The sequence below is a fragment of the Candidatus Thiopontia autotrophica genome (genome assembly GCA_014384675.1).
In the GTDB taxonomy this organism is placed as follows: domain Bacteria; phylum Pseudomonadota; class Gammaproteobacteria.
This window is the reverse complement of record JACNFK010000026.1, coordinates 1-57,377: the sequence shown is the minus strand read 5'-3', so window position 1 is coordinate 57,377 and position 57,377 is coordinate 1. Positions and strand designations below refer to the sequence as shown.

Here is a 57,377-nt window from a genome sequence, read left to right as displayed (position 1 = left end):
TTTTTCCATCACCTTCTTCATCTCTTCCGCTTTGAGTTCACGGTCAATGTCAGATTTTACTGAGCTAATAAAGCGTGAAATTTTGCCAAACCATTTTCCGGCCGTGCGTGCAAGCGCCGGCATTCGCTCTGGCCCTACTACAAGCAGGGTGACCACAGCGATAATAGTCAGTTCCCAGAATCCAATATCAAACATAGAGAGATGTCAGAAGAGAGGGGTTCCTCTCTGCTGCTACGTTAAACCTTGTCTTTCTCTTCGACCTTCTGACCTTCTATGACATCCTCTTCAGCCTGATTCAACTGCGCAGGTTCTGCAGCAGGCTCTTCGGTTTTGTCTCCATCCTTGACAGCGCTCTTGAAGCTCTTGATAGCTCCTCCAAGATCACCGCCCACATTTTTCAGTTTCTTGGTTCCAAAGATCAGGATAACCAATACCAGTACTATCAGTAACTGCCAAATTCCAATGCCTCCAACGCCCATCGTCACTACTCCCTTGTAATAAATTTAAAGAAATATCTGGTAGATAATCCTGAGATTATAATGGCTTTAGCCAAAGCCGGGGAGATTTTTACCTCCCAGCAGGTGGATATGAAGATGAAAGATCACTTGTCCTCCATCTGCACCGGTATTGATAATGGTGCGAAACCCTCCATCCAGCCCCTGTGTATGTGCCAATTCCGGTAATAGCCTAACCATTTTTGATGTCAGAGCATCATCTTCTGCTGTAAGTGTAGCCAGGCTCTCGGTATGTCTCTTTGGGATCATCAACAGATGTACATCAGCCTTCGGATAGATGTCCCTGAATACCATGATCTCATCATCCTCATAGACAATGTCCGCCGGCACCTCACCAGATACCATTTTGCAAAAAAGACAGTCGTCACTCATCTATACACTCTCCCTGGAGGCCTTCTCCTCATGGCCAGAGACACCCAGTCTCCGCTCCAGTTCAGATAAAACCTCGTCAGGTGATATGTTTTGGTGGGAGAGCAGTACCAGGCAGTGAAACCATAAATCTGCCATCTCATAGACGATTTGTGCATGATCCCCATCTTTTGCAGCAATGACAGTTTCTGTAGCCTCTTCACCAACTTTCTTCAGGATTGTGTCAATTCCCTTGTGGTAGAGACTGGAGACATAGGACTCTTGTGGATCTGCGCTCTTCCGCTCCTCCAGAATTGATGTGAGTTCGTTGAGAATATTACTCATGGGGACTCCCTGGTAATGTGCTGGTTGAGCAGTTCCTTGAGTCGGCGTAGTCCGCTGGAACGATTGTTTGTGGGTTGTTCGATAATATCACTGGCGCTGATTCCAGGCTTATCGTAGAAGCGTGCATTTGCCTCGTCATTAATGGTAAGGATAGAACCATCAAGCGCAACTCCGGCAAACAGCCCTTTACTGCGTGACCATGAGTAGATTTCTGTTCTCAGCAGGGGGTCAGTTGCAGCGGTAGTATCTCGACCAATAGGCCCGGCAGACATTGATGCGTCAACTCCCAGGGTCAATTTGCCATCCAGCAGGCTTTCAATACTGTTGGGACGCTTTATGGAAAGAATAACATCACTGGATTGGGCGCCAATCTGATACCCATAGCTGGCCCCACTCATGGAGACAAAGACAGGATTGTTCCACTCTTTATCTTTTCTGAATAGCATCACCCCATTACCGTGTCTGACTCCAACCCCAAAACCAACGCTAATCATGCCTGGGAGGATTATTACTCCATCACCTTTTTGTAATAGAGAGGACGGGATGCTCTCCTCCTCAGGGCCAACCAGCACATCTTCCAGCACCTGTATGGCAGACCAGATGGTTGCGGTCTCTTTGCCTCCTGCAATAGCCTGAAGTGGTGCCAGAATAAATGCCAAGGCAATGACCAGGGTCTTGAGTGTTCTCATTGTCGATACATCTCCTTTGGATCTTTCAGTACCGGTGCAATAGTTTTCCACTGATCTTCCTCCAGTTCACGGTAGAAACAGCTGTGACGTCCAGTGTGGCAGGCAATTCCGCCACGCTGTTCAACTGTGATCAGCACCACATCTTCATCACAATCAAGGCGTATAGAACTGACAATCTGTTGGTTCCCAGACTCCTCTCCTTTGTGCCATAAGCGTTCTCTGGAGCGTGACCAGTATACGGCATGCCCAGTTTCAGTAGTGAGTTGTAGTGACTGACGATTCATCCAGGCAAACATCAGGATATCTCCAGTTTCTGCCTCTTGAACGATAACAGGCACCAGCCCATCCTCTGTCCAGTTGATCTCATCTAGCCATTTCGTGGGATTACTCACAATCTAACCTCTATTCCCTGTTCTGCCATAAAGGCCTTTGCCTCTCCAACAGTATACTCGGCAAAATGGAATATGCTGGCTGCCAGTACGGCATCTGCGCCACCCTTGATAACTCCATCAGCCAGGTGCTGCAGGTTACCAACTCCACCAGAGGCAATGAGCGGTACAGATACTGCTTCACTTACCGCTTTGTTAAGGGGCAGATTGAACCCCTGTTTGGTTCCGTCACGGTCCATGCTGGTCAACAAGATCTCTCCAGCACCGTAATCAACCATCCTCTTCGACCACTCTATGGCATCAATTCCTGTTGCTTTGCGCCCACCATGGGTGAATATCTCCCACTTTAGAGGCTCACCTTCGGTGCTGACTCTTTTGGCATCAACGGCAACTACAATACACTGCGATCCAAAACGGTCAGATGCCTCACGCACAAACTCGGGGTTGAAAACGGCGGCGGTATTTATAGCCACCTTGTCGGCGCCAGCATTAAGCATACGGCGGACATCGGCCACCTCACGTATGCCTCCACCAACTGTGAGAGGGATAAAAACCTGGCTGGCCACCTGTTCTACCACATGAACAATAGTGTCACGTCCCTCGTGGCTGGCGGTGATGTCAAGAAATGTTATCTCATCAGCCCCCTCATCATCATAGCGCCGAGCTACCTCAACCGGATCACCGGCATCACGAATATCGACAAACTGAACTCCTTTAACCACACGTCCCTGATCGACATCAAGACAGGGGATAATACGTTTTGCCAGCCCCATAAAAAACCCCTAATTTTGTTGGTCAGAGTAATGTTGAGCCTCAGCAAAATCCAGAGACCCTTCATAGATCGCTCGCCCGGTTATTGCTCCCATGATGCCGTGGTCAGCAACCTTGCAGAGTGCCTTGATATCATCCATGTTGGTGATTCCTCCAGAGGCAATAATAGGTATATTGACGGAGTCGGCCAGTTTTCTGGTGGCATCCACATTGACACCTTGCATCATCCCGTCTCGACTGATATCGGTGTAGACGATAGAGGATACCCCGTCAGATTCAAAGGATTTGGCAACATCGGTTGCGTCCTGATCAGAGACCTCGGCCCAGCCATTTATTGCAACCTTACCGTCCTTGGCATCTATGCCCACAATTACGTGACCAGAAAATTCACTGCAAAGATCTCGAATAAAGGATGGGTCGGTAATCGCTTTGGTGCCAATAATTACATACTCTACGCCGGCATCAATATAGGTTTGGACTGTCTCATGGGTACGGATACCGCCACCAATCTGAATTGGAAGATTGGGATAGGCAGCAGCAATGGCATGGACTACTCCCGCATTTTTTGGTTCACCATCAAATGCACCATTAAGGTCAACAAGATGGAGACGACGAGCCCCCTGTTCAACCCACTGGGCAGCCATGGCAACTGGATCATCAGAGAATATGGTCTCATCCTCCATGATGCCCTGACGAAGGCGCACACATTTTCCATCCTTTAGATCGATGGCAGGAATGATAATCATAGGTTCATTAGGCATTATGGTTGTCCATTCCAATCAGTGAAATTTTTCAATAATTGCAGGCCGGCATGTTGGCTCTTTTCTGGGTGAAATTGTGTAGCAAACAGGTTGTCTCGGTAGAGTGCACATGCAAAATCAAATCCATAATGGGTGGTTGCAGCAGTCTCATCACTGTTGCCGGGTTCTGCATAGTAACTGTGCACAAAGTAGAAGCGGCTCTTGTCCTCAATCGTGGACCACATTGGGTGATCTATGCTCTGTTTTACCTGATTCCAGCCCATATGTGGAATCTTTAACCTCTCGCTGCCTGTGTCGCTCTTTTCCATTAGAGGGTCAGGAAACTGTTTTACCTCTCCACTGATAATGCCGAGCCCATTGGTGCCACCATTCTCTTCACTTTGTTCAAGCAGAAGCTGCATCCCCAGGCAGATACCAAAAAATGGACGGTCTATGGCAACATCACGCACAACTTGAGACAGACCTCTCTTCTCAAGTTCATCCATACAGTCACGCATTGCGCCAACACCTGGAAATACTACCCGGTCTGCAGAAAGTATTGTCTCGGCATTATCAGTTACAACCACATTGAGGTCAGGCGCAACATGCTCCAACGCCTTGGAGACCGAGCGCAGGTTTCCCATACCGTAGTCAATTACGGCCAGAGTGGACACTTTAGAGCGAGCCTTTGGTGGAGGGCAGTTGCCCTTTCATCCGCTCGTCAGCTTCCACAGCCATCCGAATAGCACGTCCGAACGCCTTGAAGATTGTCTCGGCAATGTGATGGCTATTTCTGCCTCTGATTACATCGATGTGTAGAGTAGCCTCCGCATGATTAGTAAAGCCCTGGAAGAACTCAAAAAATAATTCGGTATCAAATTCCCCTACTGTTGTGCTGGGAAATGTGGCATTGAACTCAACTCCTGGTCGACCAGAAAAGTCTATGACCACCCGAGAAAGCGCCTCATCCAGGGGAACATATGCATGGCCGTAACGGCGAATTCCTTTTTTATCTCCAAGAGCCTGGTTGACTGCCTGACCAATAGATATTCCGATGTCCTCAACTGTGTGGTGTCCATCAATATGTAGATCACCAGACGCATTGATTTCCAGGTCAATCACACCATGACGGGCAACTTGATCCAGCATGTGTTCCAGAAATGGGACACCAGTGTTGAGTTTTGCAGAGCCGCTTCCATCCAGATCAACAGAGACCTCAATCTGGGTCTCCAGGGTGTCGCGTTTGATATTGGCAATACGGTTAGTCATGGGAAGTTAAATGTTTCTTGCGTTAAGGGTTTATTTGTAAGGCTATAGAATAACCGGTTATTGCCCCAGTTTGAACAGTTTGAGAGCGTAGTTACAGAAAAATAGGGGGTTTTTTGATAAACCATGTTGGTAATAGTCGTAATATAGCGGAAATTGATCAAGATCAACAAAATTGCTGAATAAACCCTGTAGTATCAATATATTCATTATCTTTTGGAAAATAGTCGAGATGGTCGTAAAAAAAACACCGGCAGTGCTTTGTCCACAATGTGAGCTGAATGATGTCTGTCAGCAATATGGTGTAGCTGATACAAATGATGCAGTTGTGCTGGGCGAGGTTACTCCCCAACAGAATGTGGAGAAAGGGGACGTTATTTGTCGGTCAGGTGATAATTTTGACTACCTCTATGCAGTTCATTCGGGTGCATTCAAGAGCATGGTCACTCTGCCTGGTGGTGAGGAGCGAATTACAGGTTTCTATTTTGCGGGGGAGATTATTGGTTCGGAAGGGGTTAGTACAGGACAGTATGGGAGAACAGTGGTTGCACTGCAGGATAGCCAGTTATGTTATTTCCCGGAGATATCTTTCTCTCCAGATGATGCAGCTCACAAGATGATTCGCCAGGGGCTGCTGGTTGCAATGAGTCATCAGGTAAAAAATGAGCAGTGGACAGGTCTGATGGCGGCACATCGTGCAGAACAGAGGGTAGCAATTTTTCTCTACATGGTATCCAGGCGGCTGGAATTCCATGGTTTTTCAGCAATAGAGTTCCGTCTGCCAATGTCGCGAGATGAGATTGCCAGTCATCTCGGGTTGGCGGTAGAGACTGTTAGCAGATCGTTCCAAAAGCTCAAGAATGCTGGTCTTATCCAGGTTAGCGGCAGAAATCTGGTGCTCGAAGATCGAGATGCTCTACAGCTATTTTCCTGAATGTAGCATAAAGGTTACAGGGCCATCATTTACTAGTGAAACCTGCATGTCAGCACCAAATTCGCCCTGTGCTACTGTGGGGTGTTGTTCTCTTGCTGAGGTGACAAGTTGTTGAAACAGGTGTTTCCCCATGTCTGGGGGGGCTGCGGCCGAGAATCCTGGCCTCATCCCATTTTTTGTGTCGGCAGCCAGAGTAAATTGCGGCACCAGCAGTAGTCCACCACCGGTTTGTTGAAGGGAGAGGTTCATCTTGCCCTCACTATCAGAAAAGATACGGTAGCCAAGAATTTTTCTCAGGAGATAGTTTAGCTCTATCTCACTATCATTCTGTTCCACCCCAACCAGAACAAGAAGGCCGCCACCAATCCCTCCAATACATTTACCCTCTACAGAAACGGACGCACTGGATACCCGTTGAAGCAACGCTATCATCTCATGAAGGGCATCATCAGTTTTTCTGGTTCGCTAAATTGGTTAATATCATAGGCCATACGCCCCATATTCTGGTTCATTGTAGACATGGAGCCATTCATCTGATTGATGTCCGAGCTCATTCCAATGATTGCACCAGACATCTCCTCAATATTTTCTGACATTCCATTGATGCGCCCTGACATGCTGCCAATATTGCGATTAAGTTGATGCATGTCCTTGCTCATATTATCCATGTTTCCCGACATGGACTGCATGCCAATGCGCACCTGTTTGAAATCCTCAGACATGGCGGCCTGTCCCTCTTCCATACTTCGAGCCATGGTGGACATCCTGGTACGCATATCCCGCATATCTTCTGCCATACTGGTGACGTCCAGGCTCATCTGAATTACTGCGCCAGTCATCTGGTGCATATTCAGCCCCATGCTGAACATGAATAGCGCCATGCCACCACCGGCTATAGCGCCTATAGAGAGCATTTTAGAGGGTATTGTCTTTAGGCTGGCACTGTCTGGAGCTGTGTGATTGTGGTCTGGTTCACTCATTTATCTCCCCCGGTCTTGCTGTCAGCACTGTTCCCATGGAAGACCGCGAAATCTCCAGCCACCCACGCTGCTTCGTTGATGATCCTCATCAAGCTCCCCCTCAAAACCCTCGTCAATATTGAAGACCTGGTTAAATCCATCCTCAATAAGCTTCTTGCCGGCCTCAAGAGAGCGTTTGCCACTACGACATATCAGGATAATGGGTACCCCTGACGGATCGCTGTTTCCATGTATGCCACCCAATAACAGTTTTCTGAGATCAACAGAAAAGTTCTGATTGATAGTCCAGTCAGGCTCATCAATCCACGGAATATGGACTGCTCCAACAGGGTGTCCTACAAAGAGGAATTCCATGCTTGAGCGTACATCAATCAATAAAGTGCGCGGATCATCCTGTACCATCTGCCAGGCAGCATTGGGAGAGATCGAATTGATTTCATTGGTAGCCATATCGCCAGTCGCCGGTTATTCAAGGAAGGTCTGATCAAGTCGCTTAGTGACCTAACCAGATCTCCTTTACAGGTTATCCTATGGGGACTATAGAGCCCTTCCCCCAAACCCCCATTCCATTAAGCTTTTTCAGAGGTTCCTTAACCTGAGTCATCTAGTAATCTAGTGTAGAGTACACGATATTTAAGAATGGTCATAGAGTAAAAAATGGGAAGAAATATTGATGCTCCGAAACCACCCAAAACACTTTTAAGGCAGGTTGGGAGGGCGATTGCAGATTACAAGATGATCAGGGATGGTGACCGGATTATGCTGGGACTTTCCGGAGGAAAGGACTCGCTCTCTCTTCTCCATATTTTGCTTCATATGCAGCGCCATGCACCTATCAATTTTGATATAGCGGCAATGACAGTGGATCCGGAGATGGAGAGTTTTGATCCGGCAGTATTGGGCCCATATCTTGAGTCCATGGGGGTTGAGTGGTTATTGGTATCACAGCCAATCATGGAGCAGGCTGAGGGCCATATGAAGGGGGACTCATTCTGTTCCTGGTGTGCCAGAATGAAGCGTGGGGTGATGTATACCACGATGAGAAAGGAGGGCTACAATGTACTGGCTCTGGCGCAGCACCTGGATGATTTGGCTGAAAGTTTTCTGATGTCAGCTTTTCATGAAGGGCGACTAAATACAATGAAGGCACACTATACGGTTGCAGCGGATGATCTGCGAGTGATTCGGCCGCTGGTATATGCGCGGGAGAGACAGCTGCAGGACTTTGCAGACGAGGCCAGACTACCAATCGTGAATGAGAATTGTCCGGCCTGTTATACAAAACCAACCCAGAGGGCACATATGAAGAGGTTGCTGGCAGATGAAGAGGAGAGCAATCCAGGCCTTATGAAAACCCTGCTCTCAACAATGCGTCCATTAATGGCGAAAGATCACGCTTAGGGTAGCCTGCACATGGACGCAAGGTGGAATAGAGGGTTACTTTTTCCAGAATGCGGGAGAAAAGAGAACCAGGATACTGAAAATCTCCAGTCGCCCGATTAGCATGGAAAAACTGAGAATTCCTTTTGCACTGTCACTGATCTCCCCGTAGTGGGCTCCTACATCCCCAAGTCCAGGCCCAAGATTATTCATGCAGGCGGCCAGGGCAGAAAAGGCGGTAACCTGATCCAGTCCAGTTGCCATTAATAGAATAAGCATAATGCTGAAGCTGGCCACATAAAGAGAGAAGAACCCCCATACTGCGGTGATTACACTCTCTGGAATGGATTTATTTCCAATCTTGACAGGAATTTGTGCATTAGGGTGAATCAAACGGGCAATCTCCCGTATCCCTTGTCGAAAAAGCATCAGGAAGCGAATCACCTTCATGCCGCCTCCAGTTGAACCGGCACAACCACCTATAAAACTGGCAAAAATAAGCAGGAGCGGCAGAAAGCTTGGCCATACATGAAATTGTGTTGTGGTAAATCCTGTGGTCGTGCCAATTGAGACGGCCTGAAAAATACCGTGCCAGATAGCCTCACCGCTATCCTCAAAGATTCCGGAAGATACCAGGAAGAGAGATGTAATGGCTGCAACTGAGGCAAGTATTGTGATGTAGGTGCGGAACTCCGAATCCTGCAGATATGGTTTAATAGTAAAGCGACTCAAGGCAAGAAAGTGGAGTGAGAAGTTGATGCCTGAGAGCAGCATAAAGAGCAGTGCAATGCTCTCAATGAGTCTGCTATCAAACCACCCAATACTTGCATCATGAGTTGAAAATCCTCCAATGGCTACTGTCGAAAAGCTGTGGGCAATCGCATCAAAAGGGGTCATCCCGGCAAGCCAATAGGCAGTACCGCAGGCAATAGTCAGACCCAGATAGATAAACCAGAGTGCTTTGGCTGTTTGAGTAATACGGGGGGTAAGTTTGTTATCTTTGATGGGCCCCGGAGTCTCTGCACGATACAGCTGCATCCCACCAATCCCCAGCATTGGCAGAATGGCTACAGCCAGTACAATGATTCCCATGCCACCAAACCATTGGAGCTGTTGTCTATAGTAGAGAATTGAAGGGGGCAGAGAGTCAATATTGGTGATAACCGTTGCGCCAGTTGTGGTTAATCCGGAAAGTGATTCAAACAACGCATCCATGATGCTCATGTGTGGTGTTGTTCCCAGGGCAAAGGGGAGTGCTCCAGAGAGACCAAGCACAGCCCAGAACAGTACAACGACCAGAAAACCATCGCGTATACGCAACTCTTTTTTGATGCCGCGGACAGGGTTCCAAATCATAAAACCACTAACTACAGTAATCGTTAGCGCAAGAAGAAATGGAAAAAATGCACCATCCTGGTATAGCATTGAGACCACCATTGGAGGGATCATGCTTAGGCTGAATATCATCAGCAATAGCCCAAGAATTCTCTGGATAACCTGAGGTTGCATTACTAGTTCAGTACGCTAAAAAATTGATAGTTTTGAGGGCTTGAATAGTTTCTCGACCTCATGAATTCTGTTTTTATCAATCAGAAAAAGAATGACATGGTCTCCTGATCGAATAACCACATCATGATGCGCAATCAGCACCTCATCCCCTCTGACAATTGCACCAATAGAGGCTCCACGTGGTAGTTTAATATTCTCAATGGCACGATTGACAACTTTGGAGTCATCATGGGCAATAGCCTCAATGGCCTCTGCAGCACCACGACGTAGTGAATGGGCCACAACTACATCTCCTTGCCGAACACGCGCCAATAGAGAGCTTATGGTTGCCTGCTGTGGAGAGATTGCAATATCGATGATCTCACTCTCTACCAGGTTGGCGTATGCGGGGCGATTAATTAAGGTCATAACCTTGTGAGCTCCCAACCGTTTTGCCAGCATGGAGGAGAGTATATTGGCCTCATCATCACTGGTAACAGCAATAAAGACATCGACATCCTCAATGCCCTCCTCAAGCAACAGGTCTCTATCTGCTGCATCACCCAGCAAAACAATAGTGTCAGAAAGGTCCTCGGATAGGCGTTGAGCTTTTTCCGGGTTCTGCTCTATCACCTTTACATCGAGCTCGCTCTCAATAGCGCATGCCAGGCCGGTTCCAACATTTCCACCACCGGCGATCATTATTCTTTGATACGGGCGGTCCAGGCGACGCAACTCACCCATTACCTGTAGCGTGTTCTCCTGTGCCACAACAAAATGCACCTCATCATCAACCTCTATAACTGTATCTTTCTTGGGGAGAATGGGGCGTCCCTTGCGGAAGATTGCAACAAAACGCATATCAACGTCTGGCATATGTTCACGGACAGTTTGCAGTTCATGGCCAACCAGAGGGCCGCCATAATAGGCTCTTACTGTAACCAGTTGGACCTTGCCGTCAGCGAAATCAAGAACCTGGAGAGATCCAGGCAACTCTATCAGTTTTCTGATGTAGTCGGTAACCACCTGTTCAGGGCTGATAAGCATATCTACCGTGGCAGATTCATGCTGAAACAACTCGCTACGTTCAAGGTACTCGGGGGCACGAACCCTCGCAATTTTATTAGGGGTGTTAAAGAGAGTTGCTGCAACCTGACAGGCAACAATATTTACCTCGTCACTGTCGGTTACAGCAAGAATCATCTCGGCATTTTCAGCTCCAGCTTGAGCAAGTATCTTGGGGTAGGACGCATGCCCGGCAACTGTACGAATATCAAGCCTGTCCTGTAGCGCATGTAGCTGTTCAATATCGGTGTCCACCATCGTGACATCATTGGACTCCAGAGCAAGATTTTCTGCTACAGTTGTTCCAACTTGCCCAGCTCCCAGGATGATAATATTCATAGAGTCTTATTCATGGTAGTTTTTTGGGGTCGATCCCCAGTATTTTCATTTTTCTATAGAGATTTGTGCGCTCTACTCCGGCACGCTCCGCAGTCTGTGAGACATTCCCATTGGTTTCCAGCAGGTGATGAAGCAGGTAGTCATATTCAAAACGTTCACGAGCAGCCTTGAGAGGAAGGGCAAACTCTGTACGAGGTGATGACACATCTTTCTTTGTGGCCTGGAGTTGCAATGACAGCATGGGAGCAACCTCTTCCTGTCCAATCTCACCCTCACTACCCATAATTAATAACCGTTGTACCAGATTCTTGAGTTCCAGAACATTTCCGGGCCAGCGATACTGCCTGAGCAGGTTGAGTGCCGCCATTGAAAAATTGCGATATGTGAGCCCGTGTCGTTGACTAAAATAATCTACATAGTAGTTCAGTAGATCCATAATGTCCTCAGGACGTTCTCGTAGCGGTGGGATCTTCAGAGGAACACCGTTAAGGTTGAAATATAGATCCTCACGGAAGCTGCGAGCTGAAACCTCATCAGCCAGGGTTTTTTGGGTGGAGGCGATAATTCGCAGATTTGGCTTAATAGGTTCACTGCCACCGACACGAAGAAAACTGCCTGCCTCCAGAGCACCCATCAAACGAGCCTGTGTATTTGGGGCCATCTCATCGATGTCTTCCAGAAAAAGCGTGCCATGGTTAGCCTGTTCCAGGCGTCCATAATTGATCTGTTCACCGGCCTCACTACCAAAGAGCTCTATATCCGTATTTTCTGCAGCAATTGACCCCATTGGTACAACAATAAATGGACCATTTTTTTGAGGCCCATGTTCGTGCACATAACGGGCAAACAGTTTTTTTCCAGAGCCCGATTCACCACTAATCAATATGGGCATATTATGTTGTGCAATACGTTCAGCATCGTTTTTTACCTGTTGAATAGTCAGGCTTTTGCCGGTTGGTTCGGTAGCTGATGCTGAGGTTTGTCTCTGTAGGGAGATATTCTCCTGTTTTAGTCTTGATGCCTTTAGTGCATTGTTAATAGTCAGTAGCAGCTTTGCAAGAGAGAGTGGTTTTTCCAGAAAGTCGTAAGCACCCAGACGGGTTGCCTCTACTGCGGTCTCAACAGTGCCGTGGCCAGACATCATTACAATCGGGAGATCCTCGGCATCATCATCAGATCCCCACTCTTTTAGCAGAGTTATGCCGTCGACATCCGGCATCCATATATCCAGCAGAATCAGATCAGGACGACGATTGCGTCGGGCACTGCGTGCAGTGGAACCATCTTCTGCAGTCTCAACCTCAAAGCCTTCATCCTCCAGGATTTCACGAACAGTATTGCGAATTTCCGGTTCATCATCTACAACAAGGATATATGGCTTCATCCCTGTTCCCCGTCAGGTTGTAGATGTCTGTTTGCAGATTTATGATGTATAGGCAGGCTCAATTCAAAGCAACTTCCCAAGTCCGAGTCAAGAAGTTTGATCTGTCCGTTATGCTCTTCAACTATTCGTTTCACAATTGCCAATCCTAATCCTGTCCCTTTTGGTTTGGTAGTGGCATAAGGGTCAAAGATCTGTGATCTCATCGCCTCATCTATACCTCTTCCATTATCGCAAATTTTTATCTGCAGGGTTTTGGTCGTACCCTGGTCAGCCATTTTAGCAGTGACAGTTACATGAGCTGCTTTTTCCGTACCTGAAGATTCGAGCCCATTTTTAATCATATTATTAAGAATTTGGCGGAGTCGATCAGCATCTCCTTCAACATCCAGAAGCTCGCCCTCAATCTGTAATGTAATATGGTCCGGATACTGCGCACAGTAGAGATCCACAACACCATTCAACAAGGAAGAGGGGGAGACTGTTGTGATTTGTAATTTTGGTACACGCGCATAGTCGGAGAATGCCTGAACCATTTTTTTTAATGTGCTTACCTGTTGCACAATGGTGGTGGTGGCACGATCTAGTACAGCGCCATCCTCTTCGCCCATCTGCTTGAGGTATTTGTGTCGTAGTCGGTCTGCAGAGAGTTGGATGGGGGTAAGTGGATTCTTGATCTCATGAGCCAACCGTCTTGCAACCTCACTCCATGCGGCATTTTTTTGTGCCGAGACCAGGTCAGTTACATCGTCAAAAACAATTACAAACCCTCTTAACTGTTCATTTTCAATCAGGCAGCTACCGCGACAGAAGAGGCTACGTACTCCTCTTGATGTGGTTATCTCCAGCGACACACTCCACTCTTTTTCTCCGGCCTGGATATGATCTGTCAGGGCGTTTACCAGAGGAGAGACAAGCGGATAGTGCTGAGCAATAACTCCTATTGGAATGCCAGATGTATTGATGATTTTGCTGTCCAGAATTTGGCAGGCCGCACTATTGATGCGTTCCAGGCGACGTTGAGAATCCAGAACCAGAACACCCGATGAGAGATGAGAGAGAATCCCTTCAAGTCGCGCATTTTGATGCTCAATCAGCTGCTGGCTTCGGTACAAGCTTTTGTGGGTATGCTCAAGATTAAGCATCATGTCATTGAATGATTGAACCAGAAAACCAAGATCATCATGTGATACGTGAGAGATGGGCTTGTTGTATATTCCGGAGGCAACATCCTGAGTCCCTTTTGCCAGCTCACTAATTGGGGCAGTAAGTCGGCGGGTTGAATAGAAGGCAAACCAAAGTGCACTTAGCAGAGAGAGCAGAAGAATCATTATAAAGGCAATATTGTGAACAGTGCCTCGTTGCCTCTCCAGGTATAACCGTTTTTTGTTGCGCATAACGGCATCATTAATCTTCTCCTGACCACTCTCCAATTGCTTGGGGATAGTAAAGTAGGTAGAGAGAATACGGCTCTCTCCACCCTCTGAATAATAGTTATGAACAGGGATCACAAGATGGAGGATCTGCCCAAGATCTTCATGCCCCTGAACCTTGTGATAATCCAGCCCCTGTTTTATCTGGTTCACAATAAGTGGGTCAAGTGGTGTTGGAACCAGTCCTGGTTCAGATAGCAGGCTACTGATGCTTAGCTGATTTCCTGAAAAGTCATAGAGAGCGAACTCCATAGCCTTACTATCTTCCATGGCATCTTCAAGCAGAATATCTACCATGGATTGAGGCGTGTTGGAGATGGTACTGCCGAGCTGATAGAGATTTTCGATAATTCGTTTTTTGCGCTCATTCAGGGCGGTTTTGTAAAGTGCACGAGATCCATCCAGCGCATTCATGATCTCATGCTCGCCGCTATCCTGTTGTCGGAGAATCTGGGTTGTGAACAGAGAGATAATCAGGATGGGAATAAGAGCAAGAGAGACAAAGATACCGACAAAACGAAAGTGTAGTTTTGCCCCTGATTCACCAGCACTGAGTCTGCGAATCAGGCGGTATAGATTAAGTGATATGTTGGAAAAGAGTATTGTCAGTCCAATAGTGCTGGTAACGACAATATGGGGGAACAGGTCTCCAAGGGTGTCGGGATTATGTATAGCGACAGCCAGAAGCACAAAGGCAATACCTGTGGTAATCGTTCCGGTAACGGCAAGAGTAGTTGATATTGCGCGTCTAAATTTTCCTCTCTGCCGGCTGTCAGAAGGCAAGAGTTTATCCGGCTGTTTTTCAGAGAGTGGCCCAGACATTGATTGCAGGCTCATTATCTTTCAATCAGAATGGTATGCCATCCACTATCCAGCTTCCATTCTGGCCAGAGGTATGGGGTATAGACATATGGACGAATCATTCCGGGGAGTTTGGATGAGTCGATTGAAGAGCGTATTTTTACCTGATACTTACCCTTATCCGACAGCAGAGATTTATCGATAATCAGTGCGTCATGACGCATGGTCATTCTCTCAATGGCCTTTTCAATGGTGCCATAAGTGCCGTGGGAGTTGTTCTTGAGGCTGATCAGGTAATAGCGGCCGGAGAATCCATGATAGCTAAGAATAAAACGATGCTCTCCTTTTGTGACAGTATTGTTTTTACTCCAGAAAGGCGTGATTTCTTCAACCACATACTCTGCGACAAAAGTAATTGGAATTCCATTTTGCAGTGCATCAATGATCTCCTCTCCAAGCATGTAGGAGAACTCTGCGTTGACCATGTAATGGTCGGCAGTCTCACGAATCTCCGGATGAGTTATGACAATCTCCCCGTTGGCACTGAGACTTGTCCACAACAAGGCTATGGCAAGTAGCAGTGTGAAAGGTGAGAGTTTGTTATGCATAATGGTTGTTGGAGTGGTCAGGTGTCGGGCAGTTCTTGTTTAAGAAGCCGTGCATAATAGAAACCATCCACTCCATTATCACCAGAAAGCAGCTGCCATCCAGCTCCTGTAGATTGCCCCCAATCTGCCTCAATATTGTGCGGTGAAGCCTCTGGGTGGGCGCCCAGAAATTTCTGAACTTGCTCCTCATTCTCTTCCGGGAAGATTGAGCAGGTAGCATAGAGTAGTGTCCCCCCTTGTTTCAACATCCCCCAACAGGACTCAAGAATATCATATTGGGTAGCGGCTAGTGCAGGGATATCCTCTTTTCTGCGAAGCAACTTAATGTCAGGGTTGCGTCGAATAACCCCGGTAGCACTGCATGGAGCATCTACCAAAATACGGTCAAACAGTTTGCCATCCCACCACTCTTGGTTGGAGGCATCCCCTTGGGTAATTGTTGCAGTGATGCCGAGGCGCTCCATATTCTCCTCTATCCGCTTTAATCTGTCTGCCTCAATATCCAGAGCAACTATCTCCTCGATCTCTGGTGCCGTCTCTAGGATATGTGCAGTTTTTCCTCCTGGAGCCGCACATGCATCAAGGATTCTCTCGTTGGGTTGGGGTTCTAGCAGTATCGCTGCCTGTTGTGGGGCCTCATCCTGTACCGAGACATCACCAGACTCAAATCCAGGCAGTATCGATACAGAGACCCCCTTGTTTAGAGTAATTGTGGCCGGGCTGTGAACGCTTATTGCAGCCTCTATTCGTGATTCTGCCAGCTGCTCCATATATTGTTCACGTGATACCTTTTGCAGATTGACCCGTAACGTCATTGGAGGGCGTTGATTATTGTTGACGAGAATCTGTTCCCACTGATCAGGCCATGCATGCTGCAGATGTTTGATTATCCAGTCTGGGTGGTTGGTTTTTGCGGTAAGGTTTTGTTCAGTATTCTTAATTAGTTCGTTATGTTCTCGTTGAAAACGGCGCAGTACCGCATTTACCAAGCCCCGAGCCCACTCTTTTCTCAGATGACGAGTTGCATTTACAGTTTCAGAGAGGATGGCATGGGGTGGAGTTCGCATAAAATTGAGTTGATAAATTCCTCCCAGGATGAGGGCATATAGGTCCCCATCCTTCTTCTTGAAGGGACGCTTCAATAGTTTCCCCCCAATTGCCTCTAGCTGAAAAAAGTTGCGTAGCACCCCATAACTTATCTCTTGGGCCAGGGCACGGTCCGATGGTTCAAGGGATTGAGTGGCTTGAGGTAAGGTGGCAGAGAGGGAGCGATGCTGGAAAACAACACCGGCAACTGCCCTTGCCGCCGCTGCGCGCGGCCCCCATGAACTGCTCATGACACAAATTGCATGCCGGACTCTTTAAGCTGAGGCCGTGCATTGAGAAAGTCTGCAGTAGACATAGGGCGCTTTCCAGGTAGTTGTAGCTCCAGAATAGATAGAACGCCATCAGATGTGGCCACATTAATGCCATCTGTAGAGACTTTGGTTGTGGTCCCTGCAGGTGTATTACTCATCTTTTTGTTCTGATCTATAACTGCTCCACGCCAGATCCTGACAACTTTGCCATCCCATGTTGTCTGCGCTACAGGCCATGGATTGAAGGCGTTGATCTTGTGGAGAATTTCTTCTGCACTATCCTGCCAATTTATGTTCGCCTCATTTTTATTAAGCTTTTCGGCATAAGTTGCATCGGCCTCATGTTGTGGTTCTGGGGCCAGCAGTTGCTGTTCAATCTGCCGGATAGTATTCATCAGGGCATCAGCCCCCATTTTGGCCAGGCGATCATGGAGAAGTTGGGCGTTGTCAGTTGGCTGGATCGGGGTGGATAGTTTCATCAGCATGTCGCCCGTATCCAGTCCCTCATCCATCTGCATGATTGTTACTCCAGATTCACTATCCCCAGCAAGAATTGCACGCTGAATAGGGGCTGCGCCACGCCAGCGCGGGAGTAGTGATGCATGGATGTTGAGGCAACCAAAACGAGGCGCCTGTAGAGCCTCCGGAGGCAGAATCAGACCATAGGCAACAACAACCATTAGATCTGCCTGCAGAGCCACAAGTTTTTCCTGTTCATCACTGTCACGCAGTGTTGCGGGCTGAAAAACAGGGAGTCCAGCAATTACTGCCCGCTCTTTTACCGGGCTGGCTCTCAGTTTTCGTCCTCGGCCAGCTGGACGATCGGGCTGGGTATATACAGCAACCACCTCATGAGAGGATTCTAAAAGTGCATTCAGAGCAGAGACAGAAAAATCTGGGGTGCCGGCAAAGATAATTCTCATCACATGGTCTCTTTGCGCTGTTTTTCCATCTTTTTACGAATACGCTGCTGTTTCAGTCTGGATAGCTTATCTACAAATAGTTTTCCTTCCAGGTGCTCCAACTCATGTTGTATGCATACAGCTAGAACGCCTTCCGCCTCAATTTCCTGCTCATCACCTTCACGATCCAGTGCCTGCACGATCACTTTTTCAGCACGCACAACCGACTCATAAATGCCAGGTACAGAGAGACACCCCTCCTCATTGGCCTCTTTCCCCTCGGATCTTGTGATTACAGGGTTGATAAGACAAACCGGCTGGTTTTTCTCTTCGGATATATCGATAACCACAATGCTGTGTGGATTGTTGACCTGAACTGATGCAAGCCCGATGCCTGGGGCTGCATACATAGTCTCAAACATATCATCCACACACTGACGGATCTCATCAGTGACAGATTTTACGGTAGTGCTTTTTTTCCGTAATCGCGGGTCTGGATATTTCAGGATTTCTAACAACGCCATAATTTTTCGTTCATAATGGTAAAAATTGAGTGTAATGGTATCGCAAAGAGAGAGGTTAGTCCCAATCATGGAAGAGGTTACTGGAGTGTCTCATGGATAAAGTATCTGCATGGCTGACCCTCCATCATGCCCCATCAGTTGGTCCTGTTACCTTTCGTAAGGCTCTCGATTACTTTGGGTCACCAGAATCTGTATTGGAGAGTGGCCGCGCGCTATTAAGCAAATCTGGTATCTTCAAAAGAGAGGCTCTCGATTTCCTTGCACAAACGGAGTCAAAGAGGGCTCAGTTAATTGAAAAAGATCTGCGTTGGCTTGAGGGAGACGATGCACATATCCTGTTTTTGGGCAGTGAGGATTATCCTCAATTATTGATGGAAATCTCTGACCCACCATCACTATTGTTTGTGCGCGGCAACCCGGATGCACTGCTACTTCCACAGCTGGCAGTGGTTGGTAGTCGTAATCCGGATGTTGTAGGCAAGGAGATAGCACGAGATTTTGCAAGAAAGTTGGCGCGAGCAGGGTTAACCATAACCAGTGGAATGGCATTGGGGATTGATGCAGAGGCGCACAGGGGCGCGTTGGATGGCGGTAAGACAGTTGCGGTTACAGGCACTGGGCTGGACCGGGTCTATCCAGCAAGAAATCGTGATTTGGCACATGAAATAGTTCAGCAGGGTGCCATTGTTTCGGAATTTGCTATTGGTACGGAGCCGCGTCCGGAGAATTTTCCACGAAGAAATAGAATTATAAGTGGACTCTCTATTGGAACACTGGTTGTTCAGGCTGCCAGAAAGAGTGGGTCACTGATTACTGCACGAATGTCTATGGAGCAGGGACGAGAGGTTTTTGCCATTCCAGGATCAATTCACAACCCTCTGGCACGTGGCAGCCACCTGTTGATTCGTCAGGGTGCAAAGTTGGTGGAGACGACGGAAGATATTATTGAAGAGCTTGGAGGCATGTTGAATCTGCTGAGAGAACAACTTGTGGAGCACTCCTCTTCAGAAGGGGGCTCAACAAGAGAGGAGAGCGACCCTGAAGTAGAGCAGGTATTAAATGCAATCAGTTATGAGACGGTTCTGGTTGACCAAGTTGTCGAATTCTGTGGATTGACTACAGAGGTTGTCTCCTCGATCATAATGCGTCTTGAGATTAAGGGAGAGGTTGCCACAGCTCCGGGTGGGCGAGTGATGAGACTACAAAAGTAGGAAAATCATATACCTTTCAGGAAAATTTTGTATATGATGGCGCCCTTGAACAATAGCACCAACATTTGTGAGTCATATTTGTGAGTAAGAATCTCGTTATCGTAGAGTCTCCTGCGAAGGCAAAAACTATTGAAAAGTTCCTCGGTGAGGGCTTTACAGTGATGTCCAGCTACGGTCATATTCGTGACCTGGCAGGGAAGGGGATGTCTGTAGATATTGCTAATGGATTTGAGCCAAACTACGCTGTCAGTGAAGACAAAACCAAAATAATCAATGAGTTAAAACGTGCCTCAAAGAAGGCATCCATGGTCTGGCTGGCATCGGACGAGGATCGCGAAGGAGAGGCTATTGCCTGGCACCTGGAAGAGGTGTTGGGTCTTACTGAGAATAATAGTCAGCGCATTGTATTTCATGAGATTACCAAATCGGCAATTCTCGAGGCGATCAAGAACCCCAGGTGCATCAACCGTGATCTTGTTGATGGACAACAGGCCCGCCGCATTTTGGATCGCCTGGTTGGTTTTGAGCTCTCTCCGGTGCTTTGGAAAAAGATTCAGCCAGGACTCTCAGCTGGGCGTGTTCAGTCAGTTGCAGTACGCATTGTGGTGGAGCGTGAGCGGGAGATTGAGGTATTTATTCCGGTCTCATCATTCAGGATAACAGCACAGCTCTCAAACCAGCATAGTGAGCTGATAGAGGCACGACTACCAAAGGATCGTGAGGGTATTGAGGATGCAGAGGGTTTTCTGACAAGAGTCAAAGGCGCCACTTTTCAGATCAGCAAGATTGAGAAGAAGCCGGCAAAACGCTCTCCAAGAGCCCCCTTCACCACCTCAGCCCTGCAACAAGAGGCATCACAGAGGTTAGGTTTTTCAGTACGCCAGACCATGATGGTAGCGCAGCGTCTATACGAGGCTGGCAAGATTACATATATGAGGACAGACTCGGTCAATCTTTCCGAGATGGCTCATGAGCAGGCAGGCGAGGTTATCAAGAGCAGTTTTGGTCCCGATTATCTGCAGCGTCGTCAATATAAAACAAAATCTGCCAGTGCGCAGGAGGCGCATGAGGCAATTCGTCCAACTGATCTGGCGAAATCCGAGGTGAAAGGAGAAAAAAATGAGCGGCGCCTGTATGAGCTGATCTGGCAACGAACAGTTGCCTCACAGATGGCAGATGCAAGGCTGGAGCGTACAACAGCTACTATTGATATCTCTTCGGTTGATGAATCACTGGTAGCAAAAGGAGAAATTCTCGTCTTTGATGGGTTCCTGAAGGTCTATCAGGATCGTGGCAAGGAGGACGCTAAACGTCTACCAGATATAAGCGAGGGAGAGCTGCTGCAGCTTGGGGTAATGCGAGCACAGGAGTCATTTACCCGTCCCCCCGCCCGTTTTACCGAGGCAGGTCTGGTGAAAAAACTGGAAGAGCTGGGGATTGGTCGCCCCTCAACTTATGCTCCTACCATCTCAACCATCCAGAACCGTGGATACGTTACTCGTGGAGAGCGCGATGGTGTAGAGCGTACAGTTCGTATTCTGGCGCTGCATGTAGATGAAATTATTAATGAGGATCGGGTCGAGATGACCGGCTCAGATAAGGGGAGGCTGATTCCCCAGGATATTGCAGGGGTGGTTACTGACTTCCTGGTAAAACACTTTTCTGAGGTTGTGGACTACAACTTTACTGCTCGTGTTGAATCAGAGTTTGATGAGATTGCAGCTGGTGAATTGGGGTGGCGAGAGATGCTGGCTGAGTTTTATGAGCCATTCCATAAAGACATCGAAGGGGCTGCAGATATCTCAAGAGAGGAGGCCTCTCAGACCAGGCAGCTAGGAGTTGATCCAAAAACTGGACGTCCGGTCAGTGTAAAAATCGGTCGTTTTGGCACCTATGCACAGATTGGTACCAAGGATGATGAAGAGAAGCCGCTTTTTGCGGGGCTACGCCCTGATCAGCGCAAGGATAGCGTAACCCTTGAAGAGGTGCTTCCCCTGTTCGAGTTGCCGCGTCAGTTGGGCGTGACTCGCGATGGTGAAACGGTTATGGTAAATGCTGGTCGATTTGGCCCCTATGCAGGATTTGTTGACGAAGAGGTGCGTGACTATCTGTTGGAAAACGAGGTAAAGGGGATAGAGCTAGTTGCGCAGAATGTCTCGATTGAGCCGGAAGATCCGCATACCATTGAGCTTGAGCAGGTGCTCGACTTCATTACCAAAAAGAAAGAGTCTGATGCAGAAAAAGAGATCCGGCTGTTTGAGGGGTCTCCGGTTCAGGTGCTGAATGGTAGATGGGGTCCTTTTGTTACCAATGGTTTTAAAAATGTAAAACCACCAGCTGACAGAGAGCCAGAAACCCTTACCCTGAAAGAGTGTGAAGCGCTTCTGGATGCTAGTGACAAGGAGCGCAAGCGGCTGTCAAAACAGGTCTATGGAGGAGGCTTTACTCTACTGAGAGAGCCTGAGACATCTCCTCCTGATGCAACACTCAAGGTAAAAGAGGGCAAGCTTGACCAGGCATTGGCTATGGTTGAAGAGCTGGATAAACTTGGAAAATCAGTCCGCTTGATCTCTGCCAATGGTGCAGCCGCTATCAGAGTGGCAAACAAGCGCAAGGCAACAACCTCGGCCAGCAAGAAAAAGACGGCACCGAAGAAAAAAGCTGTAAAAAAGAGAGCAGTCAAGAAGAAGAGGGCAGCAAAAAAGAAGACAGCAAAGAAAAAAGCTGTCAAAAAAGTGTAATCGACAGGTAGAGAATGGTCTCAGCCAAGTCTGGAATTTAGAGAAGTATAGGAGCAAAAAATGTCTGAAAAATTTGTAGCCGTCTTGATGGGGTCCGATTCGGACCTGCCAACCATGCAGGCTTGTCTTGAGATCCTGAAAAAACTGGATGTTTCATACGAGGTAAAGATCACATCTGCGCATCGTACACCTGCAGTCACCCATGATTATGTTAAAGATGCAGACAAACGTGGGTGCGGGGTATTTATCGCGGCAGCCGGACTAGCCGCACATCTCGCAGGAGCGGTTGCAGCAGCCACCACCAAGCCGGTGATTGGGGTACCAATGAATGGGGCTCTGGAAGGGATGGATTCACTGTTATCAACAGTACAGATGCCTGGTGGAATACCTGTAGCAACTGTAGCTATTGGAAAGCATGGGGCAAAGAATTCAGCCTATCTTGCAGCGCAAATTCTGGCAACAGCAGATGATTCGCTTGCGACCCGTCTGGGTGAAGAGAGAGAGGCAGGCTCACGGGCAGTACAGGCAGCAGATGCAAAATTGCAGGAGCAACTTCAGGGGTAGTCCGTCAGATTTCCTGGCGTCAGACTGAAAAGGGGATAGATTTATTTTCCTGTAAGGGCATAAATAAATCGGTCCCCTTTTTGAGTATATGAGCACATCTATTAGATGTGCTGTATGAAGTTGGTGGGCCTACTTGGACTTGAACCAAGGACCAAGGGATTATGAGTCCCCTGCTCTAACCAACTGAGCTATAGGCCCGTAATAGTTTGAAAGCTATCCCTTGTCCAGGTAGCTTTCCAGTTTGTCCGAGCGAGATGGGTGACGTAGTTTACGTAGTGCCTTGGCCTCGATCTGACGGATACGTTCACGGGTTACGTCAAACTGTTTACCAACCTCTTCCAAAGTGTGGTCAGTATTCATGTCTATTCCAAAACGCATTCTCAGTACCTTTGCCTCGCGGGGTGTGAGCCCGGCCAGAACGTCCTGAACATCCTCTTCCATCCCTTCCGATGTAGCAGATTGGTCAGGCTGGATCACATTGGTATCCTCAATAAAATCACCTAGATTGGAGTCTTCATCATCACCGATTGGGGTCTCTGTAGAGATTGGCTCTTTGGCAATCTTGAGAACCTTGCGGATCTTGTCTTCCGGGATCTCCATCTTTTCTGACAGCTCCTCAGGAGTTGGTTCACGTCCCATCTCTTGAAGTAGCTGACGCTGGATTCGATTGAGTTTATTGATTGTCTCAATCATGTGTACCGGAATACGAATGGTACGTGCCTGATCTGCAATGGAGCGGGTGATAGCCTGGCGAATCCACCAGGTTGCATAGGTTGAGAACTTGAAGCCTCGACGATACTCGAACTTGTCAACGGCCTTCATCAGGCCGATATTGCCCTCCTGGATCAGGTCAAGGAACTGTAGTCCGCGGTTGGTATATTTTTTGGCAATTGAGATTACCAGGCGCAGATTGGCCTCAATCATCTCTTTTTTGGCACGACGTGCCTTGCCTTCACCAATCGACATCATTCGGTTGATCTCTTTCAAGCGGGTGATGGAGATACCGCACTCATCCTCAACCTTAAGCAGTTTTTTCTGGGCCCGGAGAATATCTCTAGAGAACCGTTTGAGTGGAGCAGAATGTTTCTTCTTGGCGGCAATCTGCTTGTCAAGCCACTCCAGATTAGTCTCATTTTTTGGAAAAGAGGTGATGAAATCCCTGCGAGGCATTCCGGCACGCTCAACCGCCAGATTCATGACGATGCGTTCGCTACCACGAACTTTTTCCATGGAGCTACGAATGTCGACAACCATACGCTCCAGCAGTTTGGGAACAAGTTTGCACTGCATGAACTGGTCAGCAATCTGGCTACGTAGTGCGTCGGTTCTTTCATGCTCCATGCCATTACGCTTCTCTGAGCGTTTTAGTTTTTTGGAGAGATCAGCAATAGTTTGCAGGCGCCCAGACATCATCTCTGGTGGTGGGCCAGTAAATCCCTCTTCTTCTTTTTTCTCTCCTGAGGTGTTGCTGCCAGGAATTACAGGTTTAGGTGGTTCCGGGCAGTAGTCGCATAGCCCAGTGATAACAGCCCCAAGCTCAATTTCACTCTTATTGATTCTATCGAGCTCTTTGAGAAGTTCGTCTACGGTATTTGGGTAGAGAGCCAGAGCATTCATCATCTGGCGCATTCCACCCTCAATACGCTTGGCGATTACAATTTCGCCCTCACGAGTCAGTAGTTCGACAGACCCCATCTCACGCATGTACATCCGTACAGGGTCAGTGGTGCGGCCTGCCTCATTCTCGGCAGAGAGCAGTACCGAGGCAGCCTCTGCGGCAGCCTCTTCATCAGTATCATCATTCGAGTTTCCGCCGTTACCGGTAATCAGCATATTTTCTGCATCAGGGGCCTTTTCAAGCACCTTGATACCCATAGAGTTGATTACGCTGATTACATTTTCAATCTCTTCACTGTCAGTGATTTTGTCCGGAAGAAGGTCGTTAATCTCGCCATAGGTCAGGTATCCTTGCTCCTTTCCTTTGGCAATCAGATTCTTGATTTCGTTTTCTTCGGTTTCTTTTTTCTTTGGTTCAGCCATGCTTGTCGCGACCACGTTGGTGAGGTTGTTATCCTGATATTAGCTGGAATGTCCGGAGACATTCGTGGCGTAATTTTATCTATTATTCAGCTCGAAACGAACCGCGCATTTTACACTAACTTAAAGGGTTTAGTCACCAACTAATAATCGGGGCTTAGTTGGCACTGAGAAGTTCTTGAAGTTCCTGTTTCTCTGTGGGGGATAGTGGCTCTTGAGCAGATTTTTTTAGCAGTTTATCTGTTCTCTGCCCTCGACGCAGTTCGTGCAAATTCTTTAGTGCACCTTTTAGTTCACTCTCTACACCATCATCAGGAATTGCCGGGTCCCACTGAGCCACCTTGTGGAGGATCTCCTCGTCCTCTCGGTCTCTCCACCTCTCCAGAAGCGCAGCTGATGATATATCCGGGTTTTTTTGTAATGTTTCCATGACCCGAGTAAGCAGACCTATTCCCGGGGTCTCTACACCTTTTATAGGGCTGGTTTCGGCAGCAATTTTAATCAGTCCTGGTTGGTGCAACAGGATGGATAGTGCGATGCGGACGGGAGATGGGGCCTGACCAGCCCTGGCAGGCTCTGTTGTCGGTTCTCGTGATGCAGGTTTTGCAGCATGGGAGTCAAGCAGGTGGCTGGCAACTGCATCTTCATCCATCTCTACCATACTGGAAAGTCTCTTGAACATCATTTCACGAAACATTCCGGCCGGCAGCCTTGAGAGCTTTGGGCGTGCAAGAGAGACTAGCCGTGCCCGCCCATCAATGGTGTCAGGATTGGCCTCCTCTTTAAGCTGTGAGAAGAATAGTTCAGATAGCGGAACAGCCTGGCTGATGCGCTGTTCAAATTGTTTGGTCCCCTCTTTACGAACCAGGGAGTCAGGGTCCTCGCCATCAGGAAGAAACATAAAATGAATCTCTCTGCCGTCACGCATCAAAGGTATGGCGGTATTCATCGCCTTGCGGGCGGCATCGCGACCAGCACGATCACCGTCAAAGCAGAAGAGCACCTGGGTAACTGTACGAAATAGTTGGTTAAGGTGGTCTGTGGTGGTCGCGGTTCCCAAGGTTGCTACGCTGTAGTGGATACCGAATTGGGCTAGTGCCACCACGTCCATATAACCTTCAACAACCAGGATATGTTTGAGATTGCGGACATTTTTGCGTGCCTGATACAGGCCGTAGAGCTCCTGTCCCTTGTGGAATAGTGGGCTCTCCGGAGAGTTCAGATATTTTGGTTTTTCGTCTCCCAGAACGCGGCCACCAAAGCCAATAATTCTGCCGCGACTGTCATGGATTGGAAAGATGATGCGGTTTCTGAAACGATCGTAATGGCCACCCTTATCTTTCTCGATTAACAGCCCGGTTCTTGTCATCTGTTGGGTTGTTATCTTGTCGTGGTCATCTGTCAGCGCGTCATGAATATTGCTCCATCCATCCGGGGCAAAACCCAGGCCGTAGCTGGCAGCAATCTCTCCACTAAGTCCACGCTGTTTTAGATATTGAATGGCTTTGTCGGCCTGAGGGTGATCCTTGAGCTGTTTTCTGTACCACTCGCCAGCCCTCTCCATAAGGTTGAAGAGGGGCGTTAGGTTCTCTCTAGGCTTCTCTCCGTCATCCTCACGAGGCACCTCAAGTCCTGCCTGGGAGGCAAGGTCTTCGATAGCCTCCGGGAATGGCATATTTTCGTACTCCATCAGGAATCCAACGGCGGTTCCGTGAGCGCCACAGCCAAAGCAGTGGTAGAACTGCTTGGTTGGGCTTACGGTAAAGGAGGGGGTCTTTTCGTGGTGAAATGGGCAGCAGGCCTGGAATTCACGCCCTTTTTTGACCAATGGAACGCGAGTATCAATTACATCGATAATATCGATACGTGATAGTAGTTCATCTATAAATGTAGAGGGGATTCTGCCAGCCATGCGGGGAGAATAACATAGTGGAGCCAGTTGAAAACCAACTGGTAATCTAGCTTAGTTGGGCCTTGATCTTGCCGCTGAGTTGGCCCATATCGGCACGCCCCTGCGCCTTTGGACGAATAATACCCATCACCTTGCCCATCTCTTTCATGGAGGATGCGCCCGTTTCAGCAATGGCCTGTTTTATCATCTCGTCAATTTCGCTATCACTCAGCTGCTCAGGCATAAATTCCTGAATAATGGTGATTTCTGCGGTCTCGATATCTGCCAGATCCTGGCGACCTGCAGATTCAAACTGGGAGAGGGCATCTCTGCGCTGCTTGACCATCTTGTCGAGCACAGTAAGAAGTCTCTCTTCATCTACCTCAATTCTCTCATCTACCTCAATCTGTTTTACAGTTGAGGTAATCAGTCTCAGGGTCTTGAGTCGATCCTTATCCCTGGAGCGCATCGCATCCTTGACACTTGAATTGATCTTGTCGAGAGTAGGCACGTTAGTTTTGTGGGTGGGGTGAGCAGCAGGTTAGCGCGAGAGTAGGCCGCGATTGCGACGCATGGTGCTACGCTCACGAGAGACACGCTTCTGGGTGCGTTTTACAGCAGCTGCAGATTTGCGTTTACGAACTTGCGTAGGTTTCTCATAGAACTCACGTTCACGAGCTTCTGCAACCGTGCCTGCCTTCTCGACAGCACGTTTGAAGCGGCGCAGTGCGTAATCAAAATTCTCGTTTTCCCTTACTCGTATACTTGGCATTCTGGCTATATCCTTGTTGACCCCGGTTGTATTTTGTCTCTGGGGTCGGGTTAAAAACTTGTCTCTACAGGGCTTAAAATAGGCACTGTTTTCAGAGAAGAGCCGCGCATTATACGGAGGTAGGACCAAAATCGCAATGTTTTGAGGGGCAATTTATCGCTGTAACAGCCTGGGTAGAGGCGTTTTTCTGCTGTTTTTGCCAATAAAGCTTGAATATTCAATAAAATTATAGTATAGTCAATAACAGGTTGGTTACGGTTTATAAAATTTTTGTTGAATTTTAGGAGATTTATCATGAAAAAGATTGCATTTTCGGTTATCACTGCTGCCGCTATAATGGCTTCAAGTGTTGCAAGTGCCGGTTGGTTTGGAAGTAATAACAATGGCTGGAACAATGGTTATGATGACAATGATTGGCCAGAGTGGACTCCAATGTACTGGATGGAAGAGATGATGGACGAGTGGGATAACGACGATGATGATGATTACTACCGTTATGGTGGTTATGGTTATGCCCCTCGCGGATATGCTCCTAGTCCTTACTATCCAGCTCCTGCTGTTGCACCACGTGCTCCAGCTCCAGCTGCACCTACTGCACAGTAAGTACAGTACGACAATAGGTTGTTTGTAAAGGCCGACCAGGTTTTCCTGGTCGGCTTTTTAATGTCTGGCCATATAGCCTAAGGAGTCTCTGAAAAAGCTTAACGGGATGGGGGTGTGGGGGAAGTGACTTAACCAGAGATTTCCTAATCTGATACCATTTAACAAGTATGAAGAGACTCTATCTAATAGTGGCTATGCTGTTGTTATATCACCCAGGAAGTTTTGGGGTCACTTCTGTGTTGAGTGATGAGGAGATCCGTCACTTGTTGATAACAGAATATCTCACTGGATTTCCAGGGAGTTGCCCATGTCCATACAGTGTAGAGATAAAAAAGAGGCGCTCATTTTGTGGCAATAAATGTAAAACCAGGCGCTGTGGGGGACGAAGTGTGTGGAGCTGGACACCACAAGGCACTGCAGGGCCACTCTGTTACGGGACCGATATAACGGATGAGATGGTTTTGCAGTTTCGTCGAAGAGGGTGGAGCCAGTAAATCGAAGAGATAAAAAAACCCCGAAAGCTGCAAGCTCCCGGGGTTTTTATTGGCTCTAATTTGCCTTAGTCAGCAAATGTATTTGAGGTGATATTCTCATACCAGCTCAATGCATAGTCGACCTCACGAGCACGGTTGGCAGCGTTACGCTTGTCACCGCTTGGAGTTAGGCCACCAGACATCTTCTGGATTTTGGAGCCATCCTCGCGCAGCTTGTAGATCGCTGCCACAGAGATTCCATCCTTTGGTTCAAAGGAGATAACGCTGTAACAGGTGTTAACGTATGCAGGCACACCTTGTGCATGGCCATTAATGGCAGAGACAACTGCGTCAGCACAGACCTTAGCCTCGGACGAGGCAGCATAGCCTGACTTCGGCATACCCTTGGCCTGACTTGCATCACCAATAACATGGATATTTGGACGGAGAGTTGATTCGAAGCTTTTCAAATCAACTGGAGCCCAGCCAGAGTCATCAACCAGACCGGCAGTGAATGCAAGAGCACCCGCCTTCTGGTCAGGAATGATGTTGATTACGTCACCCTTGAAATCCTCGATCTCTGCAGAGACAGTCATTCCTGCAGCATCAACCTCTTCAATGGCGCCACCCTCCGCATTCTTGACCCAGGTGATCAGTGAATCATCAGTTCCGTATCCGTAGTGGGTTTTCCACCCCTCCATAAAGAGGCCAAACTTGGAGAACTTGTCCTTTGGATCAAGAACAATAATCTTTGATTTTGGCTTGTGCTTCTTGAGGTAGCCAGCAATCAGGCTGGTGCGCTCATAAGGTCCAGGAGGGCAACGGAAAGGGTTGCGTGGAGCACCGATGACGACAGTACCGCCATCTTTCATCGCCTCAAGCTGGTTGCGTAGCAGTTGAGTCTGCTTGCCAGCCTTCCATGCATGAGTGATTGAGGTGTTGGCAACTTCTTCACTATGCCCTTCGGCAAACTTGAAGCTTACTCCTGGGGAGACTACACAGCGGTCAAACGGAAGTGTTTTTCCACCACGGGTCTTGACTGCGTTATCATCAATGCCGATTACGGTGTCGATAACAATGTTGATTCCCTCGGCAGCCAGTCCAGCATAACCGTGTGCAAGATAGTCCAGCTCACGGTGTCCGGTTACTACGAAGTTACTCATAAAACAGGTGTGGTAGGTTGCATTGGCTTCAACCAGAGTCACATCAATAGCAGGGTCTGCCTTCTTGATGTAGCGGGCTGCAGTTGCACCACCCATACCGCCACCGACTACAACAACACGTCCCTTGGCAGCAGATGCTGATGGAGTGTAGAAAGTGAAGCCTGCGGCAGCAGCTCCGACGGTACCACCGGAAACCTTTAGAAAGTCTCTGCGGTTGAATTGTTTTTTGTTACTCATTGTATGTTCTCCTCCTTAATTCTGGCTGCCGTAGTAGGTGATGATTGCATCCAGACCGGCCTGCCCCTCTGCCGCGACAAGTTGATCCATCTTCTTCTTCATCTTGCGACTAATTGCACGATCACCGCTGGCAAAGTCCTGAAGCGTGTAGTGAAGGTATGGAGTCCACTGTCCAGCAAGAATTCCAGAGTCGTCAGATGCATCAGATCCACCGTCATGGTGACACTTCTCACAGTACTTGCTATGTAGCTTTTCACCCATGGCAACAGTAGCTGCATCGGCACTCTGGGAAGCACCCACATATCCGATCTCTGCGAAGTAGGCAGACATCGCCTCGATTTCTCCGTCAGTATAGCCCTTGGCTACACGCCCCATAATGGTTGACTTGGTGTCACCATCACGGAACTCCTCCATTGCCTCTATCAGGTAATCCTCAGACATTCCGGCAATTGTTGGTGTAGCAGGACCGTTACTGTTGCCGTCTGTACCGTGGCAGCCTTCACAGGTGCTGGCAAGCATGGTACCGGAGGCACCAGATATTACCTTTGGTTTAGGCTTTGGTTTGGCTGGTGCTTTAGCGGCAGCTTTAGCCGGTGCGGCAGCAGCTTTCTCCTCTGCGGGTGGTTGTGTGGCACAGCCAGCTACAAGAGCAGCAGCAAGAGCCGAGATTGCAAACGTTTTTAGTTGCATTGATTGATCCTCCCTCATTTGATGATCATTTTGTTGTAATTCAATCTCACTAACTTCTTACCATGTGGTGATCAGTTAGCCATAAACTGTTCGCAAAACAAATTCGAACGAATCGCTATTCTCCATAATAAAAGATGTTGATGCAACAATTGATTTCAACAATAAGAGTATTAATAGACATTAATATTCAGCTGGTTACAGGGTAATTTTTGAGTTCTTGATTTGTTAATGGGTTTCTGCAAACACTCAATGGAAGGGGGGGTTAGGAGAAGGGATGGGTGTTTTGTAATATCCCCAATCTTATTGTAGTCTTGTGGTCTTAAAAACAGGGAATTTCCTTGTGGTCTGGAAGGGAGCGGGAATTGTGAAGCAAGTTGTGTTGACAGTAAAACTAATCATAACCATCGGGGCGACCTCACTGCTATTGGTGGGATGTCAGAATGCAACCCTGAATGAGATTACCAAACGAACCTCATCAGTAGCCCAGGAGGTTGCTGGTAACAAGCAGCGAGTGGGTGCTGTGCCTACAAATCTGGAGATAACACAGGGCAGCTCATCGACAGAGATGATCGTAACCTGGAGGGATGGAGGAATTCCGGGGAGTATCTACCGTATCGACCGTTCCAGTGATGGCGGAAGGTCGTGGCAACTGCGCTCCAGAGTGGCATCAGGAGTAGAGACTTACAGGGACAAGCTGCCCAAGGGTGGGGGCCGTTTCCTTTACAGGATAAGAGTTGAGAAAGGTAGCCTCCAGGATGTTGAGATTGTAGAGAGAGGGGCTGTGCAGCTGACACACCAACAGCAGCTTGCGGAGGAGCGGGAGATCAAAGAGGCTCAAAAGAGAGAAGAGGAGGAGAGAGCCAGACAGATAGCGGCAGCAGAACTTGAGGAGAAACGTCTGCAGGCTGAAAAAGATGCCAGGGAGGAGGCTGAGAGATTGGCTGCCGAAGAGGCTGAGAAGGCACGTCTTGCTACAGAGAAAGCAGCCAGAGAGGAAGCCGAGAGAGCAGCTGAACTAAAGGCGAAACAGCAGGCAGAGCTGCAAGCCAGGGAAGAGAAGAGAAAGAAGCTTGAGAAGAGAAAAAAGGCTGAGGCTGCAATTCTTGATCGGGCAGAAAAAGATTTGGAGAAGGGGGATGTTTCTGCTGTCGAGAAGAGCTTGAAGGAGTACAGAGAGAAAAAGGGTAAATCAGCAGATAAGGTTAAGAGATATAGCAAACTAAAGCAGAAAGTTGTGTCCATGAAGCAGGTTCTGGATGATCTGGAGCAGGTCAAGGTTGCAGAGCAGTACATGAAACAGGGGACATCCTCCAATGCAGTAAAAAGCAAAAAGAAAAAGTCACGTGGCAAAAGCTCTCTGCTTGGCAAAAGTGCAGAGGGGTGGGTTGTGCAGGTGGCAACATACCCTGAGTCAAAGAAGAGAGATGCCTACAGCATGTTGAGTACAGTAAAAAAATCGGGATTTAAGAGTGTTTTCCTCAAGAGACAGGAGCTGGCTGGTAGAGTGCTTTATCGAATTCGTTTAGGAGCCTATGGGAATAAAGAGGAGGCTGTTGAGTTGCAAGAAAAGATAAATGGAAAAATGGCTGACAAGGGGGTAGCGAGCCGAGTCATCATGCAGAAGAAGTAGCTCTGTTTAGAAGCTCTTGCACCTCCAGGGCGCTGGCAGGAAGTGTTGCCCCATCTTTTTCTGCGGACAATATTATCTCTGTAGCATGTTCCAGGAGTGACCGAATCTGTTTCTGATCCAGGAATGCAAGCACATCCTCAACCATTGATGGTTCCGCGGAGAGTATGGTTGCCGGTAATTCGTGATTTGATATAGGGCTCTCGTCTCTCATCATGGCTGCGATGATCGGGTTCTGCAGGGCATGATGGTGAATTTTTCTGGCGGACTGTTCCTGTTTTAACTGCTCAAGAAATGTATTGTCTGTTCCGGCATGCCTCATCAGTGTCTGTTCAAATAGAGTGATAAGGCGGGAGAGGGCCTGTCTCTCTTTTGGGAGGGGAGCACCCAGCACCATACAGTCTGTGTAGCACTTATCCAGTTCTGGAAGAAGTTCAAGCAGTAGCTCGGTGTCTGCACGTTCAGGAAGTTTCGAAACCTTCTCCACCACCTTTTTAAATTGATGCAGAAACTGTTTTTGTTCGCTTTTGTCGAGTTCACGCGCCCCCACAACCTGATGTTGTACTACCTGTTGAGACTCTTTGGAGAATAGCGGATTGTTCCATCTGCGCTGTAACTGCTGTTCCCATGCGCCAGGGGCTTTGCTGAAATTTGGTGGCAGGTTCATGATTCATAGTATAATTGATCGTTTATCCTGACGGCACTTCTAAAAAGTCATTTTTTATAGGCGCCAGCTGCTTCTTATTCCACACATATCTGGTGCCGTTTGATGTCAAACTCCATTGAAAATCTGCGCAATGTCGCAATCATAGCTCACGTCGACCACGGGAAAACCACCCTGGTTGATCAACTGCTTCAACAGTCTGGAACACTGGAGGTGCGTGGAGAGGCTGAAGAACGCGTTATGGATTCCAATGATCTGGAGAAAGAGCGCGGTATAACTATCCTCTCCAAGAATACAGCTATTCGGTGGAATGACCGTCGGGAGCACAAGGCGACCGCGAAGGGGGACGGTACAGGGACGTACCGGATCAATATCGTTGACACTCCGGGGCATGCCGATTTTGGTGGAGAGGTGGAGCGGGTTCTCTCAATGGTTGACTCTGTGTTGTTGTTGGTTGATGCGGTGGAGGGGCCTATGCCCCAAACTCGTTTTGTAACCCAGAAAGCATTGGCACAAGGGCTCTGCCCTGTGGTTGTGGTGAACAAGGTCGACCGTCCAGGATCCCGTCCAGATTGGGCCGTAGACCAAACTTTTGATCTGTTTGACAGGTTGGGGGCAACCGATGAACAGCTTGATTTCCCTGTGGTTTATGCCTCGGCACTACAGGGGTTTGCCAGTCTCGATGTGGAGGCGCGAGATGGAGATATGACGCCACTATTTGAGTCGATAATAGAAAATGTCCCCGTGCCAGAGGTGGATATGGACGGACCCTTCCGCATGCAGATCAGTGCGCTGGACTACTCCAGCTATGTTGGGGTGATCGGAGTGGGCAGGATAGAGCGTGGCAGTGTCACAACCAACTCCGCAGTCACCATTCTCTCTGTTGATGGTACCAAGAGGAGTGGACGGATGTTACAGATCCTTGGTTTTCATGGGCTTGAGAGGGTTGAGGTGGAGAAGGCAACTGCGGGGGATATCATAGCCTTTACCGGTATTGATGGTCTGCAGATATCAGATACCATCTGTGACCCAAATATGGTTGAGGCGCTGCCTCCATTAACCGTTGATGAACCAACATTGAGCATGACCTTTCAGGTCAACAATTCTCCGTTTGCGGGGCTGGAAGGTAAGTTTGTCACCAGTAGAAATATTCGCGAACGTCTGCAGCAGGAGTTGATTCACAATGTAGCCCTGCGGGTTGATGAGGGTGATGACCCTGACAAATTTAGAGTCTCAGGCAGAGGAGAGTTGCACCTCTCCATTCTGATTGAAAATATGCGACGTGAGGGGTATGAGCTTGGCATATCTCGTCCCGAGGTTATTATTCGGGAGATAGATGGGGTGGTAAGTGAGCCGTACGAGAGCCTTACTGTAGATGTAGAGGAGGATCACCAGGGCTCTGTTATGGAGAAGCTGGGTGAGCGCAAGGGTGAGCTGACAGATATGGTGCCTGATGGCAAAGGGCGTATCAGGATGGACTATACGATCCCATCAAGGGGATTGATTGGGTTCCGTACAGAGTTTCTTACTGCTACATCTGGTACTGGACTTATTTACCATACCTTCGACCATTATGGCCCAAGAGTTGAGGGAAAGATTGGTGAACGCCATAACGGTGTACTTATATCCAAGGACAAGGGCAAGGCTCTTGCATACGCACTATTCAACCTGCAGGAGCGGGGAAGGCTGTTTATTGGTCATGCAGAGGATGTGTATGAGGGAATGTTGATTGGTATTCACTCTCGCGATAATGATCTTGTAGTTAACCCACTCAAGGCCAAACAGTTAACCAATGTCCGTGCAGCAGGTACAGATGAAAATCTGATCCTCTCTCCACCCATCAAGATGACACTGGAGCAGGCACTGGAATTTATTAATGATGATGAGTTGGTGGAGGTTACCCCCGCGTCGATTCGTCTGCGCAAGAAGATGCTTACCGAGAATGAGCGCAAGCGTGCTGCTCGCCCATCATCATAAGGGTAAGTTACATTCGATTCTTGATCTCCATTAACTTGCGACGCTGACGTTTGTCTGGTCGACGCACGCGATTGGCTCTGGAGTGGGCCTCCAGCCTCTTCTGTTCCACAATTTCCAACCTTGCTTTCAGGCTTCCTGCGCTCTCCTGGTAGAGTTGCTGGGCCTCACTGGCAGGGCGACGATGGCGGGTTATCTTGATAACCTCTACCTCAAAACGGGTCTCGCCACGTAAAATCTGCAGCTGGTCCCCAGGCTTTACCATACGTGATGGTTTGATGCGGTTACCGTTTAGGTGAACTTTTCCGCCAGATATTGCATCAGTTGCCAGACGCCTGGTCTTGAAGAAACGGGCCGCCCATAACCATTTGTCCAGTCTCAGGGTATCTTCACTATTCATCTATATTTTGTAATTTATTCCTGACTATTGCGATATAGTATAGCGGTTGAGGATAGGGAGCGGATGAATACATTTACAGAGACAATTCAATCAAGAAAGCGCCTGCTTGAAAATCACCTGGGTGACTTCATGGGACGTCTTGCCAAACGCTGCGCCAAGGGTTGGGGTGATCGCAGAGAGCTTGATCAAGTGTTGCATGATGCCTACGATAATTGTGATGATGCCCCCGCATGTCGTCTGCTCTATATTGTGGATGTGGATGGAGTGCAGCTGAGCTCCAATGTTTTTGCCGATGGCAAATTTGATGAGGGCCGGGTTGGGCAGGATCTTTCGGAGCGCCCATATATCTCCAAAGTGGTTCCCAGTAGTGGATTCTTTCTCTCGGATGTCTATATTAGTCAGACCAACCGCCGTAGCCTGATTACCGCTGTACAGCTGGTTAGGGATGGTAGTGAGGCTAAGGGGTTTGTTTGTGCCGACTTTGAGCTAAGCATGCTTCCGGAGATTGATCAACCCTCGGAGGATCGCAGAATCTGGATGCAGGTAAAGGGGGATCCATCAATTCGTGACACCCTCTTTATGCAGAGCAGGGCAACCAGCCCGATGGATGAGCGAATAGATGATGTATTGGCAACGATTGATGAGTTGATAGTTGAGCGTGGGATTTTTCATGCAAAACTGCACTTCTCCAGTTCACGGGCAACACTCTGGATCTATGATGATCCATATAGGTATCGTGTCCATGTGCTGGATGAGATCCTTAACCCTTCCGTATGCCTGGCCTATCCATTGAGGTCATATCCAGAGGATGCACTGGTTCCACAGAATATGGTGCGGGAGATTCTTGAGCGTTTCAAATGGTTGCGAGAGGTGGATGAGACCATCTATCTGCGTGCTGGCTCACTCAATATTATCAATGGTATTGTTGCCCTCAATTTCTCTTGTGACGGCTCTCACTATCTCCCATATGAGGAGTTTATGGAGATGGATGAAAGTTTCTGGTTTGGCTCAGCCTGATTTGGTTACTCCTTCAAAACAAAAAAACCGCTCGAGCTGAGCGGTTTTTTTTGTTTAAGAATCGAAGTGCTCTCTGCTAGAAAGCCCCCTCTGCTGCACCCTCGATAATGTTGTTAATTTTGTCAGCAACCTCCTGAGCCATCGCTTTTGCCTCAGGGGGCATCTCCATGGCTGTGATCATGGCAGGGTTCATGCTCCACATTCTGATCTTGCCATCTTTCCCCTCAACCACAGCAATTCGACACGGCATCACAATTACAAAGGCATCAGAGACGTCGGCCAAGACAGCAGCTGTTTTGGCGTCACAGATATTGTGAATGCTTAGGTGACGATAAGGTTTGCCGGTTACTTTTGTAACCTGCTTGGATAGCGGGAACATAGCAACATGAAGAATACCTTCACTGATTGAAAGCTGTTTGATTGACTCATCAACCTCCTCTGCAGTGATCCCCTCCTCAATGTCGGTAGCAACGTACATGTCTTTGAACTCAAATGCAGAAGCCTGACCTGCAGTCATGGTGAATGTGGCCACAAGCAGTAATTGAACAAGTTTTTTCATGATTACACTGACTCCTCTCAGTTGTTTTTATTTAGTGTTGGCCGCCCATAGTAATCCATTTTTTTGTGCGGGACAAAAAAATCTTGTCTATGAGGTGTTCAGGGGCTTTTTCAGGCTACAGCTGAGGTTATGGGTGTCGTTTGGTGATCAGGAGTGTAATAATCGTCACTGCCGTTAACCCAGAATGAGATGTTTCTTCTCAGAAACTCCGGAACGGTAAGGTAGTGTGTGCTATCACAGGAGAAGTTGAGCTCTACCATACCGGTCACAATATTTAGTGATCCACACCGCAGATAGGCATTCTCGTCTGCCAGACGAAGAGATTTAAAGAGCTCCAGCACAGGCATGATCTGTTCTTTTGGGGTTGTTGAGATTGGAGAGAATGGTTGGCTTCTGATGGAGCCCATAAAGCTTGGTGACATTATCTGCTCGATGGTTGTCAGCCGGTCATGATACGGCTGATCGTTGAACCAGAGTGTTGTGGCCGAACTGGAGTACTTCAGTTGTATATGAAATGCCCCTTTTTCAAGAAAAAGTTTTTCAATCAGACGGTTTAACGGATCAATTTGCTGCTCCATGCTGCTGACGGTTCTGGTCTGCATAAAAAGCTGTTGTCTGATTGACGGATCACCCTTGATTTGAGTATGTGCCAGTTGCATGGGGCTTGGTTGCCTATATTCCAAACAGGATATTGCTGACCGAGGATATTGTCTCCTGGTCTGTTGACATTAAAACCACAAATAGAATGATGATGGCTATTCCAAAACCATAGAGAATACCGGTTGTTGTTGAGAGTATTATCTCGAATGAGATATTAGATCTTGTTGTTTTTTCTCCTCTTTCCATATTGAAAGAGGTTAAGTTATATCTGTTGTTGCAGTAAATACGTAGTTCTACGTATTTTGTTTAATATGGTCGTTATTCACTGACAATTCCAGCCCGATACGCGTAAGCAACCATTTCCACCCCATTCTGGAGATCGAGTTTTTTCATTATGTTCTGGCGATGCTTTTCTATAGTGCGGGAGCTAACGAAAAGTTTTTCTGCAATCTTGTGGTTGGTCAACCCCCCTGCCAATGCGCGCAGTACATCCTTTTCTCGTGAGGTGAGCAGTTTTGCTGAGATATCCTCTATTGCCTGCTCTACTGACTCACCTTGCTCCAGCTCATCCGAGAAGATTGATCTGCTTATGTATGGAGATCCATCTATAACTGTACGGATGGCCTTTACCATCTCTGCAGGGGGCGTATCTTTTGTCAGATATCCGCTTGCACCCATCTGCAGCATCTCTGTAGCCCTGTATTTATCAGAGATACTGCTTAGCCCTATTATCAGTAGATCAGGAAATTGTTTATGGATCTTGATGGTTGTCTCAATTCCATCCATGTCTGGCATGCGCACATCCATAATAATCACGTCTGGGGTAATGGTCTGAATCATCTCCAGGACCTCAGCCCCGCTTTCAGCCGTTCCTGCAATCTCAATCTCTTCAGAAGATGATAAAAAGCTACGCAGTGCCTCACGTATCAGGGGCTGATCATCTACAAGAATAACCCGTATCTTTTTCACGATTGCCGCATATCCATGATCTGTTCCATGATCTGATTCAGTAGGACTGCTATTGTATCAGGCTCTTGCTGTTCCGCCTGTTTCTCTATCTCTGCAGCAATGTCGGCTATGCTGCCAAAACCAAGAATAAGGGCATTACCCTTGATTGCATGGGCAGTTTCGGTCAGATCTTTCCACTCTCTCTGCCGTAGTTGTTCATGTAGTGCCTGTAATTTATTGTCACTATCATCAAGGAATAGTGATATCAGCTCTCTCTTGTCTGTTGATGGCTCAACATTAGTGGTTTTGTCCTCATCCCTCTCTCTTGATGGGCTGAGTGCGTGACGAACCATCAGTAGCAGTTGATCCTTGGACGCAGGTTTTGGCAACCAGTGGCTACAGCCACTCTTAAACGCGCGCTCTCTGGTTTTATCCAGCACATCTGCTGTCATTGCCACAATCGGAACCGGGACAAGATTGCTGGAGTGTTCAAAAGCGCGAATTTCCCTGGTTGCCTCAAATCCATTAAGTGCAGGCATTCTAAGGTCCATCAGAACAAGATCTATGCCACCTTTTTTATAGGCATCAACAGCTTCCCTGCCATCACGAGTGGATATGGTTTTATAGTTTGGGCTGGCGAGGTAGTTCTCAATCACAAGACGATTAATCTCTGAATCATCTGCAATAAGTATAGAGTACTCTTTGTTGGTCGTGTAGGTTGCGGCGGCAGCGGTGTCAGACTCAATATCTTCAGTAGCAATCTTTAGTGGTAGCAGAACAAAGAAGTCGCTGCCATGATCTTCAGTGCTCTGTACCCATATCTCCCCACCAGCCTGCTCAACCAGAGATTTTGTTATAGCAAGACCAAGCCCGGTACCAGATGGGCTATCGGTGCTGGTCTCATGTAACCTGTCGAACGCACTGAATATGCCAGGCAGTTTATCCTCAGGCACCCCTATTCCTGAGTCACTGACCTGAATTCTCAGTGTGATCTCGTTTTCTCCACTGATCTCCAGCAAAATTGTAAGTGAGACCTCACCTTCATTGGTATATTTGATGGCGTTACTCAGCAGATTCAGCAGGATCTGACGTAAAACCTTGGGGTCTCCAGTCAGGTGGTCAGGGATCTCCGGGTCAATATAGTGGAGATAGGTAAGTGCCTTGTTGTCAGCGTCAATTTTTACAATGGCATTAATCTGTTCGGCTATATTGGTGAGAGAAAATGGGACCATGTGCAGGGTGAATTTTTTTGCCTCAATTTTCGAGAAGTCCAGTATGTTGCTAAGAAGCTCGGAGAGGTGATGGCTGGATATATTCAGAGAGTCTACATACCGTTGCTGTTGGGTGTTCAGAGGGGTCTCCAGAAGAAGTTCAGAGATACCTACAATTCCGTTCATTGGAGTGCGAATCTCATGGCTCATCTTGGCCAGGAATTCACTCTTGCTGCGGCTGGCATCCTCGGCCTTTTCCTGACTTTTTTTCAGGGCTGCTGTTCTATAGTAAACGTGGTGCTCAAGATTGTCCTTGTGCTCCTGGAGGTCCTGGGTAGTGTTGTCAATTGTGGCGAGCATCTTGCGGATGGATTCCGCAAGTTCTCTTATCTCATTTATCCTCACAGTTTTTGGGAACTGTTCCAGTGCATAGCGTACCCTCTCACCCTCTGCGACATTGTGGGTGATACGTGTCAGTCTGAGAATTGGACGGGTCAGGGTAAGAGAGATGATGATAGCGAGTAGCAGAGCGAACATGGCAGCCACAAGGCCTGTCTGGAACAGAATATTTCTAAGTTGTTCAATGGTGGCAAGAGCTGCATCCTCCGTCTTAAAAATGGTCATTCCAAGATTCAGCTCATCCAGTGGTTGCCAGCTAACCAGAATTGGCTTACATGCAGTATCAATGTTCCAGCCTGCCCCACGTTTTCCTTGCAGCGCCTGAATCATTGGTAGACTATCCAGGTTGTTGCTGCGAAACGAGATGCAGTCATCAGTTGGCTGTGGAGTCTCCCAGCCAAGATTGAGGATGGATACACCATGCTCATTTTTTGTGGCAAGTAGCAGTTCGCTATCGTTATGTTTTTCTGTGCCACCTTTTATGGTGAGAATGTTTATAAGACGATCCATATCTATCTCTGCCGCAATAACCCCAACCATCTCTCCCTGAATGTTGACAGGGGTGGCTATAAAGGTGGTGAACCGTTCGTATGGCTCATAGTATGCGTGGTAAGGTTTTGAGATAGATTGTGTAGAGATGACCTCCTGGAAGCTTTTTGTCAGAACCGAGTTCATGTAGAACTCATCCAGCAGGGTGATGTCATGTGACTCATGGTGTTGCAGATCCAGCAGGATCTCTCCATCAGTGGATATCATAACCATGTTCTTTAGCCCCCACTGCTGGATCAGAGAGAGAAAAGTGCTGTTTTTAGCGCTCAGATTTGTCGGGTTTGATGAAAGCATGTCAGGAGAGGGCAGTGGTATGAACTGTTTTCTCGCATCATCTCTATAAAGTTTGTGGGTTCTGTCGTAGCGTAGAAGTTGTGTGGCAAGCCGTTCTGACTGAGAGATGTTTAGAAGGTGTTGTTTTCGTTCACTGAAGAAGTCACGTACCTGATGTTCACGAATGCTGCCTACAAAGGTAAGGTCACGCATTATTTCATCTACAATGGACTGTTTTGCAAGATAAAGTGCGATTCCTCCCATAATAAAAAGGGGGGTGAGGGAGACGATCAAGAACCATCCAATCTGTTGGGTGGTCAGGTTATTTAGGCGATTGGCTCTCATGGGATGTGACATTTTTGCACAAGAGGCGAGAGTTGACGATATTTACCTGTAATTATATGTAGTAACAGGCGTATCTTATATGCTAGGATCTATGATTGATTGTTGATCATATAAAAAAAACTAATAATTAGTGGTTGGGGGGATCGATGGAAATAACGCTAACTGATGCGCTGGTGGTGGCTGGTACTGGAATGGTCGTTATCTGGCTGTTTCTCTGGTACATAAATACCCACCCGAAGGGGTGCTGTGGAATAAGGCGCAGCTTTTTGAAAGATGAGGATCTACCTCTCAATCAGGTGATGGCAGAGGAAAAAAACAGAGATAGTGATTGACTATTTCAGCGAATACTAATATAATTGGCGGCCTAGACCCTCAGAGGATTTCCTTCGAAAAAGAACCTCCTCCTTCTTTCGTAGGTCCCCCCTTCCTCTGGGGGTCTTCTTATTTTTTATGTGGAATGATCTGACTCGCTCTCTGCGTACCCCCAATTACCGCCGCTATTTTGCCGGGCAGTTGATATCTCTTCATGGAACGCAGATGGCCAATGTGGCGCAATCATGGTTGGTCTACAGTCTGACCCAGTCGAGCTTCATGCTGGGTCTGGTGAATTTCACTCTGCTTCTTCCAGTTCTACTGTTTGGTCTTTTTGGTGGGGTTCTGGCAGACCATGTTTCACGACGTCATCTGATGATTGGTTCACAGGGGTTTGCCATGGTGATGGCGTTTCTATTGGCCTATCTGGCCATTAGCGGCCAGGTTGAGGTGTGGCATATCCTGGTTATTGTCTTCTTTCTTGGGATGGCGCAGGCAATTGATATGCCGGTGCGTCAATCATTCCTGGCAGAATTGGTCTCAAAAGATGAGCTCTCCAATGCCGTTGGTCTTAATTCCGGGGCCTTTAATATGGCTCGCTTCGTAGGGCCTGCAGTTGCAGGTGTATTGTTGCTCAGCTGGAGCGAGGGCTACCTTTTTGCATTAAATGGCATTAGTTATTTTGTGCTGCTATTTGTCTTGTTAACGATGCGTCTTCCGGCAACATCAACGGGAAAGATCAGAGGTGCAGGTAACCTCGATGCGTTGAAGGAGGGGGTATCCTACGCCTGGAATCATGTTGGAATTCGTGCTGCATTGGTTCATGTTGGAGCGGTCAGCATGATGGGAACAGCATTTATTGTCCTGATGCCGGTTTTTGCAGACAGACAGTTTGGTGGAGGTCCGGAGATGCTCGGTCTTTTGCTCTCTTCAGCAGGTATTGGGTCGGTTATTGGGGCGCTTAATCTGGCGCGTAGAACAGGAGATACTTCATTATCTCCCGTAATAGCACGCTCCGGAGTGGTGGCCGCAATTGCGCTTATATTATTTGCCCAGAGTGGCAATATTTTTCAGGCCCTGTTGCTGGGGCCTCAACTGTTATGGCTCGCTACCCCTCTGCTTATTGTGGCAGGATTCTCTGTTACAACTGTGATCGCAACAACCAATGCACAGATTCAGGTTGCAGTAGAGGATCACCTTAGGGGCAGGGTAATGTCTCTGTTTTCCGTAATATTTGTGGGCATGGCACCCATCGGCAGCCTTGCTGCAGGGGTATTGGCCGAGGTTGTTGGAATTCAGATGGCTGTTACCATGTTTGCCATATTGGGCGGGGGCGGCTCTCTGCGTTACTGGTTCGGCAGTTCACGTGCAATAGCACGGTAGCCAATGTCAGTTCGATAGTAGATGCCGTTCCACTTAATCTGACTGGCAAGAGAGTAGGCCTTCTGTTGAGCATCAGATACGCTGTCACCAAGAGCACAGGCACAGAGTACGCGACCACCAGCTGTCACAATATCACCATTTTTTTCAGTGGTACCGGCGTGGAATACTTTCTGATCGTTTAATGACTCTTTGGGGAGGCCAGAAATTGAATCCCCTTTTTCGTAGTTTTCAGGATATCCTCCTGCGGCTAACACAACCCCAAGAGATGGGCGAGGGTCCCATTTCATCTCAATTTCATCAAGCTTATGGTCAATGGCAGCATTGCACAGCGATACCAGATCGGACTGTAGTCGCATCATGATTGGTTGAGTCTCGGGGTCGCCAAAGCGGACGTTGTACTCCAGAACCTTGGAGTTGCCATCCTCATCAATCATCAGGCCGGCATAGAGAAAACCGGTAAAGGGGTTGCCCTCTGCAGCCATTCCCTCAACAGTTGGGATAATGACCTGTTTCATAACGCGCTCATATATCTCCTGGGTAACAACAGGTGCAGGTGAGTAGGCGCCCATGCCGCCAGTGTTCGGCCCCTTGTCACCATTGTCTCGAGCCTTGTGGTCCTGTGATGTAGCCATTGGCAAAATATTCTTGCCGTCGGCAATAACAATAAAACTTGCCTCTTCACCAGATAGAAACTCCTCAATTACCACCTTGTGACCGGCATCACCAAAGGCATTTCCAGCCAACATGTCACGTACAGCAGCCTCAGCCTCTTCAACAGTCTGTGCCAGGATAACCCCTTTGCCAGCAGCCAGACCGTCAGCCTTGATAACAATAGGGGCACCAACCTTGTGTAGATACTCCAGGGCCTCATCAAGATCAGTAAAGTTGCCATAGGCGGCCGTAGGAATATTGTGACGAGCAAGGAAATCTTTGGTAAATGATTTTGACCCCTCTAATTGAGCAGCCCCTCTGTTTGGCCCAAAGCAGCGCAACCCCTGTTCCTGGAATTGATCTACTGCGCCGAGTACCAGTGGCGCTTCCGGACCTACAATGGTGAGGTCTATGGACTCTCTCTGGGCAAATGCAATCAGTTCATCAATATCATCTGAACCGATTGCAACATTCTCTATCTTGTTCTCAAGCGCGGTACCTGCATTTCCAGGAGCCACATATACAGCTTTAACCTCTGGGTTCTGAGCAGCCTTCCAGGCCAGTGCATGTTCACGGCCACCACTTCCAATTACCAATACTTTCATTTTTTGTAGTACCTTTTATGGTTGTTTAGTGTCTAAAGTGACGCATGCCGGTAAACACCATCGCCATACCATGCTCATCTGCTGCTGCAATAACTTCATCATCACGCATTGACCCACCGGGCTGAATGACTGCAGTAATCCCGGCTACGTTGGCTGCGTCAATGCCATCTCTGAATGGGAAAAATGCATCAGATGCCATTACAGATCCAGGTACCTCAAGACCGGCATGTTCAGCCTTGATTCCTGCAATACGGGCAGAGTTGATGCGGCTCATTTGACCCGCTCCAACACCAATGGTCATGTTGTTCTTGCCGTAAACAATAGCGTTGGATTTAACAAATTTGGCTACCTTCCAGCTGAATAGAAGATCATTCATCTCCTGTTCTGTAGGAGTGCGTTTGGTTGCAATCGTTACCTCATTGGTAAGAAGTAGATCTGCATCCTGTACCAATAGACCGCCATTTACCCGCTTCATATCAAGTCGCTGCTGCTCATCGGCCCATGATCCGGAGATCAGTAGACGGACATTCTTTTTCTCGCTTACCACTGCGACAGCCTCATCAGAGACTGCAGGGGCAATAATTACCTCAACAAACTGACGGTCAATAATTGCTCTGGCAGCTTCCGCATCCAGAGGTTGATTGAAGGCGATAATTCCCCCGAAGGCAGACTCTGGGTCTGTTGCATAGGCGCGATCGTAAGCCTCTAACAGGTTTTCGCCATAGGCAACCCCGCAGGGGTTGGCATGTTTTACGATTACGCATGCAGGTGACTCGTCAAACTGTTTGACACACTCCAGAGCGGCATCGGTGTCCCCAATATTATTGTAGGAGAGCTCTTTGCCCTGGATCTGTTTAGCGGTGGAAATTGAGCCCTCAGCAGCATTGGCCTCAACAAAGAAGGCAGCCTTTTGGTGAGGATTCTCACCATAACGCATCTCTTGGGTTTTGATGTACTGACTGTTAAAGGTACGTGGAAAATTGGATGTTTCACCATCACTGCCGATTTTTCCAAGATAGTTGGCAATGGCGCCGTCATAGTGCGCTGTATGTTCATATGTTTTTACCGCAAGATCAAAGCGGGTTGCATCACTGACGGTGCCGCCACTACTGTTCATCTCTTGCAGGACTCTATCGTAGTCGTCAGCATCCACAATAACGGTGACAGCAGCACTGTTTTTGGCTGCTGCACGGAGCATTGTGGGGCCACCAATATCGATATTCTCAATGGCAGTTGCCAGATCACAATCAGGGTTGGCAACCGTCTGTTCAAATGGGTATAGATTAACCACAACCATGTCGATGGGCGGGATCTTATGTTGTGCCATGATCTCATCATCAACTCCGCGACGTCCAAGCAGGCCACCATGCACTTTTGGATGCAGGGTCTTGACTCGTCCGTCCATCATCTCCGGAAAGCCTGTGTAGTCTGAAACCTCCGTAACCTTGATGCTGTTTTCAGAGAGTAGTTTTGCTGTTCCGCCAGTAGAGAGAATCTCAATGCCGTGCTGACTTAGCTGTTGGGCAAACTCTACAATTCCGGTTTTGTCGGAGACACTGATTAGTGCACGATTAATTTTCATTACTTCTATCCTTGATGTTTAAGAAAAGATGCGGCGCGGTTATTTGCCACTACTCTTGATGTCATGCTGCACAATTTTTTTCTTTAGGGTGTTGCGGTTAATCCCCAGCATTTTAGCTGCCCTGGACTGGTTGCCATCACACTGTTTGAGAGTAAGCTCCAACAGTGGTTGCTCCATCTGATCAAGGATGCGCTGATATAGATCTGTTGGCTCACTCCCGCCAAGCTTGCCAAAGAACTCTTCCAGATTTCCACGTATACAGGCACGAAAAGAGGCACACTTGTCGTTGACGCTACTCACGCGGCAATCTCCTTCTCTGTTTTGTCAAACCGGATAATCTCCTCAAAAAAATTATATGTCATGCGCAGCTGCTCTTCAGTGGTCTCAACTCGATTTACCCGCTGTCTGAATGAGGCGCCATGGCGCTGTCCCTTGCTGTACCAGGAGATATGTTTGCGGGCAACCCGAACCCCGGTACGCTCCCCATAAAATTCATATAGATTATTGAGATGGCCAAGCAGCAGGTCACGAATCTCTTCATTTTCCGGCTCAGGGAGTGTTTCACCAGATTCCAGGTAATGGAGGATGGAGCGAAAAATCCATGGCTTGCCCTGGGCAGCTCTCCCAATCATCAGGCCGTCGGCTCCGGTTTTGTCTAATACTTCAGCCGCTTTTTGCGGTGAGGTGATATCACCGTTTGCAATAACGGGTATCTCAATAGTCTGTTTGATGGTTGCTATGGTCCCATATTCAGCATCACCTCTATAACCGTCAGCACGGGTTCTGCCATGTACAGCAAGAGCCTGAATGCCGGCATTTTCAGCAATGCTAGCAATTTGCACTCCGTTGCGACTGTCATGGTCCCATCCAGTGCGGATCTTCAGTGTTACCGGTATATCAACAGCCTGAACCACCGCCTCCAAAATCTTTCCCACCAATCTCTCATCCTTCATAAGAGCAGATCCGGCGGCGACATTGCAGATCTTTTTTGCTGGACATCCCATGTTGATATCTATGATTTGGGCGCCACTGTCTGCATTGTATTTAGCGGCCTCAGCCATCATTTGTGGGTCTGCCCCCATGATCTGTACAGAGCGTGGCTCATCCTCCCCAGAGTGATCTGCACGACGTTTTGTCTTCTCACTACCCCACAATAATGAGTTGGAAGAGACCATCTCGGAGACTGCCATACCGGCTCCAAGCTGGCGGCAGAGTTGACGGAATGGACGATCAGTCACGCCTGCCATCGGAGCAAGAACAAGATTGTTTTTCAGTTTGTATGGACCGATCTGCATGGTACAAAAGAGTGTAGGATGTGCTTAAAAAGGAGGCAGATGATACTCCCGTTTTATCTTTCAGTCGAGGGTGATGTGGGTTGTTACCCCTTTTTCTGCCCCTCAATCCTGACCCACTCCTGTTGGAAAGCAGGTGGATTCATATCAAACCATGGGACGTAGGCGGAGATCACCTCATCTGCCTGATTATGAAGAATACCAGAGAGAATAATATTGCCACCGGGGGCTACGTGGGCTGCCAGTTTGGGGGCAAGTTCAATCAGTGGCCCAGCCAGGATATTGGCAATTAGCAGATCTGCCTGTTGTTCCTGGGGGAACTGATCTGGCAGATAGGTGGAGATCATTGCTGTAACCCCATTTTTTTCGCTATTATCCAGAGTGGCTGTCAGTGCCTGTGGATCGTTGTCAACGCAGTGAACAGATGAAGCTCCAAGTTTTGCTGCGGCAATGGCAAGAATGCCGGAGCCGCAACCGTAATCAATGACCGTTGCTCCATTTGGGGGGTTGGTGTCGAGCCACTCCATGCAGAGCGCGGTGGTAGGGTGGGTGCCGGTACCAAAGGCAAGCCCGGGATCCAGTAAAATATTGACTGCATCACTGTCAACTGGGTCACTCCAGGATGGGACAATCCACAGGTTCTCTCCAAACCTCATGGGGTGAAAATCATCCATCCAGGCACGCACCCAGTTCTGCTCTTCCAGATCGGAGATGGTTAGAGTGGATAACTGCTCTTCGGTTATCTGTTGGGATAGTGCGATCGAGACAAGGTCACGATTTATCTCTGCATCAAACAGGCCAACTACATCAATTCTATTCCAGAGAGGCGTTTCGCCTGGCGCTGGTTCAAGTAGAGGTTGATCTTCTGCGTCCTCAAAGGTTACAGAAGCTGCCCCAAGTTCTGATAGCAGGTTTGATAGTGACTCTGCGCTATCTCTGTTGCTGGTGACTCTGGTCTGGAACCAAGACAATTAGTGGGCTCTGAAAAAGCTTAATGGGATGGAGTTTGGGAGAAGGGCTCTCCTGGCTATAGATCCAGCTTCTTTTCCAGATAGTGGATGTTTGCCCCACCAGCGATGAAGTTTGCATCCCTTATGATGTCACGATGGAGATCTATATTGTTACGAATTCCACCAATTACCATCTCATCAAGTGCTGTGCGCATGCGAGCTATTGCGGTGTCCCTGTTTTCACCGTAAGTGATCAACTTGCCGATCATCGAATCATAGTGAGGAGGGACGTGGTATCCGGTATAGAGGTGTGAATCCACTCGTACCCCAATGCCTCCGGGAGCGTGATAAGTAGTGACTTCTCCTGGTGAAGGGAGAAAGGTGTGTGCGTCCTCTGCATTTATTCGACACTCGATCGCGTGTCCATTTACCTTTATCTCATCCTGTGTGTAACTTAGGGGTTCGCCAGATGCTATACGTAGCTGTTCACGGACTATGTCAACGCCGGTAATCATCTCTGTAACCGGATGTTCAACCTGTACACGAGTATTCATCTCAATAAAGTAGAACTCTCCATTCTCATAGAGGAATTCGAAAGTTCCGGCGCCTGTATAGCCAATCTCCTGACAGGCTTTGGCGCAGCGCTCACCAATTTGTGCGCGCAGCTCTTCGGTGATGCCGGGTGCTGGCGCCTCTTCTACCACCTTCTGGTGGCGGCGCTGCATTGAGCAGTCCCTTTCGGCCAGATGGATGGCGTTGCCATGGTCATCTGCCAGTATCTGAATCTCTACGTGGCGAGGGTTTTCCAGAAACTTCTCCATGTAGACAACATCATTGTTGAAGGCAGTTGCCGCCTCCGTTTTGGTCATGGTAATAGATTGCAGTAGAGTGGCCTCACTGTGTACAACACGCATTCCTCTGCCACCACCACCACCCGCCGCCTTGATTATCACTGGGTAACCAATTTTCTTGCCATGAGCGAGGTTGATAGCATCGTCATCACCCAGAGGGCCGTCAGATCCAGGAACAGTCGGTACCCCCGAGCTCTTCATGGCCTTGATTGCCTCAACCTTGTCTCCCATCATCCGGATAGTATCGGCTTTCGGGCCGATAAAGCGGAATCCACTACGCTCAACCCTCTCTGCAAAATCTGCATTTTCTGATAGAAAACCGTACCCAGGGTGGATACCCATGGCATCTGTCACCTCTGCAGCACTGATAATTGCAGGGATGTTTAGGTAACTATCGAGAGAAGATGGTGGTCCAATACAGACAGACTCGTCTGCCAGGCGTACATGTTTCTGGGTGTGGTCAGCCGTAGAGTGTACTGCAACTGTCTTGATTCCAAGTTCTTTGCAGGCACGCAGAATTCTGAGAGCAATCTCGCCACGGTTGGCAATAACAATTTTATCCAGCATTTTTGTGGTCCCTTTCGCTAACCCTGTGTGGGGCTTGGAGATTATATTTCTGAGGGTTTATTCGATAACAAAGAGAGGTTGTTCAAACTCAATTGCCTCGGCATTTTCTGCAAGTACGGCTTTTATGGTGCCAGACTTGTCGGCCTCGATCTCGTTGAGGATTTTCATTGCCTCGATAATGCAGATAGTGTCACCAGCAGAGACGCTGTCACCTATCTCGACAAATGGTTTTGCCCCAGGTGAGGCAGAGCGGTAGAAGGTGCCGACCATTGGCGATTTGACCTCATGCCCAGAGAAACTTGGTGCAGCGGCAGGTTCAGAAGCACTTTCCGGGGCTGCTACAGGTAACTCAGATACAGCCACTGGCGCAGCCATTGCTGGAGCTGCAACAGCTCCTTGTCCATATCGACTGATGCGTACAGACTCCTCTCCCTCTTGAATTTCTATCTCTGCAATACCGGACTCCTCCAGTAGCTCAATAAGTTTTTTTACCTTTCGAATATCCATAATGGTAGTCCTTGGTGGTTATCTGTTAATGTGCCGCCTGATCAAGGTGTTGAATGGCAGCCTGTAGAGCAAGCGTGTATCCCTGTGCCCCTAGCCCAATAATGATGCCTTGAGCAATATCGGAAAAATATGAGTTATGCCGGAACGATTCACGTGCATGAGTGTTTGAGAGGTGAATCTCAATAAATGGAATATCCACTCCAAGCAGAGCATCACGCAGGGCAACGCTTGAGTGGGTGAATGCTGCAGGATTGATCAGGATGAAACCAACATCTTCCTGGCTGGCCTGATGAATTCGCTCGATAAGCTCCTGTTCAGAGTTGCTCTGAAGATCCTGGAGCTGGTGTCCGGCATTGTGGGCCTCTGAATCTAGTCGTTCGATAATGGCTTCAAGGGTATCGTCACCATAGTGTCCGGGCTCACGGGTGCCAAGAAGATTAAGGTTTGGACCATTTAGAACAAGTATCGTAGACATGTCAGAATATATATGAGTTGATCCATAAATTATATTAAAGTGTTTCTATTGTGGACCGGTTAACGGCTAATGTCCACGTTTTCTTGATGATCGGCGCAAAGTTTGGCTAGATCGCATCAAGAATTGGGATGATGGCTACAATAATGGGTTGATCTGATTGAGTAACTGTTCTCTTGTGGCCTCCCCGGTATGGCGAGCAACAATCTCTCCGCTACGGTTCACAATGACAGTGTAGGGGAGGATGGATCGTCGGTTTCCAAGTGCGATTGAGAAGTCCAGACCTGTGCTCTCACCCTGCATGGTAGGGTAATTATTGATATTGTGCTCCTTTACGTATTGTTTAACCCTTTTGGTGGAGTCAACAGCAACTCCAACAAATTGCACCCCTTTCTCCTTGAGCTCATCTTGTAGCGCAATGATTGTCGGGATCTCACGTCTGCATGGGGGGCACCAGGTGGCCCAAAAATTAATCACCACTACCTGGCCACTCCACTCATTCATTTTATGGGGCCTGCCATCAAGATCGAGTAGAGCAATATCAAGAGGATTCGTATTGTCCGACTTGGTGATGGCCTCAGATGGAGCCACATTCAGGGGGGTTGCAGTAGAGTTCAGGTAGTAGCTGACGGAGCCGCCTGCCAACAGGGCGATCAATGCCAGAATGAGTACTGTTCTCTTGTTCATATCTATTGTTTCAAGGCCTTGCGCACATGTTCTGCAAATGGTTTTGCGTCCATAAACTGCACTAGGCGGGCAGAGGTGACCTCGTTGCCATTCCGGTTAAAGAAGATGAGTGCGGGTGGGCCAAAAATTCCCAGTTTTTTCATCAGGGCCTGATCCTGTTCATCATTGGGGGTAACGTCTGCCTGCAGTAGCATTGCTGAGGAGAGCGCCTGTTGAACATCTGGATCAGAGAAAGTCAGAGATTCAAACTCTTTGCATGAGATGCACCAGTCAGCATAGAAGTCCAGAAAAACAGGCTGGTTGTTACTGGTTGCCCTGGCCAGAGCCTTCTCAAGACCATCAATCCCCTTGATCTGCTGAAAAGAGAGATGCTCTTGTTGAGCTATCGCCGAGCCAGATCCGCCTACGTTGATGTTTTTAAGTGGCTGGAATGGATCGCCACTGCCTGAGCCTGCCCCAATCATTAGCATGACTCCGTAAACCAGCATCAGCAAGCCAGACCCTTTCCATAGCTTCTTCCAGCCGCTGCTGGGGGATGGAAGCGGTTCTAGCGCACCCATGTAAATTGCAGGGACAATTAGTAATGCCGCCCAAAGTACCATGGTTACTGATGGAGGAATGATTCTTTCCAGCATCCATACGGCAACAGCAAGTAGCAATACCCCAAATATTGATTTGACTGCATCCATCCACCCTCCGGCGTGAGGGAGCAGTTTGCCAGCTGAGGTGCCGATTGCCAGTAACGGCATACCCATGCCGATGCTTAGTGCAAACAGAGCCATTCCGCCCAGCAGAGCATCTCCGGTCTGTCCAATATAGATCAGCGCTCCAGCCAGTGGTGCAGCCACACAGGGCCCAACAATCAGGGCAGAAAGTAGCCCCATAACTGCAACCCCGGTCAATGATCCACCTTTTTGTCGATTGCTTGCTGATGCCAGCTTTCCTTGAATGCTCGATGGCATCTGTAAATCATAGAAGCCAAACATGGAGAGTGCCAGAATGACAAAAACAAAGCTGAATGTTCCAAGTATCCACGGATTCTGGAAAGCAGCCTGCAGGTTTTCCCCAAACAGTCCAGCCATCACTCCAGCAAAAGTGTAGGTAAGAGCCATTGCCAGTACATATACCAACGACATGGTGAATGCTCTGCGGGTAGTTATGCTCTCACCCTGGCCTACAATAATGCCAGAGAGAATGGGGATCATCGGGAAGATGCAAGGGGTAAATGCCAGTAACAATCCAAACCCAAAAAAGCTTAGAAGGGTGAGTAACATGTTCCCATTCCCCAGGGATGCTGCAATCTGATCCTGCTCTGCCAGTGGGGCAACACTCTCCTCTGCGGCGGAGGCAGAGGCAATAACTGCAGGCAGGCTGATAGAGACTTTTTTGCTGATTGGTGGGTAGCATATCCCCCGTTCGGCACACCCCTGATACATTACTCTCAGGGTGCCACTGGCGGCATCGTTGCTGGTACGCCTGAGGGGGAGATTGATTGATTGGTTACCATGGTAAACCTCTAGGGTGCCAAAGAACTGATCCTCTTTCATATCTCCCGCAGGGAGGTCGGGGGTACCAATTGAGAGATTTTTCTCATCTAGTAGTTTGAACTTGAACTTGTTGCGATAGAGGTAGTGTTCGTCTGCAATCTGCCAATCCAGCCGGATTGACTCCTCCTCTGGGTCCTCACTGGAGAAGGCAAAAGCCTTGTCGGGATGGAGGGGGTCGTCACTCTCAGCGCCTAAGCCCAGTGAGTCCATCAATCCGCCGAGCTGCTGTAGTGATGATTGTTCTGCCAATGTGGGGGATATAGCCCCCAGCAAGATCAGTATAGTGAACAGTAAAGTCCAGATATTCTCTTTCAATTTCATGACGTTATTATATTTTGCCTCTATTCTTCGGTAGATTGTGCGACCCATGAGAGATATGAGTTGGCTCCGCTCACAATATCCAGTGCAATCACCTCTGGGGTATCGTAGGGGTGGTTACTCTGGATGGTGCTCTCAATATCTGCGTATCGCGTTTTCGTTGTTTTTATAATAAGTAGAGTCTCCTCATCACTCTCTATTTCATCTTTCCACCGATATACTGACTGGACAGCATCAATCAGATTTACACAGGCGGCATATCTACGTTCGACCAATAAACGGGCAATTGATTCCGCTGTTGCCCGATTGGGACAGGTTGTCAGAATTACAATTGTATCTTTCGGTGTTGCCACAATAAGAGCAGAGAATACAGTACAATAGGCGCGATATGAATCCCTTTCGACTGCTCTTCGCCCTCTTTATACTGGTTCCGCTGGTTGAAATTTATCTGTTGATGCAGGTGGGTGCAGTGATTGGAGCCTTTCCAACCATTATATTGGTAGTGGCAACGGCAATTGTTGGAGTGACTCTATTGAGGGCACAAGGACTCTCCACCATGATGGATGCGCAGAGGAGTATGGCTAGTGGAGAGATACCGGCACTTCAGTTATTGGAGGGCGCAGCACTTCTGATAAGCGGGGCCCTGTTGCTTACTCCCGGGTTTGTAACTGATTTTATTGGTTTTCTTGGGCTGGTTCCTGCGACCAGAAGGATGTTGATACGAGGTTTTCTTGCCCGCTCAAGCAGTGTTAATTTCCAGTATCGCTCTACAGACTCGTCTAGAGAGCGAGAAGATGGGGTGACTATCGATGGTGAATTCCACCAAAAGGATGACCCCTGGCTGAAATAGCTGCAAGCTCTTTATTGGGGTATTAGTTATTATTTTCAGCATCTTCCCTTGACTTCACAATAACCGTCCATATTATTAGCACTCCTTGGGCGAGAGTGCTAATTGTGATTTCCTCTCTGCCCGAGTCAGATTTTAAGATTAATCATAATATTAAGGAGAGACCATTATGAATTTGCGTCCCCTGCACGATCGTGTAGTTGTTCGCCGCATGGAAGAGGAGCGGATGTCCGCCGGCGGTATTGTTATTCCTGATTCAGCAACCGAGAAACCAAGCCGTGGCGAGATTGTTGCTGCCGGTAATGGCAAGGTCGCTGATAACGGTTCACGCCAGGAGATGGATGTGAAGGTTGGTGACACTGTTCTGTTCGGTAAATTTGCTGGAACCGAGATTAAGGTGGACGGTGAAGAGCTGCTAGTCATGAATGAAAGCGACATCATGGCTGTCATCGAAGGATAAGGAAGGAAAATAATTATGAGCGCAAAAGAAGTAAAGTTTGGTGATGACGCGCGTCATCTGATGCTGGCCGGCGTCAATACTCTGGCCAACGCGGTAAAGGTAACCCTTGGCCCTAAAGGTCGTAATGTGGTTCTGGACAAGGCATTTGGTGCCCCAACCATTACCAAGGATGGCGTCTCTGTAGCCAAAGAGATCGAGCTGGAGAACAAGTACGAGAATATGGGTGCGCAGATGGTAAAAGAGGTTGCCTCTCAGACATCTGATGTTGCTGGTGATGGAACTACAACAGCAACTGTACTGGCTCAGGCAATCATGCGTGAGGGTATGAAGGCGGTAGCAGCGGGCATGAACCCAATGGACCTCAAGCGTGGAATCGACAAGGCGGTTATAGCTGCAGTTAAACAGATCAAGGGGATCTCAACCCCATGTACTGACACCGGTGCGATTGCCCAGGTCGGTAGTATCTCTGCAAATTCCGATGAGTCAATTGGTACCATCATTGCGGACGCAATGGAGAAGGTCGGCAAAGAGGGTGTAATCACCGTTGAGGAGGGCAAGTCCCTTGAGAATGAGCTGGATGTTGTTGAGGGTATGCAGTTTGATCGCGGTTATCTCTCCCCCTACTTTGTAAATAACCAACAGAACATGACTGCCGAGCTGGAGGATCCATTTATCCTTCTGTTTGACAAGAAGATCTCCAATATCCGTGACCTGCTGCAGATCCTGGAGGGTGTTGCCAAGGCAAGCCGTCCTCTGCTAATTATTGCCGAGGATATCGAGGGTGAGGCACTGGCAACTCTGGTTGTAAACTCCATGCGTGGAATCGTCAAGGTAGCTGCAGTCAAGGCCCCTGGTTTTGGGGATCGCCGCAAGGCCATGCTGCAGGATATAGCGATTCTGACTGGTGGTCAGGTTATCTCTGAGGAGGTCGGACTCTCTCTGGAGAAGACCACTCTGGAAGATCTTGGTACTGCCAAGCGTATTGTGGTCGAGAAGGACAATACCATTATCATTGATGGTGCCGGCAGTGCTGAAGAGATCGAGGCACGTGTTGTCCAGGTTCGTCAGCAGATCGAAAATACCACCTCTGACTATGATAAAGAGAAGCTTCAGGAGCGTGTTGCCAAGTTGGCTGGCGGTGTTGCTGTTATCAAGGTTGGTGCCGCAACAGAAGTGGAGATGAAGGAGAAGAAGGCGCGTGTTGAGGATGCATTGCATGCAACTCGTGCTGCAGTTGAAGAGGGTGTGGTCCCAGGTGGTGGAACTGCTCTGGTTCGTGCCCGTGCAGGTATTGCTGATCTCTCTGGTGATAACCATGATCAGGATGTTGGTATCAACATCATGCGTCGTGCCATGGAAGAGCCACTGCGTCAGATTGTTGCCAATGCAGGTGATGAGGGTTCTGTTGTAGTTAACAACATCGAAAACAACGATGGCAACTACGGCTACAACGCAGCTACTGCAGAGTATGGTGACATGATCGAGATGGGAATTCTTGATCCAGCCAAGGTGACCCGTTCTGCACTGCAGTACGCAGCATCTGTAACTGGTCTGATGATCACTACAGAGGCGATGGTTGCTGAGATTCCTCAGGAGACAGCAGCCCCAATGCCGGATATGAGTGGTGGTATGGGTGGTATGGGAGGAATGGGCGGCATGATGTAAGCTACCAGCTTTAATCCCAAGTAGTACCATAAAGGCCCGTAAGCCTAGTGTTTACGGGCTTTTTTATTGCCTGTTAGTCTGGTTTAGTCCTATACTGTCTCAATAAATCGCAGAGTATTTAGGGGATAATGAGGGGTATCGACAGAATCAGGTGCCCCGATTTAGGAGTTTTTAGAGCGCCGATACCCCTCATTGCACCCCTATCTGTACCCTAGTGAGGTGATTAGATGGCATTAACAGCATTGGAAGTAAAGAAGCTAACCTGTCCTGACGGTCAAAAGCAGGTTAAGAAAAGTGACGGTAACGGGTTGAATTTATTGATAAAAAGCAATGGTTCAAAGTTGTGGAGAATGCGTTACCGGTTTAATGGTAAGTATCAGGAGCTGGCTTTAGGTCAGTACCCTACGATACCCCTCATTGAAGCAAGAAGGTTAGCTGCTGAGGCCCGATCACTTCTGGTACAAGGTGTTAACCCTGCGGAGGAAAGACGCTCCAGAAAGCGGGAAACGGATGCGTCAGATAGAAGCTTTAGCATCGTTGCAACAGCTTGGTGGAATCAGCAAGAATCCTCATGGTCATCGGATCATGCCAAAAAGGTAAAGCGATGGATTGAAGTTGAGTTGAAGTCTATCGGTAATTTATCGGTGGATGCGATTGATCAGGGGCATATCACTGAAGTTATGCTGTCAATTGAAGCTTCCGGTCATCCACGTAAAGCGCCCGTGATTCTCTCTGTGATCAACCGTATCTTCGGATATGCTCTGGCTCACCGGTTTACACGTAATAACCCAGCTCAGGGCTTACCCCTTAGTGATATTCTTAAACCTATGCCGAAGGTTGAGCATCGTGCGGCAATTACTCGATCCAAAGATTTAGGTCAATTGATCCGGGATATCGATAATTCAGGCTTGGGTAGCTACTGCACTGCTGAGGCTCTGAAGCTCATTCCAAGATTATTCCTGAGACCCGGAGAAATTAGAAACCTCCGGTGGGATTACATCGACTTTAACCAGAACTTACTCATCATTCCTGCTGAAGATATGAAACGAGGAAGAGAGCATCTTGTTCCTTTAGCGTGTCAGGTTATAACGCATTTACAGTCAATTCGAGAGATAACAGGTTATTCATCGTATGTATTCCCAAATGAGCGAGATTCTGGGAAGCCACTATCTAAAAACGTCATGACCAACCTGCTGAGAAATCTTGGCTATGCTGCTGATGTGATGTCAGCTCATGGGTTCAGAGCCACGGCATCAACTATCCTGCATGAGCAGGGCTGGCAACCAGAGGTCATCGAAGCTCAGTTGGCTCACCTAACTGGCACAGCCACATCTAGAGCCTATAACCGGTCGATCTATCTAACTGAGAGAACCAGAATGATGCAGAGTTGGGCTGATTATCTCGAAGCGGTGCGTGATGGTGCTGATGTGGTGTCAATAGGAGCGAAGGCGCAGAAGAGGACTTGAAGGTTACACGG

Annotated in this window: 59 protein-coding genes and 1 tRNA gene (1 of these 60 running past the window's edge); 15 read left to right on the top strand and 45 right to left on the bottom strand. The window is 48.2% G+C overall.

Annotated features, from left to right (window positions below; translation table 11 throughout):
- From tatB to hisB, 10 genes are all read right to left on the bottom strand, one after another.
- Positions 1-195, bottom strand: the 5' end (the start) of a protein-coding gene (gene tatB, locus H8D24_04975; GenBank protein ID MBC8519745.1) for a twin-arginine translocase subunit TatB. Its footprint begins 201 nt before the window's first position; 195 of the gene's 396 nt are visible here — the first part of the coding sequence; the start codon lies at positions 193-195; the stop codon falls past the left edge of the window.
- Positions 196-236: 41 nt separating this feature from the next.
- Positions 237-479: a Sec-independent protein translocase subunit TatA gene (gene tatA / locus H8D24_04970; GenBank protein ID MBC8519744.1), complete on the bottom strand. Its 243-nt coding sequence runs from the start codon at positions 477-479 to the stop codon at positions 237-239.
- Positions 480-545: 66 nt separating this feature from the next.
- On the bottom strand, positions 546-887 hold the full coding sequence (locus H8D24_04965; GenBank protein MBC8519743.1) for a histidine triad nucleotide-binding protein: 342 nt from the start codon (positions 885-887) through the stop codon (positions 546-548).
- Positions 888-1,208 (bottom strand): phosphoribosyl-ATP diphosphatase, encoded by a 321-nt coding sequence (locus H8D24_04960; GenBank protein MBC8519742.1) that lies wholly within the window; start codon positions 1,206-1,208, stop codon positions 888-890.
- A complete protein-coding gene (locus tag H8D24_04955) occupies positions 1,205-1,897 on the bottom strand; it encodes a lipid-binding SYLF domain-containing protein (GenBank protein ID MBC8519741.1) in 693 nt (230 codons plus the stop codon). The genes H8D24_04960 and H8D24_04955 overlap by 4 nt, the downstream gene beginning before the upstream one ends.
- Positions 1,894-2,289 carry a phosphoribosyl-AMP cyclohydrolase gene (gene hisI / locus H8D24_04950; protein ID MBC8519740.1) on the bottom strand — a complete coding sequence of 132 codons (396 nt, stop codon included), beginning with the start codon at positions 2,287-2,289 and terminating at the stop codon, positions 1,894-1,896. Before hisI ends, H8D24_04955 begins: the two co-directional genes overlap by 4 nt.
- A complete protein-coding gene (hisF, locus tag H8D24_04945; GenBank protein ID MBC8519739.1) occupies positions 2,286-3,059 on the bottom strand; it encodes an imidazole glycerol phosphate synthase subunit HisF in 774 nt (257 codons plus the stop codon). The genes hisI and hisF overlap by 4 nt, the downstream gene beginning before the upstream one ends.
- Positions 3,060-3,068: 9 nt before the next feature.
- Positions 3,069-3,803 (bottom strand): 1-(5-phosphoribosyl)-5-[(5-phosphoribosylamino)methylideneamino]imidazole-4-carboxamide isomerase, encoded by a 735-nt coding sequence (hisA, locus tag H8D24_04940; GenBank protein MBC8519738.1) that lies wholly within the window; start codon positions 3,801-3,803, stop codon positions 3,069-3,071.
- A gap of 14 nt (positions 3,804-3,817) precedes the next feature.
- Positions 3,818-4,471 carry an imidazole glycerol phosphate synthase subunit HisH gene (hisH, locus tag H8D24_04935; protein MBC8519737.1) on the bottom strand — a complete coding sequence of 218 codons (654 nt, stop codon included), beginning with the start codon at positions 4,469-4,471 and terminating at the stop codon, positions 3,818-3,820.
- 1 nt (position 4,472) lies between these two features.
- Positions 4,473-5,066 carry an imidazoleglycerol-phosphate dehydratase HisB gene (gene hisB, locus H8D24_04930; protein ID MBC8519736.1) on the bottom strand — a complete coding sequence of 198 codons (594 nt, stop codon included), beginning with the start codon at positions 5,064-5,066 and terminating at the stop codon, positions 4,473-4,475.
- A gap of 229 nt (positions 5,067-5,295) precedes the next feature.
- Here hisB and H8D24_04925 point away from each other — a divergent pair, with 229 nt between their 5' ends.
- Complete coding sequence (locus H8D24_04925; protein MBC8519735.1) at positions 5,296-5,997, top strand: helix-turn-helix domain-containing protein; 702 nt, start codon at positions 5,296-5,298, stop codon at positions 5,995-5,997.
- On the opposite strand, the gene H8D24_04920 is transcribed toward H8D24_04925, so the two are convergent.
- From H8D24_04920 to H8D24_04910, 3 genes are read right to left on the bottom strand one after another with little or no spacing between them, the layout of a single operon-like run.
- Positions 5,986-6,429, bottom strand: a complete 444-nt coding sequence (locus tag H8D24_04920; GenBank protein ID MBC8519734.1) for a D-tyrosyl-tRNA(Tyr) deacylase — start codon at positions 6,427-6,429, stop codon at positions 5,986-5,988. The two genes, H8D24_04925 and H8D24_04920, sit on opposite strands and share 12 nt — an antisense overlap.
- Positions 6,426-6,977: an LPXTG cell wall surface anchor family - like protein gene (locus H8D24_04915; GenBank protein ID MBC8519733.1), complete on the bottom strand. Its 552-nt coding sequence runs from the start codon at positions 6,975-6,977 to the stop codon at positions 6,426-6,428. The genes H8D24_04920 and H8D24_04915 overlap by 4 nt, the downstream gene beginning before the upstream one ends.
- A gap of 21 nt (positions 6,978-6,998) precedes the next feature.
- Positions 6,999-7,427: a rhodanese-like domain-containing protein gene (locus H8D24_04910; GenBank protein MBC8519732.1), complete on the bottom strand. Its 429-nt coding sequence runs from the start codon at positions 7,425-7,427 to the stop codon at positions 6,999-7,001.
- 207 nt (positions 7,428-7,634) lie between these two features.
- Here H8D24_04910 and H8D24_04905 point away from each other — a divergent pair, with 207 nt between their 5' ends.
- Positions 7,635-8,378, top strand: a complete 744-nt coding sequence (locus H8D24_04905; GenBank protein MBC8519731.1) for a tRNA 2-thiocytidine biosynthesis protein TtcA — start codon at positions 7,635-7,637, stop codon at positions 8,376-8,378.
- Positions 8,379-8,414: 36 nt separating this feature from the next.
- On the opposite strand, the gene H8D24_04900 is transcribed toward H8D24_04905, so the two are convergent.
- Genes H8D24_04900 through H8D24_04865 form a run of 8 tightly spaced genes read right to left on the bottom strand, consistent with a single transcriptional unit; the run spans position 8,415 to position 18,256 of the window.
- A complete protein-coding gene (locus tag H8D24_04900; GenBank protein MBC8519730.1) occupies positions 8,415-9,866 on the bottom strand; it encodes a potassium transporter in 1,452 nt (483 codons plus the stop codon).
- Between the two features lie 15 nt (positions 9,867-9,881).
- Complete coding sequence (trkA, locus tag H8D24_04895; GenBank protein ID MBC8519729.1) at positions 9,882-11,249, bottom strand: Trk system potassium transporter TrkA; 1,368 nt, start codon at positions 11,247-11,249, stop codon at positions 9,882-9,884.
- 10 nt (positions 11,250-11,259) lie between these two features.
- On the bottom strand, positions 11,260-12,633 hold the full coding sequence (locus H8D24_04890; GenBank protein MBC8519728.1) for a sigma-54-dependent Fis family transcriptional regulator: 1,374 nt from the start codon (positions 12,631-12,633) through the stop codon (positions 11,260-11,262).
- Positions 12,630-14,900, bottom strand: a complete 2,271-nt coding sequence (locus H8D24_04885; GenBank protein MBC8519727.1) for a HAMP domain-containing protein — start codon at positions 14,898-14,900, stop codon at positions 12,630-12,632. The genes H8D24_04890 and H8D24_04885 overlap by 4 nt, the downstream gene beginning before the upstream one ends.
- Positions 14,900-15,472 (bottom strand): DUF4390 domain-containing protein, encoded by a 573-nt coding sequence (locus tag H8D24_04880; protein MBC8519726.1) that lies wholly within the window; start codon positions 15,470-15,472, stop codon positions 14,900-14,902. The genes H8D24_04885 and H8D24_04880 overlap by 1 nt, the downstream gene beginning before the upstream one ends.
- 17 nt (positions 15,473-15,489) lie before the next feature.
- Positions 15,490-16,809: a 16S rRNA (cytosine(967)-C(5))-methyltransferase RsmB gene (gene rsmB / locus H8D24_04875; protein MBC8519725.1), complete on the bottom strand. Its 1,320-nt coding sequence runs from the start codon at positions 16,807-16,809 to the stop codon at positions 15,490-15,492.
- Entirely contained in the window at positions 16,806-17,753 is a 948-nt protein-coding gene (gene fmt / locus H8D24_04870) for a methionyl-tRNA formyltransferase (GenBank protein MBC8519724.1), read from the bottom strand. Before fmt ends, rsmB begins: the two co-directional genes overlap by 4 nt.
- Positions 17,753-18,256 carry a peptide deformylase gene (locus H8D24_04865; GenBank protein MBC8519723.1) on the bottom strand — a complete coding sequence of 168 codons (504 nt, stop codon included), beginning with the start codon at positions 18,254-18,256 and terminating at the stop codon, positions 17,753-17,755. The genes fmt and H8D24_04865 overlap by 1 nt, the downstream gene beginning before the upstream one ends.
- Positions 18,257-18,348: 92 nt before the next feature.
- Between H8D24_04865 and dprA the strand changes: the two genes are divergently transcribed.
- The 3 genes from dprA (at position 18,349) to purE (ending at position 22,772) form a co-directional block, all read left to right on the top strand.
- Positions 18,349-19,467, top strand: coding sequence for a DNA-protecting protein DprA (gene dprA, locus H8D24_04860; GenBank protein MBC8519722.1), 1,119 nt, complete (start codon positions 18,349-18,351; stop codon positions 19,465-19,467).
- A gap of 80 nt (positions 19,468-19,547) precedes the next feature.
- Complete coding sequence (gene topA / locus H8D24_04855; protein ID MBC8519721.1) at positions 19,548-22,208, top strand: type I DNA topoisomerase; 2,661 nt, start codon at positions 19,548-19,550, stop codon at positions 22,206-22,208.
- Between the two features lie 60 nt (positions 22,209-22,268).
- Positions 22,269-22,772 (top strand): 5-(carboxyamino)imidazole ribonucleotide mutase, encoded by a 504-nt coding sequence (gene purE, locus H8D24_04850; protein MBC8519720.1) that lies wholly within the window; start codon positions 22,269-22,271, stop codon positions 22,770-22,772.
- A 121-nt stretch (positions 22,773-22,893) separates the two neighbouring features.
- Here the strand turns inward: purE and H8D24_04845 are convergent.
- The 5 genes from H8D24_04845 to rpsU all read right to left on the bottom strand — a co-directional run bounded on the left by H8D24_04845 (position 22,894) and on the right by rpsU (position 27,472).
- Positions 22,894-22,970, bottom strand: a tRNA-Ile gene (locus H8D24_04845).
- 15 nt (positions 22,971-22,985) lie between these two features.
- The gene (gene rpoD / locus H8D24_04840; protein MBC8519719.1) at positions 22,986-24,812 is read right to left on the bottom strand and encodes an RNA polymerase sigma factor RpoD; all 1,827 of its coding nucleotides are present in this window, start codon (positions 24,810-24,812) and stop codon (positions 22,986-22,988) included.
- Between the two features lie 154 nt (positions 24,813-24,966).
- Positions 24,967-26,721 (bottom strand): DNA primase, encoded by a 1,755-nt coding sequence (locus H8D24_04835; protein ID MBC8519718.1) that lies wholly within the window; start codon positions 26,719-26,721, stop codon positions 24,967-24,969.
- A 46-nt stretch (positions 26,722-26,767) separates the two neighbouring features.
- Positions 26,768-27,211 (bottom strand): GatB/YqeY domain-containing protein, encoded by a 444-nt coding sequence (locus H8D24_04830; protein ID MBC8519717.1) that lies wholly within the window; start codon positions 27,209-27,211, stop codon positions 26,768-26,770.
- A 30-nt stretch (positions 27,212-27,241) separates the two neighbouring features.
- Positions 27,242-27,472, bottom strand: a complete 231-nt coding sequence (gene rpsU, locus H8D24_04825) for a 30S ribosomal protein S21 (GenBank protein MBC8519716.1) — start codon at positions 27,470-27,472, stop codon at positions 27,242-27,244.
- A 294-nt stretch (positions 27,473-27,766) separates the two neighbouring features.
- Between rpsU and H8D24_04820 the strand changes: the two genes are divergently transcribed.
- Complete coding sequence (locus H8D24_04820) at positions 27,767-28,075, top strand: hypothetical protein (protein ID MBC8519715.1); 309 nt, start codon at positions 27,767-27,769, stop codon at positions 28,073-28,075.
- 559 nt (positions 28,076-28,634) lie between these two features.
- On the opposite strand, the gene H8D24_04815 is transcribed toward H8D24_04820, so the two are convergent.
- Both H8D24_04815 and H8D24_04810 read right to left on the bottom strand, forming a co-directional pair.
- Positions 28,635-29,948 (bottom strand): FAD-dependent oxidoreductase, encoded by a 1,314-nt coding sequence (locus tag H8D24_04815; protein MBC8519714.1) that lies wholly within the window; start codon positions 29,946-29,948, stop codon positions 28,635-28,637.
- Positions 29,949-29,963: 15 nt separating this feature from the next.
- Positions 29,964-30,488 carry a c-type cytochrome gene (locus H8D24_04810; GenBank protein ID MBC8519713.1) on the bottom strand — a complete coding sequence of 175 codons (525 nt, stop codon included), beginning with the start codon at positions 30,486-30,488 and terminating at the stop codon, positions 29,964-29,966.
- A 490-nt stretch (positions 30,489-30,978) separates the two neighbouring features.
- Here H8D24_04810 and H8D24_04805 point away from each other — a divergent pair, with 490 nt between their 5' ends.
- Positions 30,979-32,268 carry an SPOR domain-containing protein gene (locus H8D24_04805; protein ID MBC8519712.1) on the top strand — a complete coding sequence of 430 codons (1,290 nt, stop codon included), beginning with the start codon at positions 30,979-30,981 and terminating at the stop codon, positions 32,266-32,268.
- On the opposite strand, the gene H8D24_04800 is transcribed toward H8D24_04805, so the two are convergent.
- Positions 32,252-32,932 (bottom strand): hypothetical protein, encoded by a 681-nt coding sequence (locus H8D24_04800; protein MBC8519711.1) that lies wholly within the window; start codon positions 32,930-32,932, stop codon positions 32,252-32,254. The genes H8D24_04805 and H8D24_04800 overlap by 17 nt on opposite strands.
- Positions 32,933-33,034: 102 nt before the next feature.
- Here H8D24_04800 and typA point away from each other — a divergent pair, with 102 nt between their 5' ends.
- Positions 33,035-34,906 carry a translational GTPase TypA gene (gene typA / locus H8D24_04795; GenBank protein ID MBC8519710.1) on the top strand — a complete coding sequence of 624 codons (1,872 nt, stop codon included), beginning with the start codon at positions 33,035-33,037 and terminating at the stop codon, positions 34,904-34,906.
- Between the two features lie 7 nt (positions 34,907-34,913).
- On the opposite strand, the gene H8D24_04790 is transcribed toward typA, so the two are convergent.
- The gene (locus H8D24_04790; GenBank protein ID MBC8519709.1) at positions 34,914-35,303 is read right to left on the bottom strand and encodes an RNA-binding protein; all 390 of its coding nucleotides are present in this window, start codon (positions 35,301-35,303) and stop codon (positions 34,914-34,916) included.
- A gap of 63 nt (positions 35,304-35,366) precedes the next feature.
- Between H8D24_04790 and H8D24_04785 the strand changes: the two genes are divergently transcribed.
- Positions 35,367-36,320: a cache domain-containing protein gene (locus tag H8D24_04785; protein MBC8519708.1), complete on the top strand. Its 954-nt coding sequence runs from the start codon at positions 35,367-35,369 to the stop codon at positions 36,318-36,320.
- A 76-nt stretch (positions 36,321-36,396) separates the two neighbouring features.
- Here H8D24_04785 and H8D24_04780 read toward each other — a convergent pair whose 3' ends face one another.
- The 4 genes from H8D24_04780 to H8D24_04765 all read right to left on the bottom strand — a co-directional run bounded on the left by H8D24_04780 (position 36,397) and on the right by H8D24_04765 (position 41,204).
- Positions 36,397-36,879 (bottom strand): DUF302 domain-containing protein, encoded by a 483-nt coding sequence (locus H8D24_04780; protein ID MBC8519707.1) that lies wholly within the window; start codon positions 36,877-36,879, stop codon positions 36,397-36,399.
- A 110-nt stretch (positions 36,880-36,989) separates the two neighbouring features.
- The gene (locus tag H8D24_04775; GenBank protein MBC8519706.1) at positions 36,990-37,538 is read right to left on the bottom strand and encodes a hypothetical protein; all 549 of its coding nucleotides are present in this window, start codon (positions 37,536-37,538) and stop codon (positions 36,990-36,992) included.
- Between the two features lie 259 nt (positions 37,539-37,797).
- The gene (locus tag H8D24_04770; GenBank protein MBC8519705.1) at positions 37,798-38,448 is read right to left on the bottom strand and encodes a response regulator transcription factor; all 651 of its coding nucleotides are present in this window, start codon (positions 38,446-38,448) and stop codon (positions 37,798-37,800) included.
- Entirely contained in the window at positions 38,445-41,204 is a 2,760-nt protein-coding gene (locus tag H8D24_04765; protein ID MBC8519704.1) for a response regulator, read from the bottom strand. The genes H8D24_04770 and H8D24_04765 overlap by 4 nt, the downstream gene beginning before the upstream one ends.
- Before the next feature lie 146 nt (positions 41,205-41,350).
- Here H8D24_04765 and H8D24_04760 point away from each other — a divergent pair, with 146 nt between their 5' ends.
- Positions 41,351-41,536 carry a hypothetical protein gene (locus H8D24_04760; protein MBC8519703.1) on the top strand — a complete coding sequence of 62 codons (186 nt, stop codon included), beginning with the start codon at positions 41,351-41,353 and terminating at the stop codon, positions 41,534-41,536.
- A 118-nt stretch (positions 41,537-41,654) separates the two neighbouring features.
- A complete protein-coding gene (locus H8D24_04755; GenBank protein ID MBC8519702.1) occupies positions 41,655-42,899 on the top strand; it encodes an MFS transporter in 1,245 nt (414 codons plus the stop codon).
- Here H8D24_04755 and purD read toward each other — a convergent pair.
- The 11 genes from purD to H8D24_04700 all read right to left on the bottom strand — a co-directional run bounded on the left by purD (position 42,863) and on the right by H8D24_04700 (position 53,281).
- The gene (purD, locus tag H8D24_04750) at positions 42,863-44,155 is read right to left on the bottom strand and encodes a phosphoribosylamine--glycine ligase (protein MBC8519701.1); all 1,293 of its coding nucleotides are present in this window, start codon (positions 44,153-44,155) and stop codon (positions 42,863-42,865) included. The two genes, H8D24_04755 and purD, sit on opposite strands and share 37 nt — an antisense overlap.
- 25 nt (positions 44,156-44,180) lie before the next feature.
- A complete protein-coding gene (purH, locus tag H8D24_04745; GenBank protein ID MBC8519700.1) occupies positions 44,181-45,737 on the bottom strand; it encodes a bifunctional phosphoribosylaminoimidazolecarboxamide formyltransferase/IMP cyclohydrolase in 1,557 nt (518 codons plus the stop codon).
- A gap of 39 nt (positions 45,738-45,776) precedes the next feature.
- Positions 45,777-46,037, bottom strand: a complete 261-nt coding sequence (locus tag H8D24_04740) for a Fis family transcriptional regulator (protein ID MBC8519699.1) — start codon at positions 46,035-46,037, stop codon at positions 45,777-45,779.
- The gene (gene dusB / locus H8D24_04735) at positions 46,034-47,032 is read right to left on the bottom strand and encodes a tRNA dihydrouridine synthase DusB (protein ID MBC8519698.1); all 999 of its coding nucleotides are present in this window, start codon (positions 47,030-47,032) and stop codon (positions 46,034-46,036) included. Before dusB ends, H8D24_04740 begins: the two co-directional genes overlap by 4 nt.
- An 83-nt stretch (positions 47,033-47,115) precedes the next feature.
- Entirely contained in the window at positions 47,116-48,000 is an 885-nt protein-coding gene (gene prmA / locus H8D24_04730; protein ID MBC8519697.1) for a 50S ribosomal protein L11 methyltransferase, read from the bottom strand.
- A gap of 56 nt (positions 48,001-48,056) precedes the next feature.
- A complete protein-coding gene (accC, locus tag H8D24_04725) occupies positions 48,057-49,397 on the bottom strand; it encodes an acetyl-CoA carboxylase biotin carboxylase subunit (protein MBC8519696.1) in 1,341 nt (446 codons plus the stop codon).
- A gap of 57 nt (positions 49,398-49,454) precedes the next feature.
- Positions 49,455-49,904 carry an acetyl-CoA carboxylase biotin carboxyl carrier protein gene (locus H8D24_04720; protein ID MBC8519695.1) on the bottom strand — a complete coding sequence of 150 codons (450 nt, stop codon included), beginning with the start codon at positions 49,902-49,904 and terminating at the stop codon, positions 49,455-49,457.
- Positions 49,905-49,929: 25 nt separating this feature from the next.
- Positions 49,930-50,379 (bottom strand): type II 3-dehydroquinate dehydratase, encoded by a 450-nt coding sequence (gene aroQ / locus H8D24_04715; GenBank protein MBC8519694.1) that lies wholly within the window; start codon positions 50,377-50,379, stop codon positions 49,930-49,932.
- Positions 50,380-50,514: 135 nt separating this feature from the next.
- Positions 50,515-51,063, bottom strand: a complete 549-nt coding sequence (locus H8D24_04710; protein MBC8519693.1) for a TlpA family protein disulfide reductase — start codon at positions 51,061-51,063, stop codon at positions 50,515-50,517.
- A 2-nt stretch (positions 51,064-51,065) separates the two neighbouring features.
- On the bottom strand, positions 51,066-52,931 hold the full coding sequence (locus H8D24_04705; protein MBC8519692.1) for a protein-disulfide reductase DsbD: 1,866 nt from the start codon (positions 52,929-52,931) through the stop codon (positions 51,066-51,068).
- A gap of 20 nt (positions 52,932-52,951) precedes the next feature.
- Positions 52,952-53,281 carry a divalent-cation tolerance protein CutA gene (locus H8D24_04700; protein ID MBC8519691.1) on the bottom strand — a complete coding sequence of 110 codons (330 nt, stop codon included), beginning with the start codon at positions 53,279-53,281 and terminating at the stop codon, positions 52,952-52,954.
- 35 nt (positions 53,282-53,316) lie between these two features.
- Between H8D24_04700 and H8D24_04695 the strand changes: the two genes are divergently transcribed.
- The 4 genes from H8D24_04695 to H8D24_04680 all read left to right on the top strand — a co-directional run bounded on the left by H8D24_04695 (position 53,317) and on the right by H8D24_04680 (position 57,366).
- Positions 53,317-53,778 (top strand): FxsA family protein, encoded by a 462-nt coding sequence (locus H8D24_04695; protein MBC8519690.1) that lies wholly within the window; start codon positions 53,317-53,319, stop codon positions 53,776-53,778.
- A gap of 166 nt (positions 53,779-53,944) precedes the next feature.
- Positions 53,945-54,235, top strand: coding sequence for a co-chaperone GroES (gene groES / locus H8D24_04690; GenBank protein MBC8519689.1), 291 nt, complete (start codon positions 53,945-53,947; stop codon positions 54,233-54,235).
- A gap of 15 nt (positions 54,236-54,250) precedes the next feature.
- A complete protein-coding gene (gene groL / locus H8D24_04685; protein ID MBC8519688.1) occupies positions 54,251-55,900 on the top strand; it encodes a chaperonin GroEL in 1,650 nt (549 codons plus the stop codon).
- Between the two features lie 227 nt (positions 55,901-56,127).
- Positions 56,128-57,366, top strand: coding sequence for a tyrosine-type recombinase/integrase (locus H8D24_04680; protein MBC8519687.1), 1,239 nt, complete (start codon positions 56,128-56,130; stop codon positions 57,364-57,366).
- Positions 57,367-57,377 lie beyond the last annotated feature (11 nt).

Coding starts and splice junctions, on each gene's coding strand:
- H8D24_04880 (MBC8519726.1), bottom strand. CDS start 15,472: ATGCATAACAAACTCTCACCTTTCACACTGCTACTTGCCATAGCCTTG.
- H8D24_04760 (MBC8519703.1), top strand. CDS start 41,351: ATGGAAATAACGCTAACTGATGCGCTGGTGGTGGCTGGTACTGGAATG.
- H8D24_04820 (MBC8519715.1), top strand. CDS start 27,767: ATGAAAAAGATTGCATTTTCGGTTATCACTGCTGCCGCTATAATGGCT.
- H8D24_04790 (MBC8519709.1), bottom strand. CDS start 35,303: ATGAATAGTGAAGATACCCTGAGACTGGACAAATGGTTATGGGCGGCC.
- H8D24_04965 (MBC8519743.1), bottom strand. CDS start 887: ATGAGTGACGACTGTCTTTTTTGCAAAATGGTATCTGGTGAGGTGCCG.
- dusB (MBC8519698.1), bottom strand. CDS start 47,032: ATGCAGATCGGTCCATACAAACTGAAAAACAATCTTGTTCTTGCTCCG.
- H8D24_04705 (MBC8519692.1), bottom strand. CDS start 52,931: ATGAAATTGAAAGAGAATATCTGGACTTTACTGTTCACTATACTGATC.
- groES (MBC8519689.1), top strand. CDS start 53,945: ATGAATTTGCGTCCCCTGCACGATCGTGTAGTTGTTCGCCGCATGGAA.
- aroQ (MBC8519694.1), bottom strand. CDS start 50,379: ATGTCTACGATACTTGTTCTAAATGGTCCAAACCTTAATCTTCTTGGC.
- H8D24_04925 (MBC8519735.1), top strand. CDS start 5,296: ATGGTCGTAAAAAAAACACCGGCAGTGCTTTGTCCACAATGTGAGCTG.
- accC (MBC8519696.1), bottom strand. CDS start 49,397: ATGCTGGATAAAATTGTTATTGCCAACCGTGGCGAGATTGCTCTCAGA.
- H8D24_04905 (MBC8519731.1), top strand. CDS start 7,635: ATGGGAAGAAATATTGATGCTCCGAAACCACCCAAAACACTTTTAAGG.
- hisA (MBC8519738.1), bottom strand. CDS start 3,803: ATGATTATCATTCCTGCCATCGATCTAAAGGATGGAAAATGTGTGCGC.
- rpoD (MBC8519719.1), bottom strand. CDS start 24,812: ATGGCTGAACCAAAGAAAAAAGAAACCGAAGAAAACGAAATCAAGAAT.
- purH (MBC8519700.1), bottom strand. CDS start 45,737: ATGAAAATTAATCGTGCACTAATCAGTGTCTCCGACAAAACCGGAATT.
- H8D24_04785 (MBC8519708.1), top strand. CDS start 35,367: ATGAATACATTTACAGAGACAATTCAATCAAGAAAGCGCCTGCTTGAA.
- tatA (MBC8519744.1), bottom strand. CDS start 479: ATGGGCGTTGGAGGCATTGGAATTTGGCAGTTACTGATAGTACTGGTA.
- H8D24_04920 (MBC8519734.1), bottom strand. CDS start 6,429: ATGATAGCGTTGCTTCAACGGGTATCCAGTGCGTCCGTTTCTGTAGAG.
- H8D24_04915 (MBC8519733.1), bottom strand. CDS start 6,977: ATGAGTGAACCAGACCACAATCACACAGCTCCAGACAGTGCCAGCCTA.
- H8D24_04800 (MBC8519711.1), bottom strand. CDS start 32,932: ATGAACCTGCCACCAAATTTCAGCAAAGCCCCTGGCGCATGGGAACAG.
- H8D24_04910 (MBC8519732.1), bottom strand. CDS start 7,427: ATGGCTACCAATGAAATCAATTCGATCTCTCCCAATGCTGCCTGGCAG.
- H8D24_04815 (MBC8519714.1), bottom strand. CDS start 29,948: ATGAGTAACAAAAAACAATTCAACCGCAGAGACTTTCTAAAGGTTTCC.
- rpsU (MBC8519716.1), bottom strand. CDS start 27,472: ATGCCAAGTATACGAGTAAGGGAAAACGAGAATTTTGATTACGCACTG.
- H8D24_04755 (MBC8519702.1), top strand. CDS start 41,655: ATGTGGAATGATCTGACTCGCTCTCTGCGTACCCCCAATTACCGCCGC.
- H8D24_04835 (MBC8519718.1), bottom strand. CDS start 26,721: ATGGCTGGCAGAATCCCCTCTACATTTATAGATGAACTACTATCACGT.
- H8D24_04780 (MBC8519707.1), bottom strand. CDS start 36,879: ATGAAAAAACTTGTTCAATTACTGCTTGTGGCCACATTCACCATGACT.
- H8D24_04710 (MBC8519693.1), bottom strand. CDS start 51,063: ATGAACAAGAGAACAGTACTCATTCTGGCATTGATCGCCCTGTTGGCA.
- dprA (MBC8519722.1), top strand. CDS start 18,349: ATGGATAAAGTATCTGCATGGCTGACCCTCCATCATGCCCCATCAGTT.
- H8D24_04900 (MBC8519730.1), bottom strand. CDS start 9,866: ATGCAACCTCAGGTTATCCAGAGAATTCTTGGGCTATTGCTGATGATA.
- H8D24_04885 (MBC8519727.1), bottom strand. CDS start 14,900: ATGAGCCTGCAATCAATGTCTGGGCCACTCTCTGAAAAACAGCCGGAT.
- groL (MBC8519688.1), top strand. CDS start 54,251: ATGAGCGCAAAAGAAGTAAAGTTTGGTGATGACGCGCGTCATCTGATG.
- trkA (MBC8519729.1), bottom strand. CDS start 11,249: ATGAATATTATCATCCTGGGAGCTGGGCAAGTTGGAACAACTGTAGCA.
- H8D24_04960 (MBC8519742.1), bottom strand. CDS start 1,208: ATGAGTAATATTCTCAACGAACTCACATCAATTCTGGAGGAGCGGAAG.
- H8D24_04890 (MBC8519728.1), bottom strand. CDS start 12,633: ATGAAGCCATATATCCTTGTTGTAGATGATGAACCGGAAATTCGCAAT.
- H8D24_04720 (MBC8519695.1), bottom strand. CDS start 49,904: ATGGATATTCGAAAGGTAAAAAAACTTATTGAGCTACTGGAGGAGTCC.
- H8D24_04765 (MBC8519704.1), bottom strand. CDS start 41,204: ATGAGAGCCAATCGCCTAAATAACCTGACCACCCAACAGATTGGATGG.
- rsmB (MBC8519725.1), bottom strand. CDS start 16,809: ATGAGCAGTTCATGGGGGCCGCGCGCAGCGGCGGCAAGGGCAGTTGCC.
- typA (MBC8519710.1), top strand. CDS start 33,035: ATGTCAAACTCCATTGAAAATCTGCGCAATGTCGCAATCATAGCTCAC.
- hisB (MBC8519736.1), bottom strand. CDS start 5,066: ATGACTAACCGTATTGCCAATATCAAACGCGACACCCTGGAGACCCAG.
- hisF (MBC8519739.1), bottom strand. CDS start 3,059: ATGGGGCTGGCAAAACGTATTATCCCCTGTCTTGATGTCGATCAGGGA.
- H8D24_04775 (MBC8519706.1), bottom strand. CDS start 37,538: ATGCAACTGGCACATACTCAAATCAAGGGTGATCCGTCAATCAGACAA.
- H8D24_04680 (MBC8519687.1), top strand. CDS start 56,128: ATGGCATTAACAGCATTGGAAGTAAAGAAGCTAACCTGTCCTGACGGT.
- H8D24_04695 (MBC8519690.1), top strand. CDS start 53,317: ATGAATCCCTTTCGACTGCTCTTCGCCCTCTTTATACTGGTTCCGCTG.
- H8D24_04865 (MBC8519723.1), bottom strand. CDS start 18,256: ATGGCGTTGTTAGAAATCCTGAAATATCCAGACCCGCGATTACGGAAA.
- fmt (MBC8519724.1), bottom strand. CDS start 17,753: ATGAGAATTATCTTTGCCGGCACCCCAGATTTTTCTGTCTCTGCTCTG.
- H8D24_04955 (MBC8519741.1), bottom strand. CDS start 1,897: ATGAGAACACTCAAGACCCTGGTCATTGCCTTGGCATTTATTCTGGCA.
- purD (MBC8519701.1), bottom strand. CDS start 44,155: ATGAAAGTATTGGTAATTGGAAGTGGTGGCCGTGAACATGCACTGGCC.
- purE (MBC8519720.1), top strand. CDS start 22,269: ATGTCTGAAAAATTTGTAGCCGTCTTGATGGGGTCCGATTCGGACCTG.